The sequence below is a fragment of the Methylocystis sp. JR02 genome, from assembly GCF_030063565.1.
GTDB lineage: Bacteria > Pseudomonadota > Alphaproteobacteria > Rhizobiales > Beijerinckiaceae > Methylocystis > Methylocystis iwaonis.
This window is the reverse complement of the sequence record NZ_JASIRC010000002.1, coordinates 230,687-287,750: the sequence shown is the minus strand read 5'-3', so window position 1 is coordinate 287,750 and position 57,064 is coordinate 230,687. Positions and strand designations below refer to the sequence as shown.

At 60.1% G+C, this 57,064-nt stretch carries 54 protein-coding genes and 3 pseudogenes (2 of these 57 cut by a window edge); 24 read left to right on the top strand and 33 right to left on the bottom strand.

Going from position 1 to position 57,064, the window contains the following annotated elements:
- From QNA11_RS19735 to QNA11_RS19680, 12 genes are all read right to left on the bottom strand, one after another.
- Positions 1–1,237 carry the 5' portion of an aminotransferase class I/II-fold pyridoxal phosphate-dependent enzyme gene (locus QNA11_RS19735; RefSeq protein ID WP_283484466.1) on the bottom strand. Its footprint begins 893 nt before the window's first position, so only the first 1,237 of its 2,130 coding nucleotides appear in the window; it begins with the start codon at positions 1,235–1,237; the stop codon falls past the left edge of the window.
- Positions 1,238–1,273: 36 nt separating this feature from the next.
- The gene (locus tag QNA11_RS19730) at positions 1,274–1,534 is read right to left on the bottom strand and encodes a phosphopantetheine-binding protein (protein ID WP_283484465.1); all 261 of its coding nucleotides are present in this window, start codon (positions 1,532–1,534) and stop codon (positions 1,274–1,276) included.
- Between the two features lie 22 nt (positions 1,535–1,556).
- Entirely contained in the window at positions 1,557–2,537 is a 981-nt protein-coding gene (locus QNA11_RS19725) for a methyltransferase (protein ID WP_283484492.1), read from the bottom strand.
- A gap of 45 nt (positions 2,538–2,582) precedes the next feature.
- On the bottom strand, positions 2,583–5,126 hold the full coding sequence (gene pigE, locus QNA11_RS19720; protein WP_283484464.1) for a prodigiosin MAP biosynthesis aminotransferase PigE: 2,544 nt from the start codon (positions 5,124–5,126) through the stop codon (positions 2,583–2,585).
- The gene (gene pigD, locus QNA11_RS19715; RefSeq protein WP_283484463.1) at positions 5,123–7,609 is read right to left on the bottom strand and encodes a prodigiosin MAP biosynthesis protein PigD; all 2,487 of its coding nucleotides are present in this window, start codon (positions 7,607–7,609) and stop codon (positions 5,123–5,125) included. Before pigD ends, pigE begins: the two co-directional genes overlap by 4 nt.
- An 88-nt stretch (positions 7,610–7,697) precedes the next feature.
- Entirely contained in the window at positions 7,698–10,415 is a 2,718-nt protein-coding gene (pigC, locus tag QNA11_RS19710; RefSeq protein ID WP_283484462.1) for a prodigiosin ligase PigC, read from the bottom strand.
- 49 nt (positions 10,416–10,464) lie between these two features.
- Complete coding sequence (locus tag QNA11_RS19705) at positions 10,465–12,111, bottom strand: FAD-dependent oxidoreductase (protein ID WP_283484461.1); 1,647 nt, start codon at positions 12,109–12,111, stop codon at positions 10,465–10,467.
- Between the two features lie 84 nt (positions 12,112–12,195).
- Positions 12,196–12,648: a DUF6041 domain-containing protein gene (locus QNA11_RS19700; RefSeq protein WP_283484460.1), complete on the bottom strand. Its 453-nt coding sequence runs from the start codon at positions 12,646–12,648 to the stop codon at positions 12,196–12,198.
- Between the two features lie 823 nt (positions 12,649–13,471).
- Complete coding sequence (locus tag QNA11_RS19695) at positions 13,472–13,810, bottom strand: cupin domain-containing protein (protein ID WP_283484459.1); 339 nt, start codon at positions 13,808–13,810, stop codon at positions 13,472–13,474.
- Between the two features lie 232 nt (positions 13,811–14,042).
- A complete protein-coding gene (locus QNA11_RS19690; RefSeq protein ID WP_283484458.1) occupies positions 14,043–14,447 on the bottom strand; it encodes a type II toxin-antitoxin system VapC family toxin in 405 nt (134 codons plus the stop codon).
- The gene (locus QNA11_RS19685) at positions 14,444–14,695 is read right to left on the bottom strand and encodes a type II toxin-antitoxin system VapB family antitoxin (RefSeq protein WP_281932190.1); all 252 of its coding nucleotides are present in this window, start codon (positions 14,693–14,695) and stop codon (positions 14,444–14,446) included. Before QNA11_RS19685 ends, QNA11_RS19690 begins: the two co-directional genes overlap by 4 nt.
- Positions 14,696–14,851: 156 nt before the next feature.
- Positions 14,852–15,850, bottom strand: a complete 999-nt coding sequence (locus QNA11_RS19680) for a GlxA family transcriptional regulator (protein ID WP_283484457.1) — start codon at positions 15,848–15,850, stop codon at positions 14,852–14,854.
- 139 nt (positions 15,851–15,989) lie between these two features.
- Here QNA11_RS19680 and QNA11_RS19675 point away from each other — a divergent pair, with 139 nt between their 5' ends.
- Together QNA11_RS19675 and QNA11_RS20855 are read left to right on the top strand one after the other, a co-directional pair.
- Entirely contained in the window at positions 15,990–16,754 is a 765-nt protein-coding gene (locus QNA11_RS19675; protein WP_283484456.1) for a DJ-1/PfpI family protein, read from the top strand.
- Positions 16,748–17,314 (top strand): LysR substrate-binding domain-containing protein, encoded by a 567-nt coding sequence (locus QNA11_RS20855; RefSeq protein ID WP_502867579.1) that lies wholly within the window; start codon positions 16,748–16,750, stop codon positions 17,312–17,314. Before QNA11_RS19675 ends, QNA11_RS20855 begins: the two co-directional genes overlap by 7 nt.
- A 100-nt stretch (positions 17,315–17,414) precedes the next feature.
- Here the strand turns inward: QNA11_RS20855 and QNA11_RS19670 are convergent, their stop codons facing one another.
- The 9 genes from QNA11_RS19670 to QNA11_RS20850 all read right to left on the bottom strand — a co-directional run bounded on the left by QNA11_RS19670 (position 17,415) and on the right by QNA11_RS20850 (position 26,011).
- Positions 17,415–18,104: a spermidine synthase gene (locus QNA11_RS19670; RefSeq protein ID WP_283484455.1), complete on the bottom strand. Its 690-nt coding sequence runs from the start codon at positions 18,102–18,104 to the stop codon at positions 17,415–17,417.
- Entirely contained in the window at positions 18,101–18,766 is a 666-nt protein-coding gene (locus tag QNA11_RS19665) for a DUF938 domain-containing protein (RefSeq protein ID WP_283484454.1), read from the bottom strand. Before QNA11_RS19665 ends, QNA11_RS19670 begins: the two co-directional genes overlap by 4 nt.
- Positions 18,767–18,941: 175 nt before the next feature.
- Complete coding sequence (locus QNA11_RS19660; RefSeq protein ID WP_283484453.1) at positions 18,942–19,862, bottom strand: ketopantoate reductase family protein; 921 nt, start codon at positions 19,860–19,862, stop codon at positions 18,942–18,944.
- A 52-nt stretch (positions 19,863–19,914) separates the two neighbouring features.
- Positions 19,915–21,426: an argininosuccinate lyase gene (locus tag QNA11_RS19655; protein WP_283484452.1), complete on the bottom strand. Its 1,512-nt coding sequence runs from the start codon at positions 21,424–21,426 to the stop codon at positions 19,915–19,917.
- Positions 21,423–22,454, bottom strand: a complete 1,032-nt coding sequence (locus QNA11_RS19650; protein ID WP_283484451.1) for a 1-aminocyclopropane-1-carboxylate deaminase/D-cysteine desulfhydrase — start codon at positions 22,452–22,454, stop codon at positions 21,423–21,425. Before QNA11_RS19650 ends, QNA11_RS19655 begins: the two co-directional genes overlap by 4 nt.
- A complete protein-coding gene (locus QNA11_RS19645; RefSeq protein ID WP_283484450.1) occupies positions 22,442–23,773 on the bottom strand; it encodes a class-II fumarase/aspartase family protein in 1,332 nt (443 codons plus the stop codon). Before QNA11_RS19645 ends, QNA11_RS19650 begins: the two co-directional genes overlap by 13 nt.
- Entirely contained in the window at positions 23,770–24,684 is a 915-nt protein-coding gene (locus tag QNA11_RS19640) for an XcbA family protein (protein ID WP_502867578.1), read from the bottom strand. Before QNA11_RS19640 ends, QNA11_RS19645 begins: the two co-directional genes overlap by 4 nt.
- Entirely contained in the window at positions 24,671–25,486 is an 816-nt protein-coding gene (locus QNA11_RS19635) for a phosphosulfolactate synthase (RefSeq protein WP_283484448.1), read from the bottom strand. The genes QNA11_RS19640 and QNA11_RS19635 overlap by 14 nt, the downstream gene beginning before the upstream one ends.
- 96 nt (positions 25,487–25,582) lie before the next feature.
- Positions 25,583–26,011 carry an OsmC family protein gene (locus tag QNA11_RS20850; RefSeq protein WP_502867586.1) on the bottom strand — a complete coding sequence of 143 codons (429 nt, stop codon included), beginning with the start codon at positions 26,009–26,011 and terminating at the stop codon, positions 25,583–25,585.
- 343 nt (positions 26,012–26,354) lie between these two features.
- On the opposite strand from QNA11_RS20850, the gene QNA11_RS19630 reads away from it, so the two are divergent.
- From QNA11_RS19630 to QNA11_RS19605, 6 genes are all read left to right on the top strand, one after another.
- Positions 26,355–27,368 carry a Nit6803 family nitrilase gene (locus tag QNA11_RS19630; RefSeq protein ID WP_283484447.1) on the top strand — a complete coding sequence of 338 codons (1,014 nt, stop codon included), beginning with the start codon at positions 26,355–26,357 and terminating at the stop codon, positions 27,366–27,368.
- Positions 27,358–28,458, top strand: coding sequence for an MSMEG_0568 family radical SAM protein (locus QNA11_RS19625; RefSeq protein WP_283484491.1), 1,101 nt, complete (start codon positions 27,358–27,360; stop codon positions 28,456–28,458). Before QNA11_RS19630 ends, QNA11_RS19625 begins: the two co-directional genes overlap by 11 nt.
- Positions 28,455–29,009 carry an MSMEG_0567/Sll0786 family nitrogen starvation N-acetyltransferase gene (locus tag QNA11_RS19620; protein ID WP_283484490.1) on the top strand — a complete coding sequence of 185 codons (555 nt, stop codon included), beginning with the start codon at positions 28,455–28,457 and terminating at the stop codon, positions 29,007–29,009. Before QNA11_RS19625 ends, QNA11_RS19620 begins: the two co-directional genes overlap by 4 nt.
- Complete coding sequence (locus tag QNA11_RS19615; RefSeq protein WP_502867577.1) at positions 29,006–29,995, top strand: sll0787 family AIR synthase-like protein; 990 nt, start codon at positions 29,006–29,008, stop codon at positions 29,993–29,995. Before QNA11_RS19620 ends, QNA11_RS19615 begins: the two co-directional genes overlap by 4 nt.
- Positions 29,996–30,083: 88 nt before the next feature.
- Entirely contained in the window at positions 30,084–31,010 is a 927-nt protein-coding gene (locus tag QNA11_RS19610) for a Pnap_2097 family protein (protein WP_283484446.1), read from the top strand.
- 55 nt (positions 31,011–31,065) lie between these two features.
- Positions 31,066–31,473 carry a DUF983 domain-containing protein gene (locus QNA11_RS19605; protein ID WP_283484445.1) on the top strand — a complete coding sequence of 136 codons (408 nt, stop codon included), beginning with the start codon at positions 31,066–31,068 and terminating at the stop codon, positions 31,471–31,473.
- A 123-nt stretch (positions 31,474–31,596) separates the two neighbouring features.
- On the opposite strand, the gene QNA11_RS19600 is transcribed toward QNA11_RS19605, so the two are convergent.
- A complete protein-coding gene (locus tag QNA11_RS19600) occupies positions 31,597–32,130 on the bottom strand; it encodes a cupin domain-containing protein (protein WP_283484488.1) in 534 nt (177 codons plus the stop codon).
- A 156-nt stretch (positions 32,131–32,286) separates the two neighbouring features.
- Entirely contained in the window at positions 32,287–32,952 is a 666-nt protein-coding gene (locus tag QNA11_RS19595) for a hypothetical protein (RefSeq protein ID WP_283484444.1), read from the bottom strand.
- A gap of 186 nt (positions 32,953–33,138) precedes the next feature.
- Between QNA11_RS19595 and QNA11_RS19590 the strand changes: the two genes are divergently transcribed.
- On the top strand, positions 33,139–34,728 hold the full coding sequence (locus tag QNA11_RS19590) for an AllF/FdrA family protein (RefSeq protein ID WP_283484443.1): 1,590 nt from the start codon (positions 33,139–33,141) through the stop codon (positions 34,726–34,728).
- Positions 34,725–35,939: an MSMEG_0565 family glycosyltransferase gene (locus QNA11_RS19585; protein ID WP_283484442.1), complete on the top strand. Its 1,215-nt coding sequence runs from the start codon at positions 34,725–34,727 to the stop codon at positions 35,937–35,939. The genes QNA11_RS19590 and QNA11_RS19585 overlap by 4 nt, the downstream gene beginning before the upstream one ends.
- A 69-nt stretch (positions 35,940–36,008) precedes the next feature.
- Here the strand turns inward: QNA11_RS19585 and QNA11_RS19580 are convergent, their stop codons facing one another.
- From QNA11_RS19580 to QNA11_RS19565, 4 genes are all read right to left on the bottom strand, one after another.
- Positions 36,009–37,427: a YlbE family protein gene (locus QNA11_RS19580; protein ID WP_283484441.1), complete on the bottom strand. Its 1,419-nt coding sequence runs from the start codon at positions 37,425–37,427 to the stop codon at positions 36,009–36,011.
- Between the two features lie 124 nt (positions 37,428–37,551).
- The gene (locus QNA11_RS19575; protein ID WP_283484440.1) at positions 37,552–38,040 is read right to left on the bottom strand and encodes an MSMEG_0572/Sll0783 family nitrogen starvation response protein; all 489 of its coding nucleotides are present in this window, start codon (positions 38,038–38,040) and stop codon (positions 37,552–37,554) included.
- Between the two features lie 67 nt (positions 38,041–38,107).
- Complete coding sequence (locus tag QNA11_RS19570; RefSeq protein WP_283484439.1) at positions 38,108–38,386, bottom strand: hypothetical protein; 279 nt, start codon at positions 38,384–38,386, stop codon at positions 38,108–38,110.
- A gap of 2 nt (positions 38,387–38,388) precedes the next feature.
- Positions 38,389–39,720, bottom strand: a complete 1,332-nt coding sequence (locus QNA11_RS19565; RefSeq protein ID WP_283484438.1) for an FAD-dependent oxidoreductase — start codon at positions 39,718–39,720, stop codon at positions 38,389–38,391.
- 791 nt (positions 39,721–40,511) lie between these two features.
- Between QNA11_RS19565 and QNA11_RS19560 the strand changes: the two genes are divergently transcribed.
- The 5 genes and pseudogenes from QNA11_RS19560 to QNA11_RS19540 all read left to right on the top strand — a co-directional run.
- The gene (locus QNA11_RS19560) at positions 40,512–41,927 is read left to right on the top strand and encodes a cytochrome ubiquinol oxidase subunit I (protein WP_283484437.1); all 1,416 of its coding nucleotides are present in this window, start codon (positions 40,512–40,514) and stop codon (positions 41,925–41,927) included.
- 12 nt (positions 41,928–41,939) lie between these two features.
- Positions 41,940–42,947, top strand: coding sequence for a cytochrome d ubiquinol oxidase subunit II (gene cydB, locus QNA11_RS19555; protein WP_283484436.1), 1,008 nt, complete (start codon positions 41,940–41,942; stop codon positions 42,945–42,947).
- A complete protein-coding gene (locus QNA11_RS19550; RefSeq protein WP_349362229.1) occupies positions 42,893–43,090 on the top strand; it encodes a DUF2474 domain-containing protein in 198 nt (65 codons plus the stop codon). Before cydB ends, QNA11_RS19550 begins: the two co-directional genes overlap by 55 nt.
- A gap of 230 nt (positions 43,091–43,320) precedes the next feature.
- Complete coding sequence (locus QNA11_RS19545) at positions 43,321–44,712, top strand: aminotransferase-like domain-containing protein (RefSeq protein WP_283484434.1); 1,392 nt, start codon at positions 43,321–43,323, stop codon at positions 44,710–44,712.
- A gap of 378 nt (positions 44,713–45,090) precedes the next feature.
- Positions 45,091–45,469: pseudogene (locus tag QNA11_RS19540) on the top strand (Tn3 family transposase); the annotation flags it as partial.
- A 298-nt stretch (positions 45,470–45,767) separates the two neighbouring features.
- Here QNA11_RS19540 and QNA11_RS20845 read toward each other — a convergent pair.
- Positions 45,768–45,986 carry a GCG_CRPN prefix-to-repeats domain-containing protein gene (locus QNA11_RS20845; protein WP_413661930.1) on the bottom strand — a complete coding sequence of 73 codons (219 nt, stop codon included), beginning with the start codon at positions 45,984–45,986 and terminating at the stop codon, positions 45,768–45,770.
- 329 nt (positions 45,987–46,315) lie between these two features.
- On the opposite strand from QNA11_RS20845, the pseudogene QNA11_RS19535 reads away from it, so the two are divergent.
- Positions 46,316–46,466, top strand: a pseudogene (locus QNA11_RS19535) (IS6 family transposase); the annotation flags it as partial.
- A 309-nt stretch (positions 46,467–46,775) separates the two neighbouring features.
- On the opposite strand, the pseudogene QNA11_RS19530 reads toward QNA11_RS19535, so the two are convergent.
- Positions 46,776–47,039: pseudogene (locus QNA11_RS19530) on the bottom strand (ParB/Srx family N-terminal domain-containing protein); the annotation flags it as partial.
- 189 nt (positions 47,040–47,228) lie between these two features.
- On the opposite strand from QNA11_RS19530, the gene QNA11_RS19525 reads away from it, so the two are divergent.
- Complete coding sequence (locus QNA11_RS19525) at positions 47,229–47,558, top strand: metallophosphoesterase family protein (RefSeq protein WP_283484433.1); 330 nt, start codon at positions 47,229–47,231, stop codon at positions 47,556–47,558.
- Between the two features lie 84 nt (positions 47,559–47,642).
- Here the strand turns inward: QNA11_RS19525 and QNA11_RS19520 are convergent, their stop codons facing one another.
- The 3 genes from QNA11_RS19520 to QNA11_RS19510 form a co-directional block, all read right to left on the bottom strand.
- Positions 47,643–48,326: an outer membrane protein gene (locus tag QNA11_RS19520; RefSeq protein ID WP_283484432.1), complete on the bottom strand. Its 684-nt coding sequence runs from the start codon at positions 48,324–48,326 to the stop codon at positions 47,643–47,645.
- 318 nt (positions 48,327–48,644) lie between these two features.
- Positions 48,645–49,796, bottom strand: coding sequence for a DUF5666 domain-containing protein (locus QNA11_RS19515; RefSeq protein WP_283484431.1), 1,152 nt, complete (start codon positions 49,794–49,796; stop codon positions 48,645–48,647).
- Positions 49,793–50,647, bottom strand: a complete 855-nt coding sequence (locus QNA11_RS19510; protein ID WP_202073264.1) for a DUF6502 family protein — start codon at positions 50,645–50,647, stop codon at positions 49,793–49,795. The genes QNA11_RS19515 and QNA11_RS19510 overlap by 4 nt, the downstream gene beginning before the upstream one ends.
- Positions 50,648–51,004: 357 nt before the next feature.
- On the opposite strand from QNA11_RS19510, the gene QNA11_RS19505 reads away from it, so the two are divergent.
- From QNA11_RS19505 to QNA11_RS19475, 7 genes are all read left to right on the top strand, one after another.
- Positions 51,005–52,465, top strand: a complete 1,461-nt coding sequence (locus QNA11_RS19505) for a glycosyltransferase family 4 protein (protein ID WP_283484430.1) — start codon at positions 51,005–51,007, stop codon at positions 52,463–52,465.
- Between the two features lie 10 nt (positions 52,466–52,475).
- Positions 52,476–52,613 carry a hypothetical protein gene (locus QNA11_RS19500; RefSeq protein ID WP_283484428.1) on the top strand — a complete coding sequence of 46 codons (138 nt, stop codon included), beginning with the start codon at positions 52,476–52,478 and terminating at the stop codon, positions 52,611–52,613.
- A 676-nt stretch (positions 52,614–53,289) separates the two neighbouring features.
- Positions 53,290–54,282 (top strand): sensor histidine kinase, encoded by a 993-nt coding sequence (locus tag QNA11_RS19495; protein WP_283484427.1) that lies wholly within the window; start codon positions 53,290–53,292, stop codon positions 54,280–54,282.
- Between the two features lie 61 nt (positions 54,283–54,343).
- On the top strand, positions 54,344–54,616 hold the full coding sequence (locus QNA11_RS19490; RefSeq protein ID WP_283484426.1) for a hypothetical protein: 273 nt from the start codon (positions 54,344–54,346) through the stop codon (positions 54,614–54,616).
- 278 nt (positions 54,617–54,894) lie between these two features.
- Positions 54,895–55,296, top strand: coding sequence for a hypothetical protein (locus tag QNA11_RS19485; protein ID WP_283484425.1), 402 nt, complete (start codon positions 54,895–54,897; stop codon positions 55,294–55,296).
- Between the two features lie 248 nt (positions 55,297–55,544).
- Positions 55,545–55,817: a hypothetical protein gene (locus QNA11_RS19480; protein WP_283484424.1), complete on the top strand. Its 273-nt coding sequence runs from the start codon at positions 55,545–55,547 to the stop codon at positions 55,815–55,817.
- A 63-nt stretch (positions 55,818–55,880) separates the two neighbouring features.
- Positions 55,881–56,297, top strand: coding sequence for a DUF4189 domain-containing protein (locus tag QNA11_RS19475; RefSeq protein ID WP_283484423.1), 417 nt, complete (start codon positions 55,881–55,883; stop codon positions 56,295–56,297).
- A gap of 321 nt (positions 56,298–56,618) precedes the next feature.
- On the opposite strand, the gene QNA11_RS19470 is transcribed toward QNA11_RS19475, so the two are convergent.
- A protein-coding gene (locus QNA11_RS19470; protein ID WP_283484422.1) for a hypothetical protein crosses the window boundary here: on the bottom strand, positions 56,619–57,064 show its 3' portion. It continues 145 nt past the right edge of the window; 446 of the gene's 591 nt are visible here — the last part of the coding sequence; its start codon lies beyond the right edge, outside the window; it ends in the stop codon at positions 56,619–56,621.

Below are 57,064 nucleotides of genomic sequence, written 5' to 3'. Positions count from 1 at the left end.
AGCCGGACGGGTAGACGATTGCGTCATCGGTGCGTTTCAGCCGGGCGAGACGGCGTTCGAGCTCCTTGTGGAGAACATTGGAGCCGCCGATCAGCCGGCAACCGGTGTTTGTCGCGCCGTAACGCCGGGCCGCGTCCGCGATGGCGTCGATCACTTCGGGGTGATTGGCGAGGCCCAAATAATTGTTGGACGCGAACATGAGGAACTCGCGCCGCCTGCCGGTGATTTCATCGAAAATCACGGCGCGGTTGCGGCATTTGCTTTCGAGCGGCATACCATACCAATATAGTTGTTCCGCCTGTTTGCCGCGATAGAAGGTGTTGAACTCGTACGCCTTGTGGAAGAGGTCGCGATGGGGCAGCCCGATGAAGTCCTTCATCGTGCGGTTGTCGCCGCTGGGTGCGGCGAAACGATCGCGCGCGCTCGCAACACGCTCGCGCGTTTCGACGAGCGTTTCGATCTTATGGGCGTCGGACGCGCGCAAGAAGGCGTGAAGTTTTTCCATCGTGTCGCAGTCGGAGAGACGGACAATCTCCGGCACGCCACGCTCATCGCGTAGCCTATTGCGCAGCGATTCGACGGCGCCTTCTCGCAGCCCCATCGCCGAAAAGCTCGGGGGCTCGACGGAGCCGAAACTCGCGGGTTGCGCCTCGCTCCCGCTTAACCCAGCGCTTCTGGCGTCCGCGCGAGCGAAGCTGGCGATCATGTCACCGATCGTTACGAGCTCCGCGGTAACGTCCCGCCGGGCGACGTCGAGGGCCGCCGCCGTGTCCGCGAGCACGTCCATCAGCTTCGCCGCGTCGAGGCCCAGATCCTCGCACAGTCTGGCGTCTTCGATCAATCGAAGCCGCGAGTGGCCTGTATGCCTCTCGAGCGTCGCGATCACCGCCTCGAAGATGGGGTCGCGATCTTTGCCGTTTTCGTCGACCGCTTTATCGAGAGCAGGTATCGGGCTGCACGCGCCCTCATTATCCAGGCGGGAGCGAACGAGCTGGACGAGATCGTCAACCGTTCGCAGACCGCGCCCCGTCGATTGCAAGCTCACGCCATAGGCGTTTCCGATGTCGGCGAGGATGGAAACCAGCACGATGCTGTCAACTCCGAGATCGCCCTCAAATTCGGCGTCGGCCGTGATGTCGTCGCGCGCGTATCCGGTGTGACGTTGAATGACGTCGACGGTCGTCTCCCATGGCGAGGATTCGACGCGCCGCGCATTTTCCACGATCATGGCAGTCATTACTGACCCCTAATGCCTAGAATGATGAAAAATCGCTCACGCTTGCGCGGCGAAAGCGTCTGACTGCAATCGCTCGACCAAATCGATTATCGCTCGCACAGAGGCGAAGTTGTCCGGCGTGACCTCTCGTAGCGGGATGGCGACGCCAGCTTCGCGATTAAGCAGATCGACCAAATCAAAAAGCGCGCTCGAGTCGAGGAAGTTGAGTTCCAGAAGGGGGGTATCCAGCTCGATCTGATCCGACTCGCAACCCGCACAAGTTTCGGCGATAAGCAGCAGAATCTTATTTGCCAGCATTATTTCCTCCAAATGCTCTCAGTCAGGCTTTTTCGCCGATCAACAGTTTGCGTGGCCCGGGGATTGTCTGGGCTCGTGTGTTGACGAACCCAGCATCACGGAAACGACCGAGGTATTCCTCTGTCGTGGATTCGACGCCCCCGTCGGTGGATAAAAGCATGTTGATCGAAAGAAGCGATGTGAAGAGCGGTCCGCTCTCGTCGTCGTTGAGCGGCGTTTCGCTCGCAACAAAAGTTGCGCCCGACGGCATGGCCGCCAATATGTTTTCGAGAATTGTCCTTTGGCTTTCGATGGCGTAGTCGTGCAGCATCCAGCCGAGGTGAACGAGATCGAAGCCGCGAGGAAGGTCGCCTTCTAAGACATTACCTTCGAAGACAGCGATGTGATCCTTGAAGCCTCGCGCGTCGAGCTTCTCGCGCGTGAAGGCCGCGGCCTGCGGAAGTTCGCAAACCGCAACTTCTAGCTTAGGATGGCTTCGGGCGACCGACATCGGCAATGAGCCGCATCCGGAGCCGATATCGATGAACCGCCGGTAGGGCGAGAAATCGAAGGATTCGATCATACCGTCGACGAAGGGCTGCGCGAGCACGCCTAGAAATTCCTGAAAATCCGCGACGTCTCTTGGATTCTGATAAAGAATATCGAACCAACTACGATTGTCTCCGAACACGGCCGTGCGCCGATCCTCGTCTTGGCGAATCGCCTCCGCACATTGGCCCCACAGCGGGTAAAGAAAGACGTCACAGTGGCGCGCCATCCACCCCATCCATTGCGGCGACGTGCTGACCAGGCAGCGTTTGGCGGCATCGGAGAGGCGATATTCATCGTTTTCACGAGAAATGAGCTTCATGGCTTCGAGCGCGATCAAAAGTCGCTTTCCGGAGGCAAGCGGGACGCCCGCCCTACGGCACACCACCTCGGCGCGCGCTGGCGGATCGATGGCGTCGAATATCCGCAACTCCAACGCGGCGGCGACCGTTTTCGACTGGAAAAAACCCGTCAAAATGCCGGCGATTTCCTTTACTGCTGACTCCAAGGCTCAGTCTCCTCAATCCAAGAAAGTGGACATCTCGTCACAGACAACTGCAAAGGCTCGCACGAACGCGTCAATCTGCTCACGGGTGATAATGAGAGGCGGCTGAATACGGATGACGGTCGAACTATTCGCCGTCACGAACGTCAAGATGTTATGGTCGTTGCCGAGCTTGGTGACGAAGCGCATGCAAAACATCTCGCCGAGCGTTTCCTCCATCTTGTTCATAGCGTGCATCAAATCGTCTCGGACAGCGTCGGGAAGAAAACGCCATGTGAGGTGCCAGTCTCCAGGCAGGCGTGTAGCGAATTCCTTCGCGCTCGCCGCCACGCAGCCGCGAAAATCGCTGGCAAATTGAATCGCGAGCATCAATCCGCGTCCGCGAACTTCGGCGACGAATGGATAGTCGGCCGCAACTCTGGTCAGCTCGTTCTTGAAATAGGCGCCAAGCTCCTCGGCGCGGGCCGGCAGATTCTGTTCGATCAAGCAATCCAGAGTGGCGAGTCCGGCGACGGCCGCGAAGTTGCAGCCGCCAAACGTGGATGTATGCAGGAGAAAGCGGTCGGCGGTCGCATAAGCGGCGTCCCACGCCTCAGGCTTGGAGAGCGTCGCGCCAATCGGCACGAGCCCGCCGGAAAGAGACTTCGACAAAGCCAAAATATCCGGTTCGAGCCCGTCCCATTGACTGGCGAGCATACGCCCCGTGCGGCCCAAGCCCGTCTGGACTTCGTCGACGATGAGCAGCGCGTTGAACCGTCGGCAGAGATCCTGCACGCCCGCGAGGTAGCCAAGTGGCGGCACGATCACCCCCCCTTCGCCCTGGATCGGCTCGACGACGAACGCGCTGACGTCGCCTTTGGCGAGTTCGCGTTCGAGCGCCTGCAGGTCGCCGAAGGGAACGCCGAAGCAACCGGGAAGCAAGGGCCGAAACACGCGCTGATGCTTATCGCGCCCTGTCACGGAAAGGGCGCCGAGCGTCTTCCCGTGGTAGCTGTTCTCGGCGAAAAGCAGTCGCGGTCGAGGGTTCGCGGCCTTCGCCAATTTGATCGCCGCCTCGATCGCTTCGGCGCCCGAATTGCTGAAGAACGCCCGCTGTAGCCCGCCGCCCGCCATCTCGCACAGGCGTTCCGCGAGCAGCGCGGTGCGCTCGGGCAATGAAACATACTGAACGAAGTTCGGCTGGGCTTCCGCTAAAAATCGTTGAAGCGCATCGACGACGACAGGCGGGTTATGCCCTAGGTTGAGACAGCCGTATCCAGCCACCATATCCAGGAAGCGACGCCCTTCCGTATCGGTCAGGACGCAGCCCTCGCCTTTTGCGAACACATGATCGCAATGGAGCATGTGCAGGAAATCGGCCATCATCGGGTTGATGTGCCGGCGGTAGCGATTGATCGTTTGAAGCCGACTGTCTCGTCCGTCCGCGGCCGGCGTCTCTATGTCGCCAGCGGGAGGCGCGGTCTGCGCCCGAACGCCATTCGGCTTCAAATGGAAACGGCGAAAACTCGCGATCGTGTCTTCGGCAAGACGCTCACCGTACGAGGCGAGGGGATAGGGGACGAAGCCGTGGTGCTCGGCGATGCGCCCGATTTCGGCCACCTTCTCTGGAGGGAGTTCGCGCCCGATCGAGAAACGCTCGGCGCGACCTTCGAGCGCCAGAACCATCGTCTCCGCCAGACAGCCGTTGAGCTGCTGCTTGACGGAGAAATTCAACGACTCCGTTCCCAGCCGCACCGCGCCGGAGCCCGTCAGACAGCCGCCGTCGATCACGAGAATATCGTCGCGGCGCTTCGAGCCTCGCTTGACGTCACGCGGCAGGCCGACGTCGATCACCACCGAGCCGGGGAGCAGTCGATCGGCGTCGATCACGCCGCCGGTCGAGGTCGCAGCGACAAAGAATCGATCCACTGGATAACAGTCGGCGACGTCGCCGGTCAGAGTGACCCCATTGCGCCACTCGGGAGGCACGTGCGAGAGCACCTCGTCGGGATTGGCGCCCGGGCGATGAACCAGATCGAGGCAAACGCCAATTTCCAGCAGCATCCGAGCAATTGCGAGACAAATTGAGCCAGGAAAGCCGACCACCGCCACGCGATGCGCCTCGGGATCGAGGCGCATCAGCTCGAATACTTTTCGCAGGCCTTTGAAACCGGCGTAAGACGTCAGCGAGTTGCCGCTGGTCACTGGTACCGGGGCCCGTTTCGCCGTTTCCAAAGCCCGGCGCCCGATGATCGACGTGAAGCCGCCGAGGCCGACAAGATCGGCGCCCTTGTCGGCCATCTGCTCGACGCCCTCGACGACGCGCCGAAGGATAATTTGCGGCTCATCAAGCATCTCTTCCGCCGTCAACGGAAGATACTGGACCCAGCCCGCGCATTCGGCGCCGCAGGCCGAGCGAATGGGCGCAAATTCCATGAAAGGGACAAGGTTGCGGCGGCTCCACAATTCTCTCGAATAGCCGTCATGCAAATCACGCGACGTGCGCTCCATCATGTCGATCATCTTGACGTAGCGCTTCAATCCAATCGACGTCGGATGCGCGATGAAACCGAATTTCATATGCCGAATTCCTCCGTGAGGCCGCGCACTTCTGCGCCCGCTGCGTTCAGCCGGGATCGCAGCGCCGGTTGCTTGACGAAAGCGCCATCGCGCTGCCAGCCTTTGGCGCTCGCCAGCGAAAGCCCGTCGCCTTCGTTGTTGTGCGACAGATTGACGTTGAAAAGATTCAGCCGGCCTCGTTCGAGCAACGCGCACTTCAGCATTTGCGCGTCGAATGCGTCGAGGGTGCGGGAGACGACCTTCAGCCCGCAGATGTTTTCTTCCCATTCTTCGGCGGCAATGTTGACGAGTCGCATCTGTCGTGACGTGCGGTTGAAGAGCACGAGCTCCTGATAAGTGTTGATTGCCGACAGGCCGCCGTTGAAGAAGGTGAAGATGGTGATCGTCTTGTCCCCCAATGGCGCCTGCGCAAGTATGTTTTCGGCCATGCTGGGCAGAACGTCGGGGACCATCGCGCGCGCGCCGTCGCCGACGAAGGCGATCAGATCGGTTGGGCAAGTGTGGGCCAAAGACAATGTCGCGAGCAAAGCGTCGCCCATGAGCGCGCGTCCGTACCAGCCCGAAAATCCGCGCCTCGTGCGCGGAACATTGCGCACGGCCGAAATGCCGCAGCGGCCGACATCGTACACGCCGGTGTAATCGTAGCCGTCTGCGACAATGAGGCTCTCGATCAGCCGGCTGAACTGGTGAAAGAAGTAGTTTGGACTCATCGGCGCCGCCGGCAATTTGCTGATGATGTCGGACGGCGTATCGCAGAGCGCCGACATTGCAGCGATTCTTCGCTGGCGCCGGGCAGGATCAACATCGAGACGACGATCCACCGCTTGCAGAAACGCACGGCTGTCCATGACCAGCGGATGGTCGGTAAAGGGCGAAATATGAGCCGGGTTCTGCGTCACCTGAACGATGTCGAAACTTCTGCCAAGTTTCGCCTCCGTGAAGGGCGTCGCGATCTGGGAGATTTTGCTCTTTACGAAGAAGAGGCACTGTTCGTTTGGCGGATTGATCCGTCCGTCGGTGTGTAGAAAACGATAGACGCGTTCGCTGAATGCGTAGACCCCCAATGTTCCGAGAAAATTCGGGTTTCGCGCGCTGTTACGGAACTTTGGGATCGACCCCGGATAAGCGAGACTGTCGGTCAACGCGAGGCCGGCGCGATCGGAGATGTCGAGGACGAGCTCCAACTCGTCGTCCTCCATTGGGCCGCACTGCCACAACACTTTGTCGGGCCCGTTGTTGAGTAAATCCATTACAGCCGTAAGTTCAGGCGGATCACCCTCCGCCGTCGCAAACGGGCCTGTCAGGTTATGGGCTGGCGGCAAGCACGCCTCGATTGGGCCACTGACGTCCATGACTGCGCGGGTCGCGAGTAGCACAACCGGACCCTCTCCGGCGTCGTAAAGCGTCGCCGCGATTTGCAGATCCTCGGCAAGGCGCTCGGGATCGTCCATGTAGACGCAGGGCAAGCGCCGCGCCTTGACAACCTCTCTGCTGTCCTCGTCGGGGGTGATCGTGGCCTGAAATGCGAACCAGGAATTCACCCGCTGTTCGGCGCACACGATGAATCCTTTTGCGCGCGCCTCGCGCAGATTCGCCAACGTACCCTTGAATTCGTCGATCATGCCGCTCGTCACGACAATGACGAATGGCTTGCTATAGAGTTGCCAGTTGGCCATCGCCCCGCAAGCCAAGCTATGCTCATTTGGTCCGCGAAGGACGGCGGCGCCAACATTTTGGCAGCAATTTTCGAGGGCGTTGATCAGCGTCGAGACGACTGAGCCAGTGTAATAGAACATCAGCCAATTGGATCCGGTGCGCTCTGTGAGAAAGGCGGCCAAAATCTCCGCCAGCGCGGATTTTGGCCGCCGCGCAGCGCCGGGTTTGACCCGCTGGTTGGCATAGCTCATCTCGAAGAAGTCCATCCACAGACACAAGAGCCTCGTCTGGAGAACCTCGCGTTCCTGAGGCATGACGCATCGGATGTAGTTCATTGGGTGATATTGAATGCGCGCAAAGCCGGGACGTTGAAATACGACAGTCGAGAACGACGATTGAAACGCCGGAATCGAGGCGTCGCCGAGCGTCGCATAAAAATCGGCCAGGGCGCGGTCGAAGTCGTCGATCGACATTGCGGCGAAGTCTGAATCGCTGAAATCGACGAAGGCCATGCCGACCTGGAAACCGCCTTCCGTCCGCTCCCGCAACGCAATCAATTTTCCTGCAACACGCTCCAAAGTCGACGACTGCACAACGAGCAGGGTCAGTCGATCCTTGCGGCTCGATAAGAAACGGATCGCTTTCTCGCGCGCCTCCGAGTAGACGGAATCTTCGACGAGATCATCCTGGCCGCACGGCCATTCCGCGTCAACGAAGACGCGGTGGAAGACGTCTGTTTTGATGTCGTTAATGACGCTCACGCCAGTCTGGAAAAACGACTGGCTTCTCGTAACGACGACGACGGCGATGGAGATTGAAGTTTCCACGGTCGGCTTCCAACGTTTGTGAAAAATTACGAAGTAAACCTCCCGCCGGGCGCGATGCCCGAAGGGCCACGAGTTTTGTGTGATTCTGTCAGGCGGCGGCTTGCCGCTCGGCGCGTTCTTCGATGCGAACGACGCCCGCGTCTCCGTCGAGATAAAGGAAGTCGCCAGTTCGGATTTTCAGCGTCCCCGATCGAATGTTGACGACCGCAGGGATGCCGAATTCCCTCGACACGATGGAGCTGTGGGACAACGGCGAACCGATGTCCGCCACAACGCCCGCGGCCAGAACAAAAAGCGGAGTCCAAGAGGCGTCCGTGAATTTGGCCACGAGGATTTCACCCGGCTGAAACTCCTCGGCCTGACGCTGCAAATCGGTGATGACGCGGGCGCGCGCGACGACGACGCCGGGGCTCGCGGCGAGTCCCACAAGGGCGTCGCTATCATCCGCGAGTCGCGCCGCTGCGTTTGACCGTTTCGGCTTATAGCCCCCGACAATGCTCATGGGAGGCTCCTCGGCGCGCAGATTGATGAGATGCTCGCGCCGATTTTTCTCAATGAGCTCGCGCGAGAACGCTTGCGCCGCGGTTTTTTGGCCCGCGACGTAAGCGCGCAGCTCGTTGAAATCGAGAAAGGGCAGGTCGGATAGATTCGCCACGCCCTCTTCGCTCAACCGCCGTATGATCTCCAGCGCAATTTTGCGATAGAACCATGTTTCGGCGACGAAAACGGGGCGGACGCGCTCGCGCAGGTCGGCCATTTTCGCATAGGCGGAGATCACGAAGCGCAGCTTCAGCCGCGCCTTCAGCGGAAGGGTCGAAAGCAGACGCTCCGTATCGTCGCGCCGCTTCGCGTCGCTCTCGCGCATTTTGTCGTAAAGATCGAATTCGTTCAGCAGGTATAGACGGATGACTTTCAGCAAATAAAGCGGCTCGTCGTTCCAGCGCGCAATGCTCAAATCGAATTCCTGACGCCCACGCGTTCCGAACTGGCGCAGAAACGCTGCGAACGGACCGTCCCAAAACGTCTTGCCGGAGCTACTGAGTTGCAGCCGCTCGACCAGCTCGTCCGGCGAGCCGTTCAAAAAGAGATCGCGCAGCTCTGGTTGGGCCTTCACCGTGCCGGCGAGCGCGACGACGCCTTTGGTGACGTCGATCGTCCGCAGATTATTGAGCGACGCCTTGATGCGATTATGCAAGCCTTCCCCTCTCCCGCCGAGCCATGTCTCGCATAGCTCCGCTAAAGCGTCGTAAAGCGCGAAGGATTGCAGAAAGAACGGCATATAGGCCGAACAGCTCGCTAAAAAGTTGCGGTCGATCAGTTCGAGCTCGGCGTTGAGCTCCTCGAGACTCATTTTCGTCAGATCGAGCGCGAGAAACCTGTCGATGCGCTCTTTGCCCAACGCCTCCATGCGCCGCGCGGTCTTTTCCGCAGTCGCGACATTGATGATTTGCTGGCGCAGCCAGTATAAGGCGCTGCGCAGATAGGCCAGCCCCTTCACCGGTTCGCCGTAGGGATTGCGGTAGTTGGAGAGATCGACCTCGTCGGTGGCGTATCTCTTGGTGAATTTCATGTGATCGCGGGTCGGCGGACACTGCGTCAGCATGTAGGCCGAGGCCGAAATGTTGAGGTAGACGTATCCGCGGATGTAGCCCATGAAATGCCGCGACGACGACATATTCAGCAGCCCCATCGTCTTGACCGCCGGGCCGTGAATGTTGTTTTGGTAGAACCGGCAGAATGACAGACCGAACGGCGTCATCAGCCCGGTGACGATCTCTCCTGTGTCCATGCGCGAGAACATCGTATTGTCTCGCAGCGAGCTTTCCGCTTCCTCTGGATCGGCGAAAACCGCGTGGGCGGCGCGCGGGTCGCTCACAGTGATGGGCCGCGCTTGCAAAATGGCGATCTTCGCGTCCTTGATCGCCCATTCGACGTCGAGCTCCTTGTCGGCGAAGGCCGGACCGCACGACTGCCTGATAGTCATCGCGTGTCGCGCGAGCTGTGCGGCCTGATCGTCCGTCAGCGTGGCCGCGTCGGCGAGCGTGGCCGGCGTTTTTTCCAGCGCCACGCCGCCGTCGCGGTTGCATACCGTGCGCATCGGCTTGTGGCGGATTGTCCTCGCGACGGCGAAGTCCGTGCGATCGACGAGATAGCTGTCGGTGACGACCTGGCTCGACACGACTCCCTCGCCGACGCCCCAAGCGGCCTCGATGACCATGCGGTTGGCGTCTCCGCCGATCGGATCTGTCGTGAAGAGTACTCCCGCGACGTCGGCGCTCACCATCTGCTGAATGACTACGGCGATGGATTTTTCCATGTCGCTGCTCTGCGCGACCGCCTCACGCTGACGACCGTAGACCGCTACATGGTCGGCCCATAATGACGCCCAACAGCGCTTTACGCAGTCGATGACGGCACGCTCGCCTTCGACATTGAGGAATGTCTTGTATTGGCCGGCGAACGAGCTTTCCGCCAAATCCTCGCTTACGGCAGACGAGCGCACGGCGACCCGCCCGCCTCCGAGCGTCGCATAGGCGGCGATGATTTCGCGTTGCAGGTCTTGCGGTAGCGTAGCGGCCTCCAAGACGTCTCGCAGGCGCGCCGGATCGTTTTTGGTCGCATCTTTTGTAGGGCCGAAGCGTTCGACGAAAGCGCGATAGGCTTCTGTCGTAACGCAATAGGCCTCTGGCGCGGGCAAGCCGGCTCGGGCAAGCGCATTCAGCGACATGGCCTTTCCACCCAGGATCAGGCGGTCCTCCTCGAACGTCCCATCGAGCGCTCGGACGTATTTCATCGCTTCGGCCATTGTTATCTCTTCGTATGTGGAAATTGCGAATTGAATGGTTAGGTAACAGTTAGACCATCGAGAACTCTGCACCGAGCGGCACGCTTGTTGCGCCCAGCGCCATCTTCAGACGTTCGGCCGCATCGAGTCCTGCTCCGACGGCCGACTCGAAATTGCCGACGCCATAGGTGTCCTGATTAGCGAAAACCATGCGACCAAAGGGCGCCGACGCTCTGCGGAAGAGGTCGCTTTTCATTTGTCCTGGACGAGGCGATACGAGCCCTTTGGGCCATAGCCACAGGCGAATGTCCTCGACGGCTTGCGGGGAAACGCCAGCGCAGGCCAATATGTCCGAAACCTCGGCTCGCGCCGTCTCTTGCAGATCCCGGAACGCCACTTTGGCGAGCCGACCCATGTTGTCGCGACGAGAAACCGGCTTAAGGAGCGTGAGGACGCCCCCTGGATGGCTTTGCGTCGGATCGAGCCAGTTTGCGGAGATGCAGCCGCCAATCCGGCACCATCCCATAGGGGCGGCCTCGTCTTTTCCGGCGATGATATATGCGCCGAAGCGGTCGCCCCAGACCGGCTGCTTCAAAACGACGTTCGCGACAATGTAGTCGCCATATTCGATCTCGGCCATCGCAGCCCGCTGGGCGGAGGGAAGATCGTGTATCGCTTCGAGCGCCGCGTGTTTCGACGCCGCCCATACGACCGCACGCGCCTCGATAAAATGCTCCTGTCCGTCGCGTTGAAAGGTCACGCGATAGCGATCGGCGCCGTGGCTGCGTATGGATGTGACTTTCGCCCCATTAACGCAGTGAAAGCTCTCGCGCAGTTCCAGACGCTCGCGCAACCGCTCCGTGACGAAGCCGTTGCCCCCCGGAAACGCGACAAGCTCGCCATACAGGTAGCCAATAAGGAAATGAAGCCCGACGTAGCCCGATACATCGTCGAGCGTCAGGCTTTCGACCTGCAACGTCGTGACGATGGCGTCACGAACCAGATTATCGAGGTTTTTGGGGGGACGCAGGTCTGGCGGCAGCGTCTCGCGCAGGCGAGCGTCGGACAGCAACTGCTCCAGAGTGACGCTGTCGAATTGCTCCATTTCGGCGCGGCTCCAGCCGTCGGCGGGCTTCCACGGAATGGAGGGGTAGCGGCCCTTTCCGGGCGCAAGGCGCGCCAGATAAGCGTTCAGATGCGCGAAGATCGGGTCGCCAAGCCGCTTTTCTGCGGCGACATAGGCTTGGCCTGATAACGCGGCCCCGATGAGCGATCCGGTCAGGCGATAAACTTTCGGGTTCATCAGTGACGCTGGATGGGAAAGGAAAGCGTGCGACACGACGCCGAGATTTCCAATCAAACCGCCGGTCTTGAAAAGCACCAGCAAATCATCCGACGTCGAGCGCCACGAACCCCACAGGCCAAGATCTTTCAAGAGTTCCGCGACTCTTCCGTCCGGCGCCGGCGATTGCAGGCAGGAAGCTGCAGTGGGAAACCGCAATTCGCCATGGCGTTCGAAACGGGCGGCGCCGCCGACATTGCGACCCTCTTCGAGGAGAGTCACATCAAATCCTTCCATGCGCCAAGCGGCGGTCAGTCCCGCCAGTCCGCCGCCGACGACGATGACGTCCGCGAAACCTGGCGCGTCAAACGTACGGGTATCCCCAAAGTGGTCGAACTCTTGCGAGCTCGGTCTGTCGAATTCTCGCGTAAGCATCGCAATCTCCCAAGCTTCGAGACGCGCGGGATCAATCGGCCGCGGCGCGGCCGCAATATCATCGATGTTCAACGCCGGCTTGGTCTATCGGTTCTGCGTCACAGCCGATGCGCGCTGTCGTAGATCATCTTGCTTCGCTGTCGGTGGCGTTGCAGGAGCGCGCCGCTTTTGCAGTTTGTCGCGAATCAGTAAAATTGCGACGATCGCAAAAGGCAGGTCGATAGCGACGATCTCCGGAGTCGTCTTTGCGAGGATGGCGATGAAACAGGCGATCATCGCCAATTGGCCGACCGCCGCCGCCATTACGAGGCGGTCGAAAAGATAGCTGACGCCCGAAGCGAACAGCGCGACGCCAACGATGACCGTCACGACTCCGCCGTAGTCTGCGAGCCATCTGCTGATCGGCTCGAGAATCGTCCCGGTGTTGTTGAACGCCGCTGTGCGCAGCGTTTGCGGCACGTTCTCAATGTCGGGGAAGGCCTTCGCCAAGCCCGCGAGGACATAAAGCAGACCAAATATGTAACGTGCGTAGCGCATGAATTTCCACCAATAATGTTTACGTTGAATTGGGCCGCTTAACAATGCCTGAGCCAATACTATGCGAAAGCTTGTGACGATAAACAATGGTCAACTATTTGATGGCTCAGTTGCTATTTAGGTATACATCTGAACTTTGACAGGCTCATGACTAAGTGCACATCTGCACCTCATCACCGTCATTTCTGTTTCTAATAAACACGGCCATGCTCGGAGGGCCATCGATCCAGCGTCGATGACGTTTTTTGAATTATTGCTCCCTAATGCATCATTGATGGGCGGAGCATTCCGAAACTACGATGCGCTCTGGCTTTGAACTGACTAGCGCTATCTTGAACGTAGCGCCGCAACCCGACGTTTCCTCGATCCAATTTTCCCCCCAAGCTTGCCAACAATTTCTCTTGCAATGGAGAGCCCGAGTCCTGTGCCAGTAGTCGTATTTTCTTTTCGCCAGAATGGTTCGAAAATGGCGCGTAAGGCATTCGTGATCAAATTGCCGAGCACGCTTTCCAAAGCCAGCCGCTGCGCAAATATGACCTGGGGCAGCGCGGCTACCGGTGGCTTTTCGCCTCCCCACAGTTGGGATTGGCGCCCGCTCATCGAAGCGCGTCCGCTCTGGGACGTCGTCATGCTTCTCCTTTGCGGCGGCGGTTTCGCGCTCAGCGTGACTGGCGTCGTGATCGGGTGGCGGCGGCTCGATAAAAAGATGGCTGCGCGGCCAGATCGCCAAACAAAGCTCAGGCGTCTCCTGCACAAAGCGTAACATCAAAGGGCTGCGCAGTGCGCGTTCGAATGCCCGCGACGCCGAGCCATCCGCCCCGCATCATCGAGCTTTGGCGCCCACATGCACCGCCAGCCACACCGTCGGTTCATTGGCGTCCGTCCATTCGATGCGGTGCCGAGCGTGGGCCGGGATCTCCACGTAATCGCCCGGACGCAGGATGCGCGGCGCGGCCTCGCCCTCGAACAACAAGCCCGCCGAGCCGCCCAGCAACACGACCCATTCCGCCTGCTCTTGGTCGTACCAGAAGCCAGGCTGGCTGGCCTGCCCGGTGGAGACGATCCGCTCGATCCTCGCGCCCGGCAACTCGGCCAAGATCGTGGTCTCTTCGTCGATCAAGCGTTCGGGCACGTTCGCAAACAGGTTTCTGGCGCCGAGCATCGGCTTCCTCCGTGCGGCTGCAGCAGTCCCCTCTTGCACCCCGTGGCCCGTCAAATGGAAGTAGTCGCTTCTTCCGGTGAGCATCTGGGCCAGCCCGTCGACGGCGGCCAAGACCGTAGACGACGAGAAATATAGCGGGCCAGAAGCGAGCGTAGCGCACGCGCATGAGGAACCATGCCGATCGGCAATCGCGCTGAATTGCGACGTTGACTCGAAGATTCGTCCCGGGGCGTCAATATCTCACGGAATCATTGATGTCGGTCTGCGAAAAATCATTGCCTTTGAACAAGAGGCGCGCGCGGTAGGCGCGAGCACAGGCGTAAGCGAAGCAATCCCCGAAATTCAAAGCGGCGGGATGGCGGCTTCGCCCGTATTTCTCGAACGCGCCGAGCGCGACGCTTGTCATGCCTTCAGTGATAGGAACGACGCGCACGGCGGCCTCGTCCAGCAATTCGCGCAGCATGTCCTGCGCGTCATTGGCGGCGATCTGGCGCGCGCTCATCAGGCGCGCGCAGGTCTCATAAACCGCGAGAGGGGACGTATATGGCGCCTTCGCCGCAGCGATACGCTGCGCCATCTCCGGGCCGTCCGGCTCTTCCAGAAGGATCGCGAGAAACGCGGATGCGTCGATCATCATTTCTCGTCGCTCCACATATCATCGAAAAAACCCTTGTGGCTCGCGTGCGTTTGTTCGGGCCGGGCGGGGTGCGACGCGACGCGCGCGCGAAGCGGCTGCAGTCGTTCCCACAAAGGGATTTTCGCCCGCTCGCGCGCGAGCTCATTCGCGCAGGCTTCCTTGATCGCCTCGACGATGGGCTTGCGCTTCGCCTTTGCGAGCTTGCGGATGAGCTCGTCGGTTTCGGGGTCTTTGATGCTATACGCCACTAGATACCTCGTTTTTGGATATACGGATACCTGACAATAGGTATATAGCATTAGGGGGGCGCTAACAAGCCGGAAGCTTTTGATCTGCTCCGCTATTCCTTCGATATGAGGGATGCCCTGCAAATTCCCAATTTACCGCCGAAAGAGCCCGAGAGATTATGCTCGATCCGCTCCACCCATCGCCGGGGACCCAGATTGCGCGTTCAGCCGGCTGGCGCGTCGTAGCGATTGCGGTGGTTGGCCGTAAATCCTCACGAATGCCCTGCGCATTCTTTCTACGTCGCCAAAGCCGACGCTTCGCGCGATTGATTCGATGGGTTCGGTCCCCTTTTCGATCAGGGGGATTGCAGCCTCGGCGCGCAAGCGCTCGATGGCTTTTGCGGGTGTTTCTCCTGTCTCATTGACAAACGCTCGCGCAAACTGACGCGCACCGATGCAGACCGCTCCAGCGAGCCTTTCGACCGTGAGCGGCTCGTGCAAATGTTCACGCGCGAAGGAAAGCGCATCCTTGATCCGACCTGACGCCGGTTCGAGCTCGAGAATGGTAGAGAACTGGGACTGGGCTCCCGGCCTGCGGTGATAGACCACCAAGTCTTTCGCGACGGCCTTCGACAGTCCCGCGCCAAAATCCTCCTCGATGAGCGCAAGCGCCAGATCGATGCCGGATGTGATTCCCGCCGCTGTCCAGATGTTGCCATCCTTGATGAAAATCCGGTCGGCGTCGACGCGAAATTTTGGAAAGCGCCTTTGAAGCGCAGCGGCATATCGCCAATGTGTCGTAGCCTTGCGGCCGTCGAGCAGCCCCGCGGCCGCCAGTAGAAATGCGCCTGTGCAGACGCTCGCAACGCGCCGCGTTCTCGGCGCTAAGTTTTCGAGCAGCGCGACCGTTCGTCGATGGCGTTCGAGCGCCTGGCCTTCGGGGCCGCCGACCACCAGGAGTGTGTCGATACCATCTTGCGTTGATTTCGACGAGCCTACGGGCACCCCGGAACAACTGACGACCGAACCACCTCGCGCCGAGATGACCGAGAGCGCGTAAGGCGCCTCATGCATGCACGAGGCGACATTGAAAGCGCACAGCGGACCACTGAGATCGAGCAATTCGAAGCCGGGATAAACGACGATCGCTATGGACCGTACGACTTTGTGAGCCATGGCTGATCAACCTTGCAGCCATAGGCTGCCTCCATTTGCTGGCGCCGTCAATGACAGATTTTGAGGCTTATATGTCATTTCTGCCATCATCTGCGTTGGCTATGGTGTCCTCGATAATCACAGCCGGGGAGTAACGCGCATGCCCATTTTACCCGAGAAATCCAGCGTGCCTTCGATCGAGAAACTCCGCGCCATGATATCGCCGCAGGGGACCGCGCCATTCCATGTCGGCATCGTCATCGGGCCCGGCTTCATTCCCATGGACATGGTCGGCGTCCAGACAGTTTTCGGGCTGATGCCGGGCGCCGAAATTCATTTGGTCTGGAAATCACTGGACTTGGTCGAAGGTTTCCCTTCCTGGTGGACGAAGCCGACAACGACCTTCGCAGATTGTCCAGATCTTGACGTCATCGCTGTCCCGATGCTGCCGCCGGAAATCCAGAACGACGCCGAGGCGATTGAATTCGTCGCAACGCAGGGGCGCAGGGCTCGTTGCGTCATCGGCATTTGCAATGGCGTTCTTATGCTCGGCGCCACAGGTCTTCTCAAGAACAGGCGCGTGACCTCGAGCCATAACGCGTTGCCGATTTTAACCCACCTCGGGGCGGCGGAGGTGGTGCAGGGGGGCGCCGGCGTTGTCGTCGACGGCAATCTTTACACTGCGGGCCCTGGCGTTGGCAGCTTCGAGGCTGCACTGCTCGCAGTCGAACGCATTTTCGGGCGGGCTAGCGCTGAATTGGCCGAGTGGATTATCGAATACGATCCCCATCCGCCCTTTGGCACAGGAACCGCTACACGCGCGCAGCCCTTGCATGTCTCGCAGTCCGAGGCGCTGATGGCCGACATGGCTTCTCAATACTCACGCGGCGCGGTGGAGGCGTTCGCCAAAATGTCGCGGTGTTGACCGAGAATCCGTCTGCTTTGCCTTCCAGCAGGCGCTTCGCCACACGCGACGATCGGAGCACGACCAACTTCCATGCAGCCGTCTGCATCGCAGCGGCAAATTTTTTGGAGCGAAACAGCGCCGCGAAATCTCGCGCCCCCCGAAGCGGCGGCGTCGAGCGCGCTTTGGCCACCCGAAATTTCTCGGGTGGCGGAACGTCGATCTCGGGAGCGCCACAGCTATGGGCATGGGGAGCCGCACGCTCGCGGTCTACTCCAGCCTCAGCGCGTCGATCGGATTCATCGCCGCGGCAGGCCGGCACGGAAGATAGCCGAAAATTAAGCCGAATCCTACTGCAGCTCACGCCTGCCGGCTATGGAACGATGCTTGTTCCGCAACTCGCCGTAGAAGCATGGCGGGATCGGAAGAATCGCATGACCGTTCTGCCGATAAAGGGGACTAACGTATCGCGGCGCGTCAGACTGGTTTTTCGCCGTGGCGAGCCGCGGCACAAAGCGATGAACGTCTTGGCGCAAACGCTCCGCGCCAGTCTCCCGGCTTGCGTGACCGTCGCGCCGTAGATCTTCCGCTTGGTCGTCAAAGAACTTGGTTTCCTTTTCACGAGGGGCCAAGGCTCGTTGGCTTACCAGCCGTTGACGAAGTCTTGATCGACTAGGGGAACTATTGGGCGCCACGATCGATGCGCGTCGCGATCCAGACGACGTGTCGGGCTCCGCCTCGTCCGCCATTGGCGCGCACCTTGATCTCCTCGACGCCGAACCCCGCCTTGTGGAGTCGCTGTGTGAAGCTGCGATCCGGGGCGCAAGACCAGACGGCCAGGACGCCGCCTGGACGCAAGGCTTTGCGGGCCGCCGTCAATCCCGCGCTGTGATAAAGCCCGTCATTGGCTTCGCGCGTCAGCCCCTCGGGGCCGTTATCCACGTCTAGGAGGATTGCGTCATAGGACCCCCGCCCCGAATGAATGAGGCGGCCCACATCCGTTTCCTGGATCGAGACGCGCGGATCCGTCAGACTCCCCCCGTGTAATTCGGCCATTGGGCCGCGCGCCCATGCCACCACGGCGGGGACGAGTTCCGCGACGACGACTCGCGCCTTTGGATCGAGGACCGCAAGCACGGCGCGCAAAGTAAAACCCATCCCAAGCCCGCCGATGAGGATGCTCGGCCCTGGGCAAGAGCGAATTCTCTCGTATGACAGCGTGGCGAGCGCCTGCTCGGATCCGCTGAGGCGACTGTTCATCAGTTCATTATTGCCGAGCATGATCGAAAATTCGGCTCCCCGGCGCATGAGTCGCAGCGCGCCCTCGCCGCCAGGTATTTGCGCCGTGTCGATCAAAGACCAGGGAATCACGCTCGCCTCTTCAGTTCGTCAAAGATGTCTTTCAACGCCGGCGTCGGCTGTCTCATCACGGCGCTGCGGCGAAAAATCAAACTTAGATTATTCGCCGGCATCTCCACAATGTGGGGCCTTTCGAAGCCTGCCTGGCGGCCAAGATCAGCCACTGTTTCGAGATCACGCACGCCCCAGGAGGGATTTTGCGCGCGAAGGCCCGCGTCGAATTCAGCGTTGCTCGGCGCGGTATGCGCGCCGCCCTGTTTGTAGGGGCCATAAAGATAGAGCGTCGCCCCGACCGGCAGAATCGCGCCCGCATTGTCGAATAAGCCCTCCGTCGCCGCCCATGGCGAAATATGGACCATGTTGATGCAGATGACGGCGTCGGCCCGCTCGATTGGCCAGGGCGCGTTCGCCGCATCCAGAGCGAGCGGCGCCCGCACATTCTGGGCGCCAGAGCACGCGATCCACGCCGCGACGCTCGCGCGGGCCTTTGGGCTTGGGTCCGATGGCGTGAACGTCAGGTTTTTCAGGTGGACCGCGAAATGCACGACATGCTCGCCGGAACCACTCGCGACCTCCAACACGAGCCCCTGTTTGGGCAGAACCGCCCGCAACACATCCAGGATGGGCCTTCGGTTGCGGGCCGCTGCGGTCGAGAAAAGGCGATTGTCGTTCATGCGCTTCTCCGGATTCCGCGGCTTGAAGGAAACGGGACCTCTGGTCGTCCCGCCCCATCGAGCGGAGATGCCCGACGAGAGAACGCTATGCGAGAGCCAAGCCAATCGAATGCGCTGCAAAGGAACGCCATCTAAGAGCAGTCAGGCCCCTTTCTCAAGCTTCAATAACGCACGCTCATGCAGCCTTGACCCTGTTCTGGTAAATACAGAGATGAGCGTAGGCTGCGGAGAGGAGAGGCGCTTTGATCCCCACTTTTTTCCCTCGACGCACCATGTCGCCGATAATCTCTTCCACCTCAATAGAGCGGCCACGCTCAATATCCCGATACATCGAAGAGGCCACCGACGAACCTTTGGCGATAATCTGTTGCCGTGTTGCCGTGAGGAAATTATCCGAGGGAGCTTCACCCACCGCTCTGACAATCGCGACGATCTCATCTAGAATCTGGAGCGCAAAGGCTTTGCCTTCCGGGCAAGCTTCTACCTCGCCTATTAGCCCGCGCATTAGGCAAGTGACCGCTCCCAGGGCAGAAAGCAAAATCCATTTCTCCCACATTTCGCGACGGACGCAGCTCGAAAGCCGGGCTCCAATCTGAGCGCTTCGGAGGAACGCGTCCAGCGCCTGAATCCGCGGAGTCAGGCTGCCGTCGAGTTCGCCATAGGCCAACTCCTGCAGGAGCGAAAGCTGTATAATGCGGCCGTCCTCTTCGAGAACGGTCATAACTCTCAGAGCGCCGCCAATTACGTTGTGCGGAAATCGCTCCGACAAGATGTCCATATGACGCATTCCGTTGAGGACCGGCAGGATCATCGTGTTGCGGCCAACCGCCGGTGAAACCGCGTCAAGAGCGGCATCGAGCTGAAATGCCTTTACGGTTACCAGGATGACATCGTAGGGCTGGGTAATACTTTCCGCCGTAATAAATCTAGGGTGGAAAATTGTATCGCCATAAGGGCTGACAATCCGGAGCCCACTCTCTCTTATTTGCGCCGCGCGTTCAGGTCGCACAAGGAAAGTAACATCACGCCCCGCCTGCGCCAACCGCGTTCCAAGATAGCCCCCCGTTGAACCGGCTCCGATTACAAGCAGCCGCATGATGCTGTCCTCCTCTCCTGTGCAGGTCGGTGCGTTTGCTGTGCGACACATTTCAGCCAGCGACAAGCTTTTCGACCCGGCAAAGGAGATCCTTCTCTACTTGCGCGAATTTTGCCAAATCCGCACTCGCTTGCGCGCTCAATCGGCGCGCAGACGCCCCATATTCTGCAGCCATCGTTTCGACGATCCTGGGCGCGGCCCCACCGGCCGAGGACCGGCTGGCGACTATCTGTTTGGGATCGAGGATCGCCGCCAGCCTATCGGGATCGAGAGAAAGCTCCACGCCCGCCACACGCCGCGCGGACAGATGAATCATTTCTACATCAATATCTATCCCCCGCCGTCCGACTCTGCTCGCCGCCTTGACCACATCGCCAACGATTCGGTACGCTGTCCTGTAGTCGACGCCACATTCGAGCATGACGTGCTCGGCTAGGTCGGTCGCTTGGCTGAAACCATTTTCTAGCGCCTTCCATAGACGAGCCTCGTTGACCATCAGAGTGGAGACGACGCCTCTCGTTAGATCGCTCACCTTGCGCGCATACTCTAAGGCCCGCGGAATTTCACCGTAGGCAAAGATCAGGTTGTCGCTCCGAGCAGATGGGCTTTTAACGACCGCAAGGAAGCCAGCAAGACGCCCGATCAACATGCCACTTCCACCGCGTATGATCGAAAGCGCGTAGGGGTTGCGCTTCTGTGGCATCAGCACTGACGAGCGCGTGTAGGGCCCGGCAAGATCGACGTAGTCGAATTCCTGGCTTGACCAGATTTCCAGGTCTTCGGCGAGCTTTGACTGGTTGGACAGTAGACTCACGCCCGTCCCCAAGAGATCGATAAACGTATCTGTCTGCCACATCGCGTCTCGCGTATGCTCGATCACCCTGTCGAAACCGAGAAGGTCTGCGACAAACGCACGATCCCCAAGCAGACGGCTCCCGTTGACGCACCCAGCTCCCCCTGGGCTTTCATTGATTTGGCTAAGCGCCGTGCGCATCCGCTCGGCGTCACGCAGCGCCGGTGGAACGAAGCTTAGAAGATAATGGCCAAAGGTCGATGGCTGAGCCTGCTGCAGATACGTCTGATCGGCCATGAAGGTTTCGGCATGCCGCGCAGCGATATTGCTTGCAGTTTCAGCGAAATCGGCTGCGGATTTCAGCAACTCCGCGGTCAGGCGACGCAATGAAATGCGTAGAGCAACGCGCGCCGCCTCGCGGCGGGGTCTGCCCGCGTGGAGCCAGCCCGCGACATCTCCAAGCGAAGCTACTACGTATTGTTCGCGTGAGTTATATGCTTCACCAAACTGCGGATCGTAAGGAAACTCTGCAGCGTCCGTGTGATAGATTTTCAGCAGCACACCCAAAACCTGGCGCGCGACGCTGTCCGAGATGATTCCGCGATGATGCAGATCGATCACATGCCCGAAGTCCGCCATGTTGAGCCCGTGATGCAGAACCGCTGCATCTGCGATCTCCCAGGCGAAGCCAGCTTCGATCAGCTCCTGCGCCGGTCGATCAGAAGAAGGGCCTTCAATGCGGGCGTGGTAGTCGCGGGTCGGTGAGATCATGTCATTCCATCTCGAGATTTGGCGGGCGGTTGTGTGATTCGATTTGCGGCCCGGTCGGCGACAGCGAGAAATCCCCCCGTATGCCAGTAGACGACAGAACCTGCCGGCCGGCTTAATGAATCTCCGAGCCAGATCATCGCCTTGCCGTTGTATGTCGTGTCGACCAGTAACCGACTACGGCGCGTGATTTCGTCAATGAACATTTCCTCGTGCCTGTCGCACACTCCGAATCCTGCGCCGCGGCCGTCGACGAGTCGCCACTTGCAGTGAACGGATCGCAGTGCGCCTCGTCCACCTCCGCAAGCGGTCGCCATCGCGTCTATCATGGGCGACAACTCCTCAGGCGGTCGAGACACACAGACGCCGACGACTTCGATATTGAAAGCTCCAGTGTCATTTTCGTTTTCAAAATCGTGTATGAACCCGGAGACAAGACCAGCAATCGTTCCGCCCGATCCCACCGGGATAACGACGGTAACGTCGCGCATTCCGACGTCCGCAAGTTGCTGTCTGAACTCTCCGGCCGCGTGGGCGTATCCCAACGCGCCGACGACCGTTGCGCCGCCACGAGGGACGAGATAAGGACGACGCCCTTTGGCCCTGAGATCATTGACGCATTGTTTCGCGGCGTCATCCATGCTCGCACGGTTGGCCGATCCCGTGAACATCACTGTCGCGCCCGCGGCCAGGGAGAAAGCGAGCGCAATCGGTTCACGATGTGAAACCTCTCCGTAACACACATGGTAGACCGCAATTCCATGCCTCGCGCATGCGGCCGCCATCAGCGCCGCAAAGTTGGATGTCGATCCTCCACAAACCACCAGGCAGTCTGATTCCTGGGCAATGGCGTCTCCCAGGATGAACTCGATCGTCCTTACCTTGTTGCCGCCCCACGAGTAGCCCGTGAGATCGTCTCTCTTAATCCACAAATCGTCTACGCCAAGCACTTCGCCGAGATCCGAACCTCTCTCGAGCGGTGTCGGAAAGGCGCCGAGCTCGACCCGTGCAACTGGCCTCATTGCCAGCATTCCGATTCCAACGCCCTGCGACGTCCAGCCGTCTCGACCACGTGATCGACCATCAACGCGCACGACCCTAGGTCTATCCTAGCAAGCTCCGAAAGTTCGTGTTGCCTTGCAAAGGCTTGCAGCAGGCTTGTGAGAGAAACTTTTTCCTCGGCGGCCGTACGATAAGCCTCTTGGAGCAGCAATTGCGCGCGATGCTTGCCAAGACGGGAGGAGATCACGCTCAGCAAATGCTCGGACGCGGGTACGTTGGACAGATTGCGCCGCATCGCGGCCATATCGATCTCGAGCCCACGAACAAGCTCTCTGGACATCGCAGCGCCAACCAGAACGGAGTGACATAACGTCGGAAAGACAGACCACTCGATTTTCCAGTGTCGCCCATCTCGCTCGTGTTCATGGACCAGCGAGTCGGTAAGAATATTGGACTGGGCGCGCGCCAGTTGAGCGAGCGTCACGATCTGCTCGCTGCGTTCAGGATTACGCTTGTGTGGCATAGTAATGCTTCCCACAGTCGCGTTTTGGGAACATTCACGAAGTTCCCCGATTTCGCTACGCTGCAAGATGTAGACCTCATTAGCGATGCGAGCGAGGCTTGTCGCGGCCATGGCGGCTACGTGCGCGAATTCGGCAATGCGATCCCGACAAGATAGCCAGGAGATTGCCGGTTCGCGCAATGAGAGCCGACGGCAGAATGCGGCGCGCAGATCGAGCCCACGATTTCCGAAGAAAGCCAATGCTCCGACCGCGCCACCGAGCTGTCCGACGAGCCAGCGGCTCCGAGCGCCGCGCATGCGCTCGAGATGGCGGCCGATTTCGTCCGCCCATGAAGCGAGTTTGAACCCGAAGGAAATTGGCGCTCCCAACTGCCCATGCGTCCGGCCCGCCATGGGCGTCTCCCGATGTTGACGGGCGAGCTCTATCAGCGCGCCTTCCAGCATCCACAAGTCTCTCCAGAGCAATGCGCCGGCAGCTTTCATCTCCAGCACTTGCGCTGTGTCGGACACATCCTGCACCGTCGCGCCAAAATAGACATATTCAGACGACGTAGCGGGCAACAGCTCTCGCAGCGTTTGTATCATGCCAAGCGTAGAGTGACCCGTTGACCGCGTTCGCTCGGCGATGCGATCGAGTGGCAGATCGACGCCACGAAGGGCGCCGATGTCTTCAGCCGCCACAACCGGAATAATGCCGCATTCAGCCTGAGCCTCGGCAAGAGTCACGATCACTTCCAGCCATCGCGCTACCCGCGCGGTTTCACCGAAAATCTCATGGCTCTCGGGCGTGGACCACTGGTGACCGAAGATCTTGGAGTCGATCATGTGCGCGTCCATGGGACTCCGACCTTTCGCACGATCCGATCGATCGCTTCCCGAACTTCCGCAAGAGACGCGCCCCACGGCACATATGTCGCTCGCGAACGCTCCTCGACGCCTTCTTGGATGAGGCAACATCGTGCGATTGTCTGCGCGCCGCCGAGTCGCCCATCCAAAAAGCGGTTCGGGCATATATCGACAATGGGCGCCGTGGAGCCATAAAACCAGCGATGGATCTGTTGGGAACGCTCGCAGCCGAGCAGTATCCAGTCTCGTTTGGAAGGCCTCTCATCGAGGAAGGAAACATTTGCGCCGGTGATGTCGACGCCGGCCCCTCGGCAGGGCGCCAGCACTTCGGCGGGAAGTGGATTGCAAGCTCTCTCCAGCTCCTCTCGGCTGTCGACGAAACTGGGAACCGCCACGATGGGAGGTAAATCCTCCGCCATGTCCAGAACACGCTGGACCTGATCGAGCAATTTCGAGGGAAAGGGAGGGACAACATCGAAGACATTCAGCACGAGGGGCGCCGGATTCAGAAGGAAACTCACATGCGAATAGCGCCCCTCGACTACAATGCAGGATGCTCGGGGATGCTCCATCGCTAGGCGCGCGAGCTGGGAAGGAACCGCCGTGTCGATCGCCGGCGCGACGACGTAACGGCAGGCGTTGGGAGGAGCGAGCACTCGCACCTGCCGAATTCTCGAAAAAAGCCCAGAATCCTCGGGACGCGCGACCTCGAGGACAGCCGAGTAGCCGCCACATCGAGCGACGATGAAACGCGTCCGCATATATGCTTCTCGGCCCGAAAAGTGTTTTATGAGCCAATCCGCGTCAAGGTTATCGACATTCGTGCTGAGCGCGACTTGGCGGTACCGTGTCGGCGTGACGTTGGGAGCAGACGGCTCAAATGCGAACATCTTTGCCTCTTTCCCCCTCGATTGCATAAGAGTTTGGAAGGATTCCCAGCGTGTCGGCGCGTAATCCTCGCCGAAGCGCCTCGAGGCTGATCAGCTCATCTACGAGAATATTGCCGAGATTGACGTCTGATCCGAACTGCCGAATAAGAAATGCCTGCTGTGCACGTTGCGGCGCCTCATAGATAAGGCGGTCCGCCCGGCGGCTTCGCGCGAGCGCGTGGAGCACATTGTGCCGGACCTTGCCGCAATCATCGTAGAGGCCGACTGTTCCGCTCTCTCGTCCTTCCACGACGATCCAGTCGGAACCGGCCATCAAGTCAGTTTCGATCTGGGAGATCCAGTCGACAGCCGATAGGATCTTACTCGGATCCTTGCTTCCAATTTCCGACATCACTTCGAACCCGAAAGACCGGGCGCGGGCAATAAGCATCTGCTTATCGCAGTATGGCATATCTGTCGCGCCGTCCGATATTTCCACGCAATCGAAACCGACGTCTTTTGCGAACGCGAAGAAGCTTTCAGTTCGCCCCTGAAGCCAGGCTGCTTCCAACAGCGTGCCACCGGTGCAAGTCTTGACTTGAGCAGCGCGCAGAACGGCGACTTTCGCTCGGACGGTCGGGTCGACGTAGGATGTGCCGAAGCCAAACTTCCAGACGTCGATGATCCGAGCCGCCGAAGAAAGGATGCTCTCCGTCGCCAGCAGCGTACAGCCTTTGTCGAGAACGTGCGTGATCCCTTTACAACGCGGTTTCGCCGAACGTGGGGGAAGATCAAGGAAGGTTGGAAGCTCACTACCAGGCATGACGCCGATCTCCCTGTGGCGACGCGTAGTATTATAGTATATACGCTATGTCGCATCCGATAGCACGTCAAGGACGTGCGTGATCTCCCGCGCGATTCAGGGCGCCCCCGCAATGGAGGGCTCGCCTGCCGCCTCGACAGAAATTTCAACATCGGAGCGAAGAGTGTTGGTCACGTAGCACAGGCTCTCCGCACGACTGATTAGGGCATCGATCATCGAGGGGTCACATCCCATGCGAGCCGATATATGAATCGCGCGAAAGCGAGGGCCGTCGTAAGTCCCCGTTGCCGTCACCGCCAAGTGCTGCAACTCGACCGATAGCCTTTTGGCGCTAAAAGCGATTGCTAGCGTAAAGCAGGACGCCACAGCCGAAAGCAGAAGCTCCGTGGGTTGAGGCCCACTGTCATCTCCTCCGACGCTTTTCGGCTCATCCGCGACGAGAACGAAATTTCCTGCGCGTATGTCGCAGCGCAGCCCTCCGCGCCACGAGCTCTCCACCGATCGTTTGAAACACCCTGATGCCATACTAACGGCCCCATATTGCATGAATTGTTGACGCGCATTGTCTCGGACAAACTCGACCCACAACGACAGATGCGCAGCAAGGGCCCCGAGGAGTGGTCTAAAGACGCATTCTCAAGCGTGGAGAAGCCCACTCTTTAGCAGATGCTGCCTTATCGCGGGCCGTTTTGCAAGATTTGTATCATACAATTTTTTATCTTGACTGTCAATTGAATGCATGATTGCATGACAAGTGTAAGCACATTGACTGGCCTGATTAGAGTCAATCTAGGCCCGGCAACGAGTTGTAGCGCCGAAAATAAACCCGCGAGGAAGCGACGCCTCTCGGCTAGGGAAGGAAAAGCGAATGGCTGAAAAAAGAATTGTCAAAGTCGCCGCCGTGCAGATCGCTCCAGATCTGGACACCTCTGAAGGCACTCTAGATCGCGTGCTCGCGGCAATCGCGGAAGCTGCCCAAAAGGGCGTACAGTTCGCAGTGTTTCCAGAGACATTCGTTCCCTGGTACCCGTATTTCTCTTTCGTCCACCCACCCGTTCTTAGCGGCGCGGACCACATGCGCCTCTATGAGGATGCTGTGGTTGTTCCAGGGCCGGTGACCGAGGCGGTAGCGCAGGCCGCGCGGCGGCACAAAATGGCGATCGTTCTCGGCGTCAACGAGCGCGATCACGGCTCGCTTTACAATGCTCAAATCATCTTCGACGCGGACGGGCGGATTCTGCTGAAGCGCCGTAAGCTGACGCCGACCTTCCACGAACGGATGATCTGGGGTCAGGGCGACGGCGCCGGGTTGAAGGTTGTCGACTCCGCAGTCGGCCGGATCGGCGCGCTCGCCTGCTGGGAGCACTACAATCCGCTGGCCCGCTACGCGCTGATGGCGCAGCACGAAGAGATTCATGCCGCGCAGTTCCCCGGTTCTCTCGTCGGCCAGCTCTTCGCCGACCAGATCGAGGTGACAATACGCCATCATGCGCTGGAGAGCGGCTGCTTCGTGGTCAACGCCACGGGGTGGCTGACGGAAGACCAGATCGCCTCCATATCGCCGGACGAAAATCTGCGCCGCGGTCTGCGCGGCGGCTGCATGACAGCCATTGTCTCGCCCGAGGGTAATCACGTCGTGCCGCCCCTGACCTCCGGCGAGGGTCTGCTCATCGCCGACCTCGACATGGGGCTGATCGTCAAACGCAAACGCATGATGGATTCGGTTGGCCACTACGCGCGGCCGGAGCTGCTGTCGCTGCTCATCGACGACCGCGTCGCGGCGCCGGTGCGCAGCATCAACGCCGCCCGCTTTTCATCCTCCGGCGAGTCGGCCGAGGACGCAGCCGAAATCTCGAGCGGGACGAACGATGATGCCGACTGAGCATCTTATCAATGAGCTGCAATCCTTCGGAATCCGGCTCGCCGCCCCCGGAAGCGCGGGGGTGACGAGGCGCGGCGGGGCCGGACCATCAGACCATGTGCCGGTGACAATCGACGGGATGACGGTGATGGCGCCGGTGCATAATGCGCCGGCCTTCGAAAGCCCTTACCTGGCGGAAAAACCCAACGCCCAGGGGCGCAGCCGTCTGAGCCGCGACGGCGTTACGATCGGCGACATCTCGTTTACCGCGCGTCCCCGGTTCTACGATCGCGTCACATCCGACGGCGTCCCCTACTCCCACATCGCGACCTTGCATGGTCGCGATGTACTCGCCACGACAGTGCTGCAAACCTGCATCCGATACCAAAGCCGCGTAAAGACTTGCCAATTTTGCTCGATTGGCCACTCTCTCGCGGCCGGCCGTACGGTCGAGCGCAAGACGCCGTCGCAACTTGCGGAGGTGGCAAAAGCTGCGGTCGAACTCGACGGCGTTCGCCACATGGTGATGACGACCGGCACGCCTCCCGGTCCCGACCGCGGCGCAGCAATTCTCGCCGAGAGCGCGCGCGCCGTAAAAGCCGCGGTCGACCTGCCGATCGAGGGGCAGTGCGAACCGCCGGATGACGACGCATGGTTTGTGCGCATGAAAGACGCCGGCGTCGACTCGCTCGGCATGCATCTCGAAGCGGTTTCGCCGGCGGTTCGTGCGCGCGTCATGCCAGGCAAGGCGCAAGTTCCAATCGAGCGCTACTTCTCAGCGTTCGAGGCCGCCGCGCCCATCTTCGGTCGCGGCCAGCTCTCGACCTTTATCCTCGCGGGATTGGGAGACAGCGCGGCGGAAATACTTGATATCTGCGAGCGTCTGACGTCGATCGGCGTTTATCCATTCGTAGTGCCTTTCGTGCCGATCTCGGGGACGCCACTCGAAAGTCACCCGGCGCCGACGCCTGATTTCATGCACGCCGTCCTCGAACCGCTGGCCGCCATGCTCGCCAAGACGGGTCTTCAGTCTAACGAAATCAAAGCCGGGTGCGGCAAATGCGGCGCGTGCTCGGCCCTCTCCACCTACGAGCGGAAAACCGGCAAATGACGGCTCCGTTCGACACCCCCCGCATCGCCTCGAGCCTTCAAATCAAATGGGCGACCGAGGAATGGGAAAAATCAGCCGCGATGGCGCTCCGGCGGCGCGTCTTCTGCGAAGAGCAACAAGTCTTCGAGCAGGATGACCGCGATGAGATCGATGTGCTGGCCATCCCGCTGGTCGCCGTTGCGCTCGTTCAGGACATTGCCGACGGAGTGGTCGGCGCCGTGCGCATCCATGAGGACGAAGCCCGGGATGGAACCTGGTGGGGGTCACGGCTCGCCGTCGAGAAGCGCTATCGCCGGTTCGGCGGCGTTGGCGTTGGCGCGGGGCTAATCCGCCTTGCGGTGTCCTCTGCGCATGCGCTTGGCTGCCGGCGTTTTCTCGCCAACGTGCAGAGCCAGAATGCGCCGCTGTTTCAGCGACTGCATTGGCGATCGCTCGGTGAGTTCGAACGCCACGGCCGACTCCATCACCAAATGGAAGCGGATCTCAGCTATTACCCGCCATGTGAGACGCCGAACATAGGCTTCTTCACCCGAGCGCGAGGCGCGGCATGACCATGTCAATCATCGCCAGCCAAGTCGCGCATACACTTAAGGAAAGCAAAAGTTTCGCGGCAAAAGCCGATATCGCCGACGTGATTGGCTTGCTTGGCGTTTCCGCCGAGGAAGCGATAGCGGTCGGCGACGACTGTGCGGCGATCCCGGACGGCGACAGTTATCTTTTAATTGCGATCGAAGGCTTCATGAATGAATTCGTCGCCCGAGATCCTTGGTTTGCGGGCTGGTGCGGCGTTATGGTCAATGTCTCCGACATCGCCGCAATGGGGGGCGCGCCGATTGCGGTCGTCAATGCCATCTGGTCGGACGGCGTGGGCTCGGCCTCGCCGGTCCTTGAAGGCTTGAGAGAGGCGTCACACGCCTTCGGGGTACCTGTCGTGGGCGGGCACAGCAATCTCCGTACGGACCGCGCCCAGCTTGCGGTCGCAATACTCGGGCGCGCCAAAAAGCTTCTCACCAGTTTCGACGCGGAGCCGGGTGACAAGCTTATTTCGGCGATCGATTTGCGCGGGCGCTTCCGAGAGCCGTTCTCGAATTGGGAAGCGGCAACGACCGCCCCTCCTGAGCGCCTGCGAGGCGATCTCCAGCTCTTACCTGCAATCGCTGAAGCCGGGCTGTCGAAGGCCGCGAAGGATATCAGCCAAGGAGGCGTCGTCGGGACCGCGGCCATGCTGGCCGAATGCTCGAATGTTGCTGTCTCCATTGATCTCGCCGCAATTCCCAAGCCGGACTCGATCCCGTTAGAACGCTGGCTGACGAGCTTTCCCAGCTTCGGCTACCTGATCACGGCGCGTCCGAACAAGGTCGATGAAATCTTGGCTCTGTTCCGAGCGCGCGACATCGCCGCGGCAGCGATAGGCGAGATCGCCTCGGGCGCCACCGTCGCAATTTGCAATCAAGGAAAGCGCGAAATCGTCTGGGACTTCTCCCAGAGAGCGCTGATCGGGTGCACCGCGCAGGGCGCGAATCGACGCTCGAATTGAGAGCTGCAACCAAGGCGAGTCTACAGGTCATATGACACACACCCCTTTTCTCTCAGGCTCATCATCCCGAGACCATCTCGGTTGTCCCATGAGCGCATTTCACCCCGCGCTCAGCGCCGCCGACACGCGGCGTGGGATCGAGATCGTCGCCGGACAACAATGCCGCTGGGGGCGTGCTGAAACGGATACCTATTTGCTGGGCATGCCCCAGCTTGGTCTGAACGGCCTCTCGGAAACCTGGCTCCTAAAAGAACTCGGCCATCGCCACTGGATGATGCTCGCGCGCCTCGCCGGGCAGGATGCGCCGCGTTTCACCGACGAGCGCGGCGCGCCCGTCTACGCAGCATTTTGTGCTCTGTCTATTTACGACGCTAGATTAGAAGCGGCGCGCGAGAACGATCATCTGGTTATCAGTTCAAAGCTGCGACGACTGTCCCGGACTCAGATGCTCAGCCGTCACGAACTGAATCTGCCAGATGGCGACATTGGCGTGGTCGAAATGGTGTCCACCTTCGTGCGTCGCGGCGCTGAGGGCGGCAATCATTCGGTTTCACGCTTCGCCGCGCCGGGGTTGCCGCCGGTATCTCCCGGGCTGGAAAACCATTGGCTCGCCGCCCGCGCAGCAGCACTACGCGCCGGACGGGCGGATGCCCATATGGGCTTCTCGGTTCATCAGGCCCAACCGCGCAAGGTGGCTTCCTTCGACCCCTGCCCTAGCCAGGATTTCAACGGCGCTGGCCTGCTCTACTTCAGCAGCTTCGTATCTTTCGCCGATCGCATGGAATGGTCGTTCGCGCGAGAAAAATCCCTCGGTGCGACAACGGTCAGGCGAGACGTGTTCTTCTCCGGCAACATAGATCCCGGCGAAACATTGGCGGTTAGCTTGGTTGAATTGCGGGACTATACGGAAACATTTGCTCATCACTGCCAGATCTTGCGCGAGCAAGACGGCGCTCCCTTGGCCCGCATTTTCACAGTCAGACGAGCGCCGACGAAACCAGAGCAATCCCGATGATTGTCGAGAGCTCGCAATGAATCCAAAGGCTTTTTCCCAGTGAGGAGTCCAAGCCATGCTGAAGAGAGTACATGCGCCGCCTTTGTCGCCGTTACAGGCCGGTCTGCGGGGTCGATGCCCGCGTTGTGGACGAGGATCGCTCTTTAATGGCTTTCTTGAGCTTCATAAGCAGTGTGACGCCTGCGGCCTCGATTATTCCTTTGCGGACCCCGCGGATGGGCCGGCGTTTTTCGTCATGTGTTTCGCCTGCGTTCCCTCGGTCGCGCTCGCCTTGTGGCTGGAGGCTGTCTATTCCCTTCCCTATTGGGCGCACCTTTTCACGACGCTTCCGTTCTTGTTAGTGACCTGTGTGCCGCCTCTGCGACCGTTAAAAGGGTGGTTTGTCGCCCGCCAATATTACTATGACGCCGAAGAGGGCCGTCTTGCGCTCGAAGATGTGCGCGCCAAACATCAGACGACGTAACCGCGGCGATGACGACGGATCGGCTCGGTTCTCAGAGTCCCCAATTGTAGGATGACAAAATGCGCCGTGAGGGCGCCCGTGGTTCGGTCTTCATCAACAGATGGAGGACCGCCAACGCCCTCATCAGTCACGATTGCGACACGCTATCCAGATCAATTGAACCGGCATCTTGCTTTTGTTTTCCCAATGGTGCGGGAGGTTGCCATCGAATTGCAATGAGTCTCCCGCTTTCAGGATGTAATCGCGGCTGTTGACTCGGAAGGAGACCTCGCCTGACAAGACGTGAACGAGTTCCTCGCCCGCGTGTCTCAGGGCCTTCTCGCCGCTGGAGGCGCCAGGCGCCATTCGAGCGATCGCGGCGGCCGTCTGAAATTTCTGATAGGAGCCCGTTATGCCCGAGAGGCTCAATCCCTTATGTGACGTATAGACGCGCGGTCGCTGGTCCGCCGGCGTGTAATGGACGGGCTCCGGCGGAGTCTCGCCTTCCTCGACAAAATAAGAGACTGAAACGCCCAGGGCCGCGGCGAGCTTGAGCAGCGTGGTGATCGTCGGCACCATACCGCTACGTTCGATCTTGTGAATTGCGGCAGGCGACACGTCGCTGATCTCTGCGAGCTGCTGCAAAGATAAGCCTTTTGTTCGACGCAGATTCGCCACCTTTTGGCCAACCAAACTCACGATGTCGTCTACTTCGCGAGAGCGCGAGCCTGCAACCTCGCGGGGCGCGCCATCAGCCGCCCGCTTCCGCGGTTCAGCCTTCTTCTTCGTCTGCGTAACCAAGGTGTACTCCGGCTTATCGGCGTAAAATGGCGATTACCGATCTAGCGCTACAAGCGCCGTTTCGATCTTTATTTCGTAAGCAGATTCGATACGGTCGCGCAGGGCGTCTCTCGATTCCAGCGCAGGCCCGACTGCCTCATGTTCTTTCCAATCGTCTACGCCGGGGGCGATTTCTATCACTTCTCCAGACTCAGGATCAAACCGCGCAAGCGCCGTCACGAAAACGGTCGCTCCGTCCAGCGGATTTCGCTGAAGCATGGATATGATGGCCAATCCAGTTTCAATGTGCATCTCGATCCCCTGAAAAGGCGCGGCCGCCCCCCGATCGAGTTCCCCACTCCCTTCGAGGGTCGCCCAGGCATGCCCTGAACCGCGCGCCTCGTCTATGCGCGATCTTCTAATCCTGCGAGCGTCGAGTTCACATATCTCGCGCTCGCGGATAGCGAAGGCTGCGCCTAACAGTTGCTCCTTGGGAAAGGGTAATGCTTCCAAAGAAATTGCGAGCGTGGCGTCCCCTGGCCATGCCGCCTCCAATTGTTCGAGCGCCTCGATATGGCGCAGCTCATCTGCCAGTCTGCGGACGGTTCCCAGAATTCCTTGGTAGCGCGATACGTCCGAAATAGCGCCCTCGTACAACTGGCGCTCAAACGCAGCCCAGCGTGCACGCGGCGTATGATAATCCACCCTGCCGTCGATCATCTTTCTCTCCCCCTACCTCGGATCGCCATCTTAGTTGGGCCATCCCTTTCTTTGCCTGACAACAATCATACTAGATATGAAATGAGAGTTCACTATAATAAACGCGCTTTGGACGCGCCCTGCTTCAACGCCGCAACCGTTCCCTCACAGGCCATCGCCTGCGACTAGAAGATGAGGAAAGCCCCGGTGACCAAAAGCATCGTCGTCTCTGTGCATAACAATTCGTATAAGGATAGCATTTGTTTGCTCGAGGCGACGCGGACCTTGCTCGAGTACCCCGGCGTCGCGTGGGGCTGGGCGTTCATGGCGACCCCGGCGAATTTGGAGACCTTGGCCAAAGCGGGGTTTACCGAGGATCCGCTGAGAGCGGACGCCAATGGCCTCGTGCTTGCCGTCCGCGCAACCGACGAGTCAGCCGCCGCGGCCGCGCTCGAAGCAGCATCGAGGCTTCTGTTCAACTCCGAAAGGAGCAGCGTGGCCAACGAGCCCGAGCAGACATTCGATTTGCGATCAGCGCTCAAGTTACATCCTACCGCCAATATCGCGATTATCTCGACGCCGGGACACTATGCAACGCTCGAAGCGCAAAAGGCGCTCACAGCAGGTCTCCATGTGCTTTTGTTCAGTGATAATGTTCCTATTGAGGACGAAGTCGCACTGAAGCGACGCGGACGGCGCCTCGGGCGTCTGGTCATGGGACCTGGTGCGGGCACGGCAATGCTCAGCGGCGTGGGGCTTGGTTTTGCCAATCGCGTCAGCGCCGGGCCGGTTGGCATCGTCGCCGCATCGGGAACCGGGGCTCAGGAAGCCATGAGCCTTCTCGATCGTTGGGGCGTCGGCGTCTCTCATGTGATCGGCGTCGGGGGTCGAGATCTTTCCGCGGAAGTCGGGGGCCTCATGACGGAAATGGCGATCCGCGCCCTCGACGCCGACGCCGATACGCAAGCGATCCTGCTCATTTCGAAACCGCCGTCGCGAGACGTCGTAGCGCGCGTGCTCGAATTGCCGCAGAAGCCAACGGTTGCTTCGCTGATCGGCCTCACAGCGCCGTTGAAAGGTCACCCACAGCACGTGACGATTTGCGACACGCTGGAGGAAGGCGCATTCCGCACGCTTGCAGGGTTCGGCATGCCACCGCCCGACAACGGCGTCGGCCGCCTGATCGAAAAGGTGGCGCGCGCCGCGGCGAGGCTGAATGCGGACCGCAAGCGGCTCGTTGGCCTCTATAGCGGAGGAACTCTTTGCCACGAGGCCATGATGGTCGCATCTCGGCGCCTCGGCGCGGTATTTTCCAACGCCCCCTTCGACGAAAATTGGACCATCGAGAGCGCCCCGCCGGGCGCGCATATCTGCCTCGACCTCGGTGAGGAAAGCTATACCCAGGGTCGCCCGCATCCCATGATAGACGCCCGCGCCAGAGCGGAGCTGCTTCGTCGGCAGGCGAGCGACCCGACCGTCGCGGCCGTGGTCTTCGACGTCGTGATCGGCGATGGCGCGCACCCTGATCCTGCAAGTGTGTTGGCCCCTCTCGCCGCCGAAGTGGTGCGATCTGGCGCGGCGGTTGTCGTTTATGTACTGGGCACGATGCGGGATCCGCAGGGCTTCGAAGAGCAACGCGCCCGCTTCGAACAGGCGGGATGCATTGTCGCCGATAGCGCCGCGCGCGCAGCGCTCGCAGCCACAGCGCTCGTCCTGAGAGACCCCTCGGTCGCCCTTGACAATCTTCCGCCTGGTTTCTCGCCGTTCCTCAAGATCAACCCGGAAAAAGAAATATGAGATCTGCGCCTAGTCATTCGCCGCGCGTCGCGCTGACCACCTATTCCACAAAGCCGCGAGGAGGCGTCGTGCACACGCTGGAGCTTGCGGAAGCCCTGCAGGCTGCTGGACTCGACGTGACCGTGATCGCCATGGGCGAGCCTGGCTCACTGTTCAGGAAAGTTGCCGTTCCCGTGGAGATGATCGCGACCCCGCCCGCAAAGAATACGCTTGAAGAACGAGTGTTCGACTGGATTGATGCCTTGACCGGCGGCCTCACCCGCCTGCGAGACTCCTTCGATATCGTCCACAGTCAAGACTGCATCTCAGCGCGCGCCGCCGCCCGTGTGAGAGATGCAGGGGCGCGCTTTCGGTTAGTGCGCACCGTGCATCATGTCGACGATTTTACGACACAGGCGCTCATGGATTGCCAACGCAACGCCATATTGGAGCCCGATCACGTCCTGGTTGTCAGCAAGACATGGCAAGACCGGCTTCGGGTGGAATATGGAGTCGACTCATCGATCGTCACCAATGGTGTTAGAAGCGACGCATTCGCAAATATGCTAACGCCGCAACGGCGCGCCGAGCTGCGGCGACAAATCGGAACGAAAGATCGCTTCCTTTATCTGACCATCGGCGGGGTCGAGCCCCGCAAGGGAACCGAATTCCTTGTCAGGGCGCTGGCCCAACTAAAAGCGGAAAGATCAGATCCGCCCGTATTAGCGATCATCGGAGGCCATTCGTTTCAGGACTACCGTGATTATCGCGAGCAGGTTTTGACCTCGCTCTGGCCGCTTGGTCTGGAGTTAGGCAAAGACGTCGTTTTGTTGCAGACGCTCCCCCAGACTGAACTGGTTGAATGGCTGGCCGCCGCGGACGGATTTGTTTTCCCGTCCATCAAAGAAGGCTGGGGCTTGGTGATCATGGAGGCTGCCAGCGCAGGGCTGCCCGTCGTGGCGTCGGACATCGATGTTTTCCGGGAGTTCCTTGTGCATGACCGAGATGCGATTCTGACGGAAACATCCAATCCCGCGTCTCTTGCTCGGGGGATGGCAAGACTGATGGACGAGCCCCACACCGTCAAGCGGCTTGTCGAAAATGGGCTCGAAATGGCGGCGCGCCATAGCTGGGATCGAACAGCCGACCAGCACATTCGCATCTATAACCGAGTTATCGAAGAAGAGATGCAAGCCTCCACGCTTTTGAAAGGCGCGTTTTCTACAACCTAAGGAAAAGCCTGCCACGGCGGCGCCCCTCACGCCGCAATGCGCTATCTAGCTTTGCTGGGCAGGACATGTTCACATAATTCTCTGGTCAAGATCCATCAAGGCTTGGGTAAAACAGTCAATTGGAGCCGAAGCAACGCCGGCCCCAATTTGGCCGACGCCGCTAAAAGCGTGAATGACGCCTGTGTTGACAGCCGGAGTGATCGCAAGCTCGACGACGCGTCGAACATCCACGCCGAGTGGGGCGCCTGCGTTCTCCAATATTGGTAGAAGGAAAGAACGACTCTCTCCCGCACAGATGCGCTGCATCTTGCGTGTCGCCGCGATCGCGTCGGACATTCTGCCACCGAGGAAACCCGCGACCGCCGGAGAGTTTGCCGAAACTGCCCCTCCAAGGCCAATCAGCTCGAGTACGGCGCTGTCGCCGATGTCCGCAGTGCTCGCTTCCGGACCATAGCCGGGAAAATACAGCGCCTTCTGGATTGGCGGCGCGGCCGCAAGGAACCAACGCTCTAGGCCCGCCAGCCGAATGCCGTAGGTCACGCCATTGCGCGACATCGTCGTCACGATGCTCGAATTCTCGACTTTGGCCGCGGAGTCGACCAACGATTTGGCCGCAGCCATGGCGATGTTGAGAAACATCGTGTGATTGCGGCTGAGAAAATCAGCGGCCTCTCCAGCGCCTGGCCGGGAGATTCTCATCAAAAACGGGAGGAGATCCCTCAGTAGGAGACACGTTGTCGCCTGTACCCGTATATGAACGTCGTCACCCATGACGACGCCCTGCGCCGCCAGCGACAAAACATCTATAGCGCCCCTCCTGGCGATCGCTTCCCCAATTACAGGGCCAATCACATCGCGAATAAAAAAAAGCCGATCGATCGCCAAGCTGCTGTCGACGCCGAACCATTGAGTTTCGCCCGCTCCCTGGTTGATGCTCGAAAAAGCGATCGTTCTTCCCATTTCATTTTCCACCACGTAAACCGGGGCGGACGGGCCGATTACAGTGGCCATGGGAACGACGGTCGAATGTTCGTTCGCCGGTCGTAGCTCGATTTCGCGAGAGGCAATGAGACGGGCCGCCGCCTCGATGTTTCCGGCCCACCCCTCCGCGACGATGGCTGCCTTGATCGAACGTCGCAGAGGATCGCACATATCCGCCCATGCTATGGCAGGCCCGCAATGGAGCAATGTGCGCTCGCTCATGCCGGGCACGACCGCACCGGCTCTCTCGACACCCTTGAGAAGGGGCGCGCCATTGTTCAAGCGCGCGACAACCTCTGCATTCGCAGCGTCGATAATGGATGATTTAGGCCCCATCAGCCGAGCTAACGCCGAAATGACGTCGCTCTCTCCTCCGCAGGGAATTTGCCAATCGACGCCTATGACGGGCGCCCCCTGGCTTCTAATCGATTCCTCGAATAGAGGCAGGCCGATGTTGATAACGTCGATTTTACGAGGAAGAGGGATTACTGAGGAAGGAGCCGGCATGAGCGTCATTCCTGCCTAGGATAAGCCAAACTGGTAAAGCCATTTCGCGGCCTGCGCGGGCAAAAAAGAAAAGCAGCAAGCGGTTTCAAGGCTTGCTGCTTTTCACCGCACAACCGAAGGCCTGTTAAATCGTCCAGGTCGTCATCACGAGAGCGCGGTCTCGCCAAGCCTGGATGGTGAGGTCGAGGATGTCGAGTGGGTTCACTGGAATAACGCCGGCGATCAGATCGTCTTCCCGCATGCCGTACAATGCGCCCATGGCAAATCGGCAAGCGTAGATTTTGGCCCCCTCGTCCATAAGTGTCTTGAGTTGACGATTATACGCTAGATTGCCAGGGAAGCCTTCGGCGCCCACGGACGGGTAACCGCGCGCGGCTGAGGCCATGAGGACACCCGGCCCATAGAGCACGAAGGACAGCTCGAACCCTTTCCGGGCTAGGCGCGTAGCCGTCAACATGTTCACGAGTCCGACCGATCCCTCGAAGGGAACGGTGTGCATAAAGATATAAGCCTTGTCGCCGGGATTAGCCTTGTGATCCGGGAACACCTTCTCCTCGACGTTGAATAAAACATCGCCGGGCTGCGGAGCGGGGATTGTAACGGTCTTAGGCATTTTGTCTCCTTTTTGCTTGTGACAAACCGTGGGCTTCCTTCGCAAAGTTGCGAAGGATCGAACTCAACTAGTCGAACTTGGGAAATGCCCGGTGGGCGGGACGCGGTCGTTCGGCCTGTGCCGGCCAAGCGCGGTGATGGCTTCCAGGAAGCACGTAGAAAGCAAACCGCCGCAGGCCATCGGGAAGCACGCGATAAATCGGCACAAACACAAAGCGCCAAAAATAGTCGTTGAGACTGCGCGGCCTGAATGAAAACGCCATCCCATTTTGCGTTGCGATGCGCTCTTGCGCCGCGGCGAGCAGGTAGTATTCCGAATTGGATCGGAGCCATTGCGGGAAAGACATGATTATCGCCTCCCGAGTTTTTGCTGCACGGCCTGCGCAGCCATGGCGATTGGCTCGTTCAACGCCCCTATGGCCGGGGAATAGACGTTTTCCATCGTCGCCAGATCATCGATCGAAATGCCCGAGCGGACGGCCATGCCCAGGAAATCCGCTCGCTCCTTGACGCCTTCGCCCCCAACCATCTGCGCTCCGATGAGGCAGCGCGTAGCAGGATCTGCAAGCAGCTTCACCGTGATAGGACGCACCCCGGGATAGTACCGCGCCCTTGTGATACCGTTTGACGCGCCGCTCACGAATTTCACGCCAATCGCGGCGGCTGTCGTTTCACCAAAGGAAACGCCCCCAATCATCCACTCGCCTGCGAGCATCGCCCAGGGGACATAGACGGGCTGGTATTCGCGTCGCCCTCCCGCAGCATTGACGCCCGCGGCCTTGCCCTGCGCATAGGCATGGCTTCCCGAAAGGCCCTGAAGCGGAACATTGGTGACACCATGCGGAATTTCCGTGCAGTCGCCGGCGGCAAACACGTCGCTCGCAGAGGTTTTCATGAAGGAATCGACGATAATGCCACCGGTGGCGCCCAGAGCGACGCCCGCCGCTCTTGCCAAAGCTGTATTCGGCGCCTTGCGCGCTCCGATGATGGCAAGCTGCGCCTCGACCCGCCCGGCTGTCGTCTCGGCATAAGCAAGGGCGCCCTGGCCGCCGAAGGCCGTAACGCGCTCTCCCCACAGCGTCACAACCCCAGCGTCGGCCCAGCTCTTTCGAACCGGCTCGATGATGTCAGGATCGACGACGCCGGCCATCGGCCAAGGGGCGGGATCGACAACGGTGACCTTGATGCCGCGATGAACGAGCGCCGACACCATTTCGACGGCGATCGGTCCGCACTCGACCACGACCGCTGATTTCACCGTGTCGATGAATTTGTCCCACTCCATCGCGCGACGAATATTCTTGACGCGGTAGATCCCCTCCAGATGATCGCCGGGAATTTGGGGATCCGAATAATTCCAGCCGGTCGCGAGCACCAGCCGGTCATATCTAATTTCGCCTTCTTCGCGGACCTTGATGGCATGACGCTTGACGTCGATGCTTTCGACCGTAGTCGTATAGTGAATATCTATGCCCTGATCGGCGTATTGTTGCTTCGTTGCAAGGAACAGTTTGTCGAAAGATTCAATTTCGCGACCGTGGACGAATGGAATGCCGCAGGGGCTGTAAGCAACGTCCTCGAATTCCGTGTAATTCACGATGTCAGCCGACGGGTCCACTCCTTTTGCAGCCCCTGCGGCGCCGAGCCCGGAAGCGCCGCCTCCAATTACGACGATCTTCATCCCTCGTTCCTCCCGATTTGCCGCCATCTCGTATGAGACAGGCACATCTCCTATCGTATACGACAGGAGCATTCCGTCAAGAGGCCCGCGCGGCATTGTATGCATTTTGTGTGGCAACAAAGGAGGCCAACAATCAGAACAATTGTTGTCGACCGATAACATAACCCATTATCAATATATTATGTAACATATGAGCCGCCATAGATTCGGGCTTTATGGCTCTCAGTGATTTTTTGCCGTCAGTTTTTATGGCGATGAACAACCAATTTGACATATTTGTATGCATATTGTATCAGAAGCAATCTCACTACAAACTCACTTGTGTGGCAACGAGAAGCAGAGGGGACGTCGATGCGGAGCGACATTCGGCCCACCGGCCAAGTTTCACAATTGGCGGAGATCTCCTCGATCACAGCTCAAGCGCTGCGAGCTTGCGCTATGCGGACAGGCCCCCGGGCCAAACTATCGAACAGCGAGCGCGCGAGACTGAAGGAACTGGAACGCGAAGTGCGCGAGCTTCTCGGCTACTCGGCCAGGCTGCTGCAGGATCAAATGCCCGACGCGGATCACAATCGCGGGTCCACTCCCTCATCGCTGGCCGCAAGTCCTCCTAATCCAGCGCACGCATGGCAGCGCGACACGCCATAGAGTCCTAACGCGGGCTGCAACGCGCGGTCGTTCAGGTTTTGAAAGCCCACCCAAATGCACAAGGCCGTCAAAACCGCAGCCGTTCAGGCTGCGCCAATTTGCCACTGTCGAATTGGTCGCTTGCCCCGTCCAGGAGAAAAGACATGTTGGAATTAACGGCGCTCGATCTCGCCCGCGTCCAATTTGGATTCACAGTGTCCTTCCACATCATCTTCCCGACGATCACGATCGGGCTCGCCAGCTATCTGGCTGTGTTGGAAGGCTTGTGGCTCTGGAAGAAAGATTCCGTTTATCGGGACCTCTATCTCTTTTGGTCGCAGATATTCGCGGTGAATTTCGCGATGGGCGTCGTTTCAGGCCTGGTTATGGCTTATCAGTTCGGGACGAACTGGAGTTACTTCTCCACTTTCGCCGGCGGCATTACCGGCCCACTACTCACCTATGAGGTGCTCACCGCCTTCTTCCTCGAGGCAGGGTTCCTCGGCGTGATGCTATTTGGCTGGAACAAAGTGGGGCCGAGCTTGCATTTCTTTGCGACCGTGATGGTCGCAATAGGCACTCTCATATCTGCGACTTGGATTCTCGCCTCCAATAGCTGGATGCAAACGCCACAGGGCTTTGAGATAATCGACGGTCGCGTCGTACCGGTTGATTGGCTGAAGGTGATCTTCAACCCCTCCTTCCCCTACCGGCTCGCACACACTTCCATCGCGGCCTTTCTCGCCACCGCGCTGTTCGTCGGGGCTGCAGGAGCCTGGCATTTGCTGCGCGGGCGCGCGACGCCGGCAGTGCGCGCCATGCTCTCGATGGCGATGTGGATGATATTGATCGTAACGCCGATTCAAGTCGCCGTCGGCGATGCGCACGGTCTTAACACGCTTGAGCATCAACCAGCCAAGATTGCCGCCATGGAAGGTCACTGGTGCAACGCACCAGGCCAGGGCGTACCCCTCATCCTGTTCGGCTGGCCCGACATGGCGGCTGAGACCACACGCTACGTCATCGAAATTCCACGACTCGCCAGCCTGATCCTGACCCATGATCTCGATGGCCAATTTCCAGGCTTGATGGATTTCCCGGCGCAGGACCGGCCCAACGCCACGATTGTTTTTTGGTCCTTCCGAGTGATGGTTGGTCTCGGCCTGCTGATGCTGTTGCTCGGGTTCCGAGGCCTGTGGCTGCGCTGGCGCGAGCGACTCTATGACGACCGCACATTCCTGCGGTTTACGACAATGATGGGACCAAGCGGCACGATCGCGATTCTTGCCGGCTGGTTCACCACAGAGGTCGGGCGGCAGCCTTGGGTGATTTACGGCGCGATGCGGACCGAGCACGCAGTCTCGAACCACTCGGCTTTGGCGCTATCCGCCACGTTGCTCATCTTCGTCGTCATGTATGCCTCCGTCTTCGGGACCGGCATCGGTTACATGCTGAAGCTGGTTGCGAAAGGGCCGCAGGAGGGGCTGGGCGTCGAGAATATGCCTAACCACGGACAGCCGCCGCATGCGGCCCGGCCGCTCCCCGCCGACCCCGACAATATCCGCCCAGCAATCCGCTAAGGAGTCGCAACCATGGGTATAGACCTTCCCCTCCTCTGGACCTTTGTCCTCACTTTCGGGCTCATGATGTATGTTGTCATGGATGGGTTCGACCTTGGCATCGGCATACTGTTCCCCTTTGTGCGCGACCGCTCCGAACGGGACATCATGGTCAATACGGTGGCGCCGGTCTGGGACGGCAACGAGACGTGGTTGGTGCTCGGCGGAGCTGCTTTACTTGCAGCCTTCCCGTTGACCTATTCGGTTCTCCTGAGCGCGCTCTATCTGCCGCTGGTCGCGATGCTTGCTGGCTTAATCTGGCGCGGGGCGGCCTTCGAGTTCCGATTCAAGGCCGACGAGGCGCACAAGCCTTTCTGGGACAAGGCGTTCGCTTGGGGCTCTTATATCGCGACCTTTTCACAAGGCATCGCGCTGGGAGCCTATATCAACGGCTTCGAAGTCAGGGATGGCGCCTATGCCGGCGGTCTGCTGGACTGGCTCACCCCCTTCGGTCTCTTTACCGGCCTTGGCCTTTTGATCGCCTATGCTTTGCTCGGCGCAACGTGGCTTGTGATGAAGACCGAAGGCCCTCTCCAACGCCGCATGCGCGCGCTCGCGCGGCCGGTCGCTATAGCTCTGCTCGGGGCCATCACGATCGTTAGCCTCTGGACGCCATACGCTCACGCGGAAGTGGCGGCCCGATGGTTCTCGCTGCCGAACTTCATATTCTTCGCCCCTGTGCCGATGCTTGTGCTGGCTACCACCTGTACGCTCCTGAAGACACTCGGCGACGACCGCGACGTTGCGCCCTTCCTGTTGACGCTGCTGCTGCTGTTTCTGGGCTATACAGGCCTGATCATCAGCCTCTGGCCAAACATCATTCCACCGGCCGTCTCCATCTGGGATGCAGCGGCGCCGGCGCAGAGCATGGGCTTCGCTCTGGCTGGAGCGCTATTCATCATCCCCTGCACCCTCGCCTACACTGCATGGTCTTACTATGTCTTCCGCGGCAAAGTGCGGACTGGCGAGGGCTATCACTAATGCGAGCCCTTCCGCTCTTTCGGATCGTATGGGTCCGCCGTCTCGGCTGGCTCGTTGCCCTTTGGGTCGGGAGCGTAGTCGCACTCGCCGCCGTTGCGATGCTATTTTGGACCGTTATGAGTCTTGCCGGGTTGACGAGATGAACGGCGGCGTATCCAGCGTCGCCGCCGGGCCCGTGCCGGTCGGATCATCCGTACAACGAGGAAGCGGACCTCGACCGATTACTCGATTCTTTTGCGGCTTGCCCGACGCAATGACTGGAAATTGATCGAATGATTGAATATGTGAGGAGTTCTAGCCCACGAATTGCAGGCATAGGCTAAAGCGTCGGCTACGGGTTTCGAAATCGAGAATGTTTGGCGCAGAGGCTCGAATGACTGGGAAGCAGCAGTACTGGCTGCCGGAGATTGAGAACGCCGGAAAGCCGGTATATCTGGAGATTGCCGACGCAATCGAAAGGGACGTTGAGTCTGGCCGGCTTGCCGTGTCTGCGCGCTTGCCCCCACAGCGCTATGTCGCGGATAAGCTCGGGGTGAACCTCGCGACGGTGGCGCGGGCCTACACCGAAGCGCAGCAACGCGGTCTGATAGACTCCCGGGTCGGGCAAGGGACCTTTGTCCGCCGCCCCGCTGAACGACGGACTGCGACGCCGCCGCGTTCCCCCATGCGCGGCGACATGCTGATGAACATGCCTCCCGAACCCTACGCGCCTGCCCTCCTGGAAAGGATGCAAGCCGGGATAGAGGGGCTGGACGATTTACCGTCTCTCCTGCGCTACCAGGAATTCGGCGGCTCGCCGGAAGCCCGCGCAGCCGGCGCACGTTGGCTATCGCCGCGGCTGGGCGACCTGGCGCTCGAGCGTTTGCTCGTGTTCCCGGGCGCGCAGGCGTCTCTCCTTTGCGTTCTGTCGGGCTTTACGCAGCCGGGAGACGTGGTGTGTTGCGAAGAACTCACCTATCCTGGCTTCAAAAGCTTGGCTCAGCAATTCGGGCTACGTCTCGTCGGCCTGCCCTTGGATGATGAAGGAATCGACGCGTCGGCCTTCGCGACGGCCTGTAATGATGCGGCCGTCAAATTGCTCTACATGAATCCCACGCTCTTGAACCCCACGACCACGACAACTTCGAAAAGACGGCGCGAAGCGCTGATCAAGGTGGCGAGGGCGCAAGGGGTGATGATTCTCGAGGATGACGCCTATGGCGCGTTGCCCCTCGAATCTCCGCCATCATTCGCTCGATTGGCCCCCGACATTACCTTTCACGTGTCGAGTCTCGCCAAATGCGTCGGCGCAGGATTACGCGTCGCTTATATGAGCGTGCCAGAAGGCAGACATGCCGCGAGGCTTATGTCCGCGTTGAGCATGACCAACGTGTTCGCCTCTCCCATTACCACCGCGATCGCCACCCGTTGGATCGAAGAAGGCGTTGCCAGCGCTGCTTTGGAAGGCATAAGGAGCGAGACGCGCGCGCGGCAGGAGCTGGTTGCTCGAACCCTTCCGGTCGGAAGCTATGTTTCGGATCCAGAGGCATTCCACCTTTGGCTTCGTCTGCCACAAGGCTGGAACCGGCACGCGTTCGAATCCCATTTGCGAGGACTTGGCGTCAGTGTTGCAGTGAGCGACGCGTTCGCTGTCACCTCCGCTCCGCCGGAGGCCGTACGCCTTTGTCTCGGCGGACCAGCCTCTCGATCGGACGTCCAGACCTCCCTTGCTATCCTAGCCGATAGCCTTGCTCCGCGCCCATTGATGGCATCCATGGTAATTTGACCTGAGGTCCGTGGATGTATCGCAATGAAACCAGCGAGTCTTGGAGGATTTCCTTGGCTACGCTTTCAACGAAAGCGGTCGAAATCGGCTGTCGATCGTGTCGTCGCCGTCCTAGCACTACTTTGGCAGTCTGCGTCGGCTGCGGGGGATTCCGGTTTGGCATCGAAGCAGCTAGGCTGCGTCGTCATGAATCGCTGGAGGCGGGTCATGGCGACGATAGCTGCGCATTTGGGCGTCGATGCGTTGCGTGAGCGGTATGTTTCGGGCCTACGGCCCTCCCGACGCGCGGCAAATCGAAGAACCCCGCGTTTAGCAAACCCCGGCAGAGATCCACTTAAAATCCGCGGGGAGCTGTCCAAACAACTGGAGCCAGCTCTCCGGCTCGAACGCACGCACTGCACCCTCGACTGGATCAGCGACCCCGCTCTACGGCGGCGAACAAATGCAGGCCTCAACAAGAGCGAGGCGCGCAACGCGCTCGCCAGGGCGGTGTTCTTTCATCGGCTTGGTGAGATCCGCGACCGGACCTTCGAAAATCAACGCTGCCGGGCCTCATGCCTCAATCTCGTCGTCTCGGCCGTCATCCTTTGGAATACGGTCTATCTCAGCCACGCCGTTGGAACTGCGCTCCAGCGGCGAACGAGTCCGTAACGATTTGCTCGCTCATCTCGCGCCACTCGGCTGGGAGCACATCACCTTCAACGGCGATTATGTTTGGCCGACCGAGCCTCTCCAGAACGCCTTCCGGCCCCTTAGAAACCCGCAACAATTTTGGGAAGATTCTGCGCTGACCCCTTTCCTGCGTCCAATGCTTTCTGACTCAGCCCGGCCCAGCGCCGGGCTTTTTTCTTTAGCCTCATGCCGAGACCTTCGCAGACGCTCAGAGATAATCCGATGCAGCCGCTTGTCAGTGCTGTCCCGGACAGAGCTTGGGCTCAACAGCGAGAAGCGTGGAGAGGCTCGCGGAGCTTTGGCGGCTTCTCTTCCCGAGCGCGAGGATAAGCGCGCGGCCGCGCGCTCAACCTCCGGATGAGTTCGGATTGCCTTTCAGGCGATTACCTGAAACAGCGGAGCGTGCCGTTCGGCATGCGAGTGGCAGGATGGCCCGTCCTTCTCAGGCACCAATCCTGATTTTGACCGCCGAACACGCAAAAACCCCGCCCATTCCGATGCCCGTTTGGGCCGCAACCGCCCAACGCGAAAGCAGGCGTAGCCACAGAAGACACCGCGGCGGAAAGAATAGCAGCGCACAATGCAAAGGAAAGTCTATTCATCATTCAACCCCGACTCTTATCGCCATCCGAATAAGTGGCGCGTCGATCTTAGCGCCTGAGAGTAACTTAGGCAGGTCCCGCAAGACTTTGAATTAGGCTATGCCTACTGCAGTCTTACTTCGGCCCCCTCAACATTCTTAAAAACCAATGCATGAGGATGGCGGCGGCGAGCAATCCGCTGCTTCCAAGGTTCATTGCGCACAATCTCCAAAAGCCGTTACCGCGGCCGTCCTGCGCGAGGTTTATCGACGCTCAAACCCTGAAGCTCTTCCCTTTGAAAGCTGTAGCAATTCCTTTTGATGAGCTTCAGACTGGGCCGGGCAGACTGCATGGTGATCAATTTCAAGGGCAGTCATTTCGAGCGTGATCTTATGGGGCGTGCGCTGGTATGTCGCCTAGCCGATCAGTTACCGGCAGCTCGAGGAGATGATGGAAGAGCGCGTGGTCGAGGTCGACCATTCGACGCTCAACCGCTGGGTCGGGCGCAAACACCGCGACGATCGAGAGCTCCAACGCGGAGCGCGAGGCGGACATTGAAATCCGGCGAAGGAAATATCTGAACAACATCGTCGAACAGAACCGCCAAGCGATCAAGCGCGTGGCGCGGCCGCAGCGACGCTCGCCGGGGTCGAACTCATGCACATGATCCGAAAGGGGCAGTTGCAAACGACTGGCAAATTGCGCCCAGCGAAGCCGTTCTACGCACTCGCGGCGTAAGCCTCGAGAAGCCTGCTGTCGCGCGTCTCGCCGTCACGCAAATTTGCAACAGAACCAGCATTTTTCGTGAGGCTTCTGTTTCACAAGCAATTCCAGCGCACGATAGCGACGACCGCCCGCGAGCACTTCGAATTTACCGGTTTCGGCTCCTTCGGCGTCGAGGACGGCGCGAACGCGGAGGCTTTGGATCAGCCCGCGCCGAGCGATCGACGCGGAGAGTTCTTTGATAGAAACGCCCGCCTGCATGCGCCGGACATTCGATTGCGACAAAACGAGCTTGTCGAACGGGATATCGCGGGAGGAGGAGAGCGTGATCTTCTGGGCGGCTTTCGCCATGGTTGTTACTCCGCGACGAGCCGAGGCCCTCTCTCTCGACCAATTCCTCGTCAGTGCGCCAAGCGCAGCCCTCTAACTCTACACGTAGAAAGGAGAATCACACCGGGTTAGATGCTCAACTACCGACCACTCCGGAGGGTGAAAGCCCCTCCCTGCCACACCGTGCAGCCTGGGGCGGGAAGCGAACGGGTGAGGCCGACCGGGGGCTTCCGGATCGGGTGCGTTCTCGCCGAGCGTCCGACTGTGGTCGTGACCCACCACGCCCCGCATCCGGATTCGGTGGCGGCGCTCTTCTCGAACGACCCGTTGGCGCCTTGCTTCGTGAGCCACCTCTCGGACGTCATCGAAGCGCGTCAACCGACGCTCTGGATCCACGGCCACACCCACGACGCCTTCGACTACCGGGGCGGGGCGACGCGCGTCGTCTGCAATCTCAAGGAGCTATGGGCCCATGAGGCCGGCGCGACGGCTAGAGAACGTGGACTTCGGGATGAAGATTGTGGAGCTTTGAAACCGTGAATGCCCAGCTCGACATCAATCGTGGCCACCACGCCTTCGGCGTGGCGGCCACCTAATCAACCCTCCGGTCACGCCATAGTCAGGTCAGAATTTTGTGAAGCTGAGGAGATCACTGGCGTCGAAGCGGTAATTGACGCCGGCTCGAACGACGTGAAAGCTGATGTCCCGCTTGCCGCCGGGGCCGCCCGCAGCGCCGCCCGAGACGTCGTTGAAGAGATACTCAGCCTTCGCCGACCAATTGCGTGCAAAGGTCCATTCGGCGCCGCCGCCCACTGTCCAGCCCGTCGCGACGCCGCCGCCGGCGCCCGCATAGGCGAAGCCGCCCGTGCCATAGAGCAGCAAGGTCGGACTAAGCGCCAGAACCCCGACGCGCGCCCGCAAAGTGCCGAACCAGGGAACAGAACGTGCGCCTTGCGCTCCCGGAAATGGGACAAGGGGCGCAGCGCCGGCAGCGAATGCAGTCGGGTCGAACAGAGCCGGACGTCGGCCGGAGAGGGAAAGGCTGGTTCCCTGAAAATCGGTTTCGAGACCGACCACGAACAGTGGCGTCAACTGATAATTGTAACCGATCTGCGCGCCGCCGACGACGCCGCCCGCGCCGCGTTCCGGCCATCCGCCGCCGAGGTTCAAGCCGAGGTAAAGCCCGTTCCACAGAGCGGCCGGCGGGGGCGGCGGCGTGTAAACGGGCTTGCGCGAAGGAAGATCGGCGGCCCGCGCCGGTTCGAGGAGCCCGATCAGGGCGAGGATGGAGAGCGTGGGTTTTTTCATTTCCGTAAAATCCTGCTTTCGGTTTTCAGTTGGCCCCTGCCGCCACTGGACGGCAGTGGCCCGGCAGGGGATGCCCGCCGGGCACGGATCGGCGGCTCGAGAGGGCAAGAAGCCGGCCGACCGGGCGACCGCTCACTCGCGCGGCCGTTCGTTCCGACCCGGCTGGCCGGGTCGGCCGTCACTTCGAAGAGGCGTCGACAGAGCGCCGCTGCTTCGTGTGAAATTTACCCACGAACTATGCGTGGGTAAATTTCACACGTCAATAGCCCGCGCGGGGATTTCGTCGCAATTCGCGGAATGTTGTCTGGCTGCGCGCGCTCAGCGCCTCGGACGGCCGCCGGGACCAGGCATTCCAGGCCCCGGGAAGCCGCCAGGAGGCGCTCCGCCGGCTCCGAACGGGAACGGATCTCCAAAGCCGCCAGAGGGCACATTTCCAAAATTGGGTGGGGCCTCAGCGCCGGACCGCGACCCGCCACCGTCGCCCGCGGGCGCCGGCGCGGTTTCCTCGACGCTTTTCATCCGCTGGCGGAAATCCTTACCTGAACCCTTCTCGCCGAGGCTTTCCGAGGCGCGGAAGGTCTCGATGGACCATCCGCCGTTCCGGTCCATGGCGACGCCGATCACGGCGCGGATGACGCCATAGAAGGAGGGGTCGCGCCGCGCCGTCAGCAGCGGCCCGGCGGCGGCGGCGACCATATCGCCGTCCCGTTCGACATAGGTTTCGACGAGCGCCTGTCGCACGCCGCGCGGCAGCCACTCGTCAGGCGCGACATGGGAAACCTCGAAGGCTCCGGCGGCGACTGCGCCGCGCAGCGCGACCCGTTGTCCAGCCAGCGACCGCGCCGCGCCGGCGAGCGGTTGCGCCCCGATCGCCAGCCGTCCGTCCGCGTCACGCGTCACCGTGCCAACGATTTGCGCTACCTCGGCATCGACGGGCTCGACAAGGCTTGCGACGATCGTCTGATCCGGCAGGCGCAGTCCGCTGACTGCGACATGCTGTCCGACAGCCAGTCCGCCGGCGGCGACGCCACGCCCGAGTTCGACCTTCTGCCCCAGGATGCGCAGGCTGCGACCGGAGATCGATTCGATCGACCCCACCACCTCGTGCAGGATGCGGATGCGCGTCGTCGTAAAGCCCGCTTCATCGCGCTGCGCGACGAGCGACACGACATGGCCGACGCGCATGCGCGAAACATCGACCGGCTGTCCATCTATCGTCACCTCCGCCGTGGGCGCGTAGGAAATCTTCAGCCCGTTGACGAGAATGCTGCCGAAGCCGCGGATCGTGCCGACGACGCCGGTGCCCCCCAATCCATTGTCGGGGTCGGGAAGCACGGAAATGTAGCCGGTGCCCCCGAGGCCGTTGTCCTTCGGCTTCTCTCCGGCGCGCCCGGGCGCCGCGCCGTTGGCGAGACAGGCGAAGAGAGAAGCGATCAGCCGGCGCCGGTCGAGCCGTAGAAATCCTGTCACGACGGCTCTCCCGGCTGGTTTTCCGGCGCGCCGTCGCCGCGCGGCTCCCGTTCGCGGTAGACATAGACGCCGAAGTTCCAGCGCCACTCGCCGCCGGCGTCGCCCCGGTGAAGCGTCTGCGCCTCGCGGTTGGCCGCGAGCAACGCCTCCATCGCCACTTTGCGGGACAGCGCCTCGAGCTGGCGCGCCACATCCTCGGACAGGCCCTCGTAATGGACAGCGCGCTCGAGGAAGGGCGCCGGGTTCGAGGTCACGTTCTCTACAGCCGCGGCGATATGGTCGTGCAGATTGCGGCCGAAGTAATGGAGCTGTCGGTCGTCGCCGCGGTTCGGCGCGATCGCCGCCTCGGTGAGGACCACGCGGCCCTTGGCGTCGAGAACTACGATCTTGCGATCAAGCCACTCGTCGAGCACGGCTCGCGGGCGAAGATCCTTGGTGACCTCCTCGACCAGCGACTCGAAGGTGGGCCCGGAGCCCGCGCGCCGCAGCGGCGCCGGCGCGCCGTTCCTGTCCGTGAAGCGGCGGTCGGCCAGCCACAGAGCGACGATCTGGGTCGTGCGGGACAGCGAGGCCGGCGTCATGCGGACCGGAGCCCCCGCTTCACGCAGGCGCCGGACCTCCTTGCGGTGGATTCCCGTCAAGAGGCTGATGCGGCTGTCGGTCTGCTCCTTGTCCGGCAAGGCGAAATCATGGACGGCGACATTGACGTAAAGCTCCCGCAGCAGGTCGCAGAGCGCTGGAAAAGTCGTGCCGCAGCGGATGAACAGCCGCACGAGCGGGCGCAGCAGGCGCGCGATCGGCTGCTGAAGCTTCTGCGCGTCTGGGAGCGCGTCGTCGCGGCTTTCGGTCATGAACCTTGGTAACCCGAGTCAAAGTGGGACACAATCCCACGACTCCTTGACGTGGGAAATTTTTACACGCATAGTGCGGGCGTGTGATGTTTTCCCACTTCGGAGTTTCGAGATGTCCCTCACGCTCCTGCCCCTGTCGGCCCCCCCGCGCCGAAAGGCGTATGCCGCACCCGATATGCTGAGGCGTCTCGGTGTGGTCGTCACAATCGGCGCGAGTGCTTTCGCGTCGTCGAGCCCCCGGATCAGCGCCCAGCCGCGCCCTTCAATCCAACAATCGTGCGATGCGCCGGTGACGACGACCTCGGTTGCGTTCTGCTCGCTGCGCTGAGCCCCAGGCGAAGAGAGACGGAGTCGATAATGGTTGACTACATCCACACCGCATTTTTCGACGAGGATCGCGCAGATGGGGGTTCTTCGGGATCCTCGCCATGCGACGGCAATCGGCGCATCGATGCATGGCTTTCGGCCTGGATCCAGGCCGAGAACCAACATCTCATATGCGACCGCGCCATGAACGCTCTCGATCCGGTCACTGCGACCCTCTACTTCCGCGCGCGGGAACTCTACTGGACCGTGACGCGCGCGCTCGGCCTCGGCCATCTTCACGACGGCTCGCGCGTCCGCACTTGCCAGTCTCGCCCGCACCTTCCTGCCGATTCCCCGGCGCACGGCTGCTCCCGATCCGCCGCAGGGCGGCTATTCATCGACGTGACGCCGACACATCGCTTTGGAGGGCAGACGGGCATTCAACGCGTCGTGCGCGAGGTCGCGCGGCGCGCCCCGAGAAGCGGTTTTGCGATGCCTGTGATCATCGAAAGCGGCAAGCTTCTCTCGTGGTACGATAGTCCGGACTGGCCGAGCCCGCTGTCGTTCGCGCCGGGGGACCGACTCCTATTGCTCGACGCCTGCTGGGGCCTGACCGGGGAATACGAGACGATCATCCACAGCCTGCGGGCGGTAGGTGGAAGCCTCGTCACCGTCGTGCACGATCTCATCCCGCTCACGCATCCGCTGGCTGTTTCGCCGCGCATGCACGCGGAGTTTCGGGAATGGTTCGACGCGATCGTGATGGAAAGCGACGGCGTCGTCTGCGTCTCGCGTAGCGCTGCTTCGGATTTCATCGAGTACATCGAAAAACGCGCCCCTTTCGGGCGCCCCGATCTTCCTGTCGGCTGGTGGCGTCTCGGCGCCGATTTCGAAGACGAGGATCGGCAGCCCGTTTCCGCGATGGCGCAAGCCATTTTTGCGGAGACGACACCCTGTTTCCTTAGCGTCGGAACGCTCGAGCCGCGGAAGGCCTACCCGATCGCGCTGGACGCTTTCGAGCAACTGTGGCGCATGGGGGTCGACGTCCGATATCTCATCGTCGGCCGACCCGGCTGGCAGAGCGACGCGCTCGCTCACGACATCACGCGACACCCGGAGTTCGGTCGACGTCTGTACTGGCTCGACCGGGCGAGCGACACGGATCTGCGATTCTGCTATCGCCACGCCCACGCGCTCGTCTTCCCTTCGGTCATCGAAGGCTTCGGCCTGCCCCTCGTCGAAGCCAACCGGCACGGCCTGCCCGTCATCGCCTCCGATCTACCGGTGTTTCGCGAAATTGGCGGCGGCCATGTCGACTTCGTGCCGCTGCTCGATCCACGCGCGCTCGCGGAGAAGATAATGGAGCTTTGCAGCCAGACTGCTGAACGAAAGATCGTCGTCGCGCCGTCATGGGATCAGTCCGTTGACAGTCTCATTGGGCTGATTGACGAAGGCGCCTACCAGGCCGGCGCGCGCATCGCCGCGAGGCAAGCCGCGATCCAGAGAGGCTGAGCGCCGAGTCATGACGCCAACAATCGTCGCGACCATCCTGTCGCTCTTCGAGCCGGACTTGATTTCGACAGCGTCGAATTCGCTCATGGCGATCGACGTGGCGGGATTTATGATCGTTCTGGGAGTCCTGCTGTTCGGAAAGATCTGACGGCACACCGATTGATCATCGCGTTTCGCGGGATGAGGTCCGGGGTAATAAAATTAGACACCGCGTTACGGCGCCACCTAACAGCAAGCAGTTACTACTATGGTTGGCGCTTCGCGCACAGCGCATCACCACGAATGCTAGTGAGACAACGGCAAGATATGCCAGCGAAGCGTGACGGCGCGCGATCGGCTGCGGCGCGACAGCGCGGTGACGGTCGCGTTCCCGCAATATCCGTCCGAGGGGGGCTGTTCCAGGGATTGATCGCGCCCGGCAGACATTCCTCGACGGTGAAGCTGCCGGCGTCAGGCCGGGTCGGCTCTACGAGGGAAGTCAGATTTCGATAGTTGGCGGTGGCCACCCCCTCAGGTCGTGCTGAGAGAAAATCAGCATGGCGACAATAAGCGAGCCCAATGTGGCCAACCCCCGCCAGTTCATGGGATTTTCGCCTGTCCATTGACCATCGGCCATCTTTTGTGAACGTGTTGCCAAGGACGATCAAATGCGACGATGTACCAGTTCTACGCTGGCTGATGACAAATCAATCCGCTGGGCATCTTTACCAACCTGGTGGAAGCAGGGACCATTAAGATGGAAGAAGGAATGCCAACCCGAAAATCCCTCTTTGGGGAAGCGTTCAAGCTGGGAATAACATACCTGTTCCTGACGGCGTTATTATATGGCGTATCTGCATTTTTCGGGATCGGAACAGAACAAAAATGGTTCTGAAGGCTTCGTTGGGCACTCCGGAATTGTCGTTCTTGCGTCCGGAGTTCTGTCATTTTCAATCATGTCGATTGCAGTCTGGCATTTTCGCGGAGCAACGATGATTTATAACATCATCGCATGCTTCTTGATATCTGCGCTCGTTTCTATCACAGATTTTTTCCTCACTCGCGAATTATGCCGGATTCTCTTCACTGAGGACAATTTGGATTTTTCCATTTCCAATAATATTAACGACTTGTTCATCTGCTGGGCAGCGTTCTTTGGCTGGTCCAGCGTGTTTCTGACGCTTCTGTACAGCTTCGATGTCAGGGATCGCGAGCGCCGATTAGCTGTGGTTCGGGAAGACGCCCTTTCCGCGCAAATGAGGGCGCTGCGCTATCAGGTAAACCCGCATTTCCTCTTCAATACGCTCAACTCGATCGGGGGACTGATTGAAGAAGGCTCCGCGACACGCGCCGAGCGGATGGTGCTGTCGCTATCGACGTTCCTGCGCACAACGCTGACGCTGGACCCGTTCCACGATGTCCGATTGTCCGAGGAACTGAGGTTGCAGGAGGAGTATCTGGAGATAGAGCATGAGCGTTTCTCGGATCGGATGACCTTCCATATCGATATGCCGGATGATGTGCGTCACGCGCTAGTGCCCAGTCTGATCCTCCAGCCTCTGATTGAAAACGCAATCAAGCATGGCGTTGGCGCGATGTCGGGCAAGGTCAGTATTTCGCTTTCCGCCCGTCGTGACACCGACCGGCTTCGCGTGATCGTCGAGAACGACATGCCGATGGAAACGGTTGGGCCAAAGCCCGCCGGCATGGGGCTCGGGCTGAAGAATGTCGCCGACCGCCTTCGAACGCGGTTTCAGGATGACGGGCGATTTTCGGCCGGTCTTGCCGCACCGGGCATCTATCGGGCAACGCTCGATATGCCGTGGAGGACGGAATGACCGAACTGTCGGTTCTTGTTGTCACTGCTGACCCGCGGCCCGGCGCCGGCTGATACGACTGTTGAACAAGCTCGTCTGGGTAAGCCATGTCGACGAGGCCGGCGATATCATGAAGGCCCGCGCCCTCGTAGAGGAGCGCGTACCGGGCATTGGCAGGATCGCCACGCCGATGGCCTGGTCGGTCTTGGCTCATCGCCGTTCGATTTCCTACGGCGTGGATTCGAGCCGCTCCGACGCACCGGTACGCATTCGATGGTACAGGAAAGATCGGGCTCTTGGTAAGCGTTTGCTGCACGGCGACGAACAGAGGAGACCATCTTGGCGAGACTGGTAAGCAGTGTGTTGCGATTTGCATGCCGCACATCATTACTGCTTGGCGCGACATGGCTCGAACTGACGCCTCGCCCCGCGCAGTCCCAGGTCTATCCCTGCCCGGCAGGACCTAGCCCGGGCGAGAGGATGGTCGGATCGAGACAGGGAGGACAAGGGGTCGGTTCCGTGCCGATGTGCGCGGCTGATGCGCAACCGGACAGCGATTACCGCTCTGGCGACGGGCGCGGATTGGTGATCCCCCCTGCGCCATGGCCTGAGAATCTCATTCCGGGATGGGGAATGGTCGTGACTTTTACCAACCGGAAGGGCAAGGAAGCCGGAAAGAACAGCAAGGATGCCTATGTCGCCGTGGTTAACCAACCGACAAGCGACGACGCCTTCACCGCCGCGGCAAGGGAATGTCTGGCGAGAGTGATGCCAGGGCATGAATCCGAATGCCCCCACAGAGGCGATGGTAGTTCCGCTACGACGCTCGCCTATGTCACCGTCTATCGGTGGCCGTCGGGAGAGCATACCTATCAGATTACCAACGAGCCGGACAAAGGGCGGAACATTCCTCGGTCGACCTGCGAGAGCGCCCAACAGCAGGCCAATTACCTCAAGATCGCTAGATTGAACGGAATCGAATGCCCCATCGAGATCGTTGCGGAGCTGGTTAACGGAACTCCGAAGGAATGGTGATAACTCGGCGGCCTCGCATCTAAAAGCCGGCCGAAAGCTTCTGAGGGTCACGCCCCGATCCAGCCAATAATTACATCGTCATCCCCATCATCTGAGGAAGGCGCGGCCGGCGCTCGTGACCGCGCAGATCCCGTCATCTTTGGCGTCGAATGATCCCGGAGCGTGGGGGCTACGTCATGAGAACTTGGATCGGACTCTCTGTTATCGGCTTTGTGCTGGTTATAGGCATCCTATTCCTGCGTTCCGACATGAGAGGCTGGACGCCGGGGACCTGGACCGACCCAGAGACCGTCGTTGAACCGGTAGATGGAAACGACCCTTCCTTTACGGTCGCCGATTGCCTGCCGGGTACGATTGACCCCTATCAGACGCCACGCGGCCATGATTACGGCGACATAGCGACCATCAGAGTCCTCACCTGCCGTAGCCGATCGAGCGCGGTGAAGATCATGTTTGTCTATCTGCTCCTGGCCTTGAGCTATCCAGCTTACCGCTGGGCCACGCGCCGAAAGAACAGATGAAATACGGGACAATGCGCTGGCGGAAGTCTCCTCCTCCATGAGGAACCAGTACATCCAAGACGATTGCGTGAAGCATCGGTTTGCAATCAAGCTAAGCGCATGAGACTGTTTGCATTCATTTTGGTGACCGGGATAACGGCACAAATTGCGCCGGCAGACGCAGAGGAAAATCTCTGGGGCGCCATAGCCCTCGGCGGCAATGGTTTCGGCGCGAGCCGTGGACGTCCGGACGAAAACGCCGCGATCTCGGGGGCTCTCCGCCAGTGCGAGGAAAGCGGTGGTGCGGGCAAATGCAAGATCCGGCTGACCTACCGCAACCGGTGCGCCGCCTACGCCTCTGGTGACAATCGGGAAGTCGCTATCGCTTATGCCGACACGATGGAGAAGGCGAGCAAGCTCGCGCAACGCAGTTGCTCGGAAGCGACCAAGAACTGCCGTATCCAGTATGCGGCCTGCAGCGTTCCCTCCTCCTTCAACTGACCAAGTTGTCGGCAACCGAATGCGAATCGACGACATAAACCGGATAATTTGCAGGCGGGGCGCATGATGGACGGTGCCAACCTCGAGGACTGAAATTCAGCATCTCCGGGCGCAACGCCTTATTTGTCCTTCACACGGTTTCTTGCACATCGGCTGTGAGCGATGCTGGTAAAACTCGGCCTGAAGAGGCCGCCAGGATGGATTTCTCGCGCTCTGCTTCGGGCGTCAAAATGGTCGATAATCCCTGAAAATCGCCGCTCACCGGATTTCCGCAGTCTCGCTACGAGCTTGCGACAACCTCTTCGCCCTTGCTTGCGACCATCAGCGCCTGCTGTAACGAATATCCGCGACGAGTTCCCAGCAATCTTTGGTCGGGTCAAGAAGCAATCGGCCATCGACTCGCCTTCCCGGACGGTAAGGTTTGCCGTCGAGATCATACGCCGTCCCCAAACTCTCCTCGCCCACGTACGGTCCGCGGTAATGCACGCGCGTCCAGTCGACGGAAATTTGATTGCTCTGGCTCTGATTGAACTCCATCATCACATATTCATCTTTGTCGCCGTGCTTCGCCGGAACGGTCGATTTCCAATAGAAATCGAACGTCTGGATGGGAAATTTGTCGTAACTCTCTTTCGGAATCGCGCTCTTCCTCATCTCGCTGTTTTCGCCGCGTTCTGCATAATCGATCTGAGGCGCGGTGTATTTTTTTCGCACCGCTGCCGATCGGATCATTGCCCAGAACAGCTCTTTATAACTCCGGGACTGGC

Bases quoted from the DNA above. Each gene is read 5' to 3' on its own strand.
- QNA11_RS19730 (WP_283484465.1), bottom strand. From the start codon at position 1,534: ATGCTGGCAAATAAGATTCTGCTGCTTATCGCCGAAACTTGTGCGGGT.
- pigE (WP_283484464.1), bottom strand. From the start codon at position 5,126: ATGAAATTCGGTTTCATCGCGCATCCGACGTCGATTGGATTGAAGCGC.
- pigC (WP_283484462.1), bottom strand. From the start codon at position 10,415: ATGGCCGAAGCGATGAAATACGTCCGAGCGCTCGATGGGACGTTCGAG.
- QNA11_RS19705 (WP_283484461.1), bottom strand. From the start codon at position 12,111: ATGCTTACGCGAGAATTCGACAGACCGAGCTCGCAAGAGTTCGACCAC.
- QNA11_RS19700 (WP_283484460.1), bottom strand. From the start codon at position 12,648: ATGCGCTACGCACGTTACATATTTGGTCTGCTTTATGTCCTCGCGGGC.
- QNA11_RS19695 (WP_283484459.1), bottom strand. From the start codon at position 13,810: ATGCTCGGCGCCAGAAACCTGTTTGCGAACGTGCCCGAACGCTTGATC.
- QNA11_RS19690 (WP_283484458.1), bottom strand. From the start codon at position 14,447: ATGATGATCGACGCATCCGCGTTTCTCGCGATCCTTCTGGAAGAGCCG.
- QNA11_RS19680 (WP_283484457.1), bottom strand. From the start codon at position 15,850: ATGGCTCACAAAGTCGTACGGTCCATAGCGATCGTCGTTTATCCCGGC.
- QNA11_RS19675 (WP_283484456.1), top strand. From the start codon at position 15,990: ATGCCCATTTTACCCGAGAAATCCAGCGTGCCTTCGATCGAGAAACTC.
- QNA11_RS19665 (WP_283484454.1), bottom strand. From the start codon at position 18,766: ATGAACGACAATCGCCTTTTCTCGACCGCAGCGGCCCGCAACCGAAGG.
- QNA11_RS19660 (WP_283484453.1), bottom strand. From the start codon at position 19,862: ATGCGGCTGCTTGTAATCGGAGCCGGTTCAACGGGGGGCTATCTTGGA.
- QNA11_RS19655 (WP_283484452.1), bottom strand. From the start codon at position 21,426: ATGATCTCACCGACCCGCGACTACCACGCCCGCATTGAAGGCCCTTCT.
- QNA11_RS19650 (WP_283484451.1), bottom strand. From the start codon at position 22,454: ATGCTGGCAATGAGGCCAGTTGCACGGGTCGAGCTCGGCGCCTTTCCG.
- QNA11_RS19645 (WP_283484450.1), bottom strand. From the start codon at position 23,773: ATGATCGACTCCAAGATCTTCGGTCACCAGTGGTCCACGCCCGAGAGC.
- QNA11_RS19640 (WP_502867578.1), bottom strand. From the start codon at position 24,684: ATGTTCGCATTTGAGCCGTCTGCTCCCAACGTCACGCCGACACGGTAC.
- QNA11_RS19635 (WP_283484448.1), bottom strand. From the start codon at position 25,486: ATGCCTGGTAGTGAGCTTCCAACCTTCCTTGATCTTCCCCCACGTTCG.
- QNA11_RS20850 (WP_502867586.1), bottom strand. From the start codon at position 26,011: ATGGCATCAGGGTGTTTCAAACGATCGGTGGAGAGCTCGTGGCGCGGA.
- QNA11_RS19630 (WP_283484447.1), top strand. From the start codon at position 26,355: ATGGCTGAAAAAAGAATTGTCAAAGTCGCCGCCGTGCAGATCGCTCCA.
- QNA11_RS19625 (WP_283484491.1), top strand. From the start codon at position 27,358: ATGCCGACTGAGCATCTTATCAATGAGCTGCAATCCTTCGGAATCCGG.
- QNA11_RS19620 (WP_283484490.1), top strand. From the start codon at position 28,455: ATGACGGCTCCGTTCGACACCCCCCGCATCGCCTCGAGCCTTCAAATC.
- QNA11_RS19615 (WP_502867577.1), top strand. From the start codon at position 29,006: ATGACCATGTCAATCATCGCCAGCCAAGTCGCGCATACACTTAAGGAA.
- QNA11_RS19610 (WP_283484446.1), top strand. From the start codon at position 30,084: ATGAGCGCATTTCACCCCGCGCTCAGCGCCGCCGACACGCGGCGTGGG.
- QNA11_RS19605 (WP_283484445.1), top strand. From the start codon at position 31,066: ATGCTGAAGAGAGTACATGCGCCGCCTTTGTCGCCGTTACAGGCCGGT.
- QNA11_RS19595 (WP_283484444.1), bottom strand. From the start codon at position 32,952: ATGATCGACGGCAGGGTGGATTATCATACGCCGCGTGCACGCTGGGCT.
- QNA11_RS19585 (WP_283484442.1), top strand. From the start codon at position 34,725: ATGAGATCTGCGCCTAGTCATTCGCCGCGCGTCGCGCTGACCACCTAT.
- QNA11_RS19580 (WP_283484441.1), bottom strand. From the start codon at position 37,427: ATGCCGGCTCCTTCCTCAGTAATCCCTCTTCCTCGTAAAATCGACGTT.
- QNA11_RS19575 (WP_283484440.1), bottom strand. From the start codon at position 38,040: ATGCCTAAGACCGTTACAATCCCCGCTCCGCAGCCCGGCGATGTTTTA.
- QNA11_RS19570 (WP_283484439.1), bottom strand. From the start codon at position 38,386: ATGTCTTTCCCGCAATGGCTCCGATCCAATTCGGAATACTACCTGCTC.
- QNA11_RS19565 (WP_283484438.1), bottom strand. From the start codon at position 39,720: ATGAAGATCGTCGTAATTGGAGGCGGCGCTTCCGGGCTCGGCGCCGCA.
- QNA11_RS19560 (WP_283484437.1), top strand. From the start codon at position 40,512: ATGTTGGAATTAACGGCGCTCGATCTCGCCCGCGTCCAATTTGGATTC.
- cydB (WP_283484436.1), top strand. From the start codon at position 41,940: ATGGGTATAGACCTTCCCCTCCTCTGGACCTTTGTCCTCACTTTCGGG.
- QNA11_RS19550 (WP_349362229.1), top strand. From the start codon at position 42,893: ATGGTCTTACTATGTCTTCCGCGGCAAAGTGCGGACTGGCGAGGGCTA.
- QNA11_RS19545 (WP_283484434.1), top strand. From the start codon at position 43,321: ATGACTGGGAAGCAGCAGTACTGGCTGCCGGAGATTGAGAACGCCGGA.
- QNA11_RS20845 (WP_413661930.1), bottom strand. From the start codon at position 45,986: ATGAATAGACTTTCCTTTGCATTGTGCGCTGCTATTCTTTCCGCCGCG.
- QNA11_RS19520 (WP_283484432.1), bottom strand. From the start codon at position 48,326: ATGAAAAAACCCACGCTCTCCATCCTCGCCCTGATCGGGCTCCTCGAA.
- QNA11_RS19510 (WP_202073264.1), bottom strand. From the start codon at position 50,647: ATGACCGAAAGCCGCGACGACGCGCTCCCAGACGCGCAGAAGCTTCAG.
- QNA11_RS19505 (WP_283484430.1), top strand. From the start codon at position 51,005: ATGGTTGACTACATCCACACCGCATTTTTCGACGAGGATCGCGCAGAT.
- QNA11_RS19500 (WP_283484428.1), top strand. From the start codon at position 52,476: ATGACGCCAACAATCGTCGCGACCATCCTGTCGCTCTTCGAGCCGGAC.
- QNA11_RS19495 (WP_283484427.1), top strand. From the start codon at position 53,290: ATGGCGTATCTGCATTTTTCGGGATCGGAACAGAACAAAAATGGTTCT.
- QNA11_RS19485 (WP_283484425.1), top strand. From the start codon at position 54,895: ATGGTCGTGACTTTTACCAACCGGAAGGGCAAGGAAGCCGGAAAGAAC.
- QNA11_RS19480 (WP_283484424.1), top strand. From the start codon at position 55,545: ATGAGAGGCTGGACGCCGGGGACCTGGACCGACCCAGAGACCGTCGTT.